At 61.6% G+C, this 57,671-nt stretch carries 50 protein-coding genes, 1 tRNA gene and 1 riboswitch (2 of these 52 cut by a window edge); of the genes, 36 read left to right on the forward strand and 15 right to left on the reverse strand.

All coding sequences use genetic code 11. The annotated features are described in order from the left end of the window. A protein-coding gene (locus GTP23_RS19920; protein ID WP_155434679.1) for a histone deacetylase family protein crosses the window boundary here: on the forward strand, positions 1-489 show its 3' portion. Its footprint begins 438 nt before the window's first position; the window shows 489 of its 927 coding nt (coding positions 439-927); its start codon lies beyond the left edge, outside the window; the stop codon is at positions 487-489. Here GTP23_RS19920 and GTP23_RS19925 read toward each other — a convergent pair. Continuing rightward, a complete protein-coding gene (locus GTP23_RS19925; RefSeq protein WP_161036697.1) occupies positions 486-2,471 on the reverse strand; it encodes an OPT family oligopeptide transporter in 1,986 nt (661 codons plus the stop codon). The genes GTP23_RS19920 and GTP23_RS19925 overlap by 4 nt on opposite strands. A 133-nt stretch (positions 2,472-2,604) precedes the next feature. Between GTP23_RS19925 and ylqF the strand changes: the two genes are divergently transcribed. After that, positions 2,605-3,555: a ribosome biogenesis GTPase YlqF gene (gene ylqF, locus GTP23_RS19930; protein ID WP_161036698.1), complete on the forward strand. Its 951-nt coding sequence runs from the start codon at positions 2,605-2,607 to the stop codon at positions 3,553-3,555. Between the two features lie 8 nt (positions 3,556-3,563). On the opposite strand, the gene GTP23_RS19935 is transcribed toward ylqF, so the two are convergent. Further along, positions 3,564-3,992: a GFA family protein gene (locus tag GTP23_RS19935; RefSeq protein ID WP_161036699.1), complete on the reverse strand. Its 429-nt coding sequence runs from the start codon at positions 3,990-3,992 to the stop codon at positions 3,564-3,566. Positions 3,993-4,160: 168 nt separating this feature from the next. Between GTP23_RS19935 and GTP23_RS19940 the strand changes: the two genes are divergently transcribed. Continuing rightward, positions 4,161-4,898: a penicillin-binding transpeptidase domain-containing protein gene (locus GTP23_RS19940; RefSeq protein WP_229256192.1), complete on the forward strand. Its 738-nt coding sequence runs from the start codon at positions 4,161-4,163 to the stop codon at positions 4,896-4,898. A 1-nt stretch (position 4,899) separates the two neighbouring features. On the opposite strand, the gene GTP23_RS19945 is transcribed toward GTP23_RS19940, so the two are convergent. Beyond that, entirely contained in the window at positions 4,900-5,697 is a 798-nt protein-coding gene (locus GTP23_RS19945) for a DODA-type extradiol aromatic ring-opening family dioxygenase (RefSeq protein ID WP_161036701.1), read from the reverse strand. A 168-nt stretch (positions 5,698-5,865) separates the two neighbouring features. Next, positions 5,866-6,042, forward strand: a riboswitch (cobalamin riboswitch). Positions 6,043-6,120: 78 nt separating this feature from the next. Here GTP23_RS19945 and GTP23_RS19950 point away from each other — a divergent pair. The 4 genes from GTP23_RS19950 (at position 6,121) to GTP23_RS19965 (ending at position 10,142) form a co-directional block, all read left to right on the forward strand. Next, on the forward strand, positions 6,121-8,079 hold the full coding sequence (locus GTP23_RS19950) for a TonB-dependent receptor (protein WP_161036702.1): 1,959 nt from the start codon (positions 6,121-6,123) through the stop codon (positions 8,077-8,079). 8 nt (positions 8,080-8,087) lie between these two features. Then, positions 8,088-9,008, forward strand: a complete 921-nt coding sequence (locus GTP23_RS19955; RefSeq protein WP_371866952.1) for a cobalamin-binding protein — start codon at positions 8,088-8,090, stop codon at positions 9,006-9,008. Between the two features lie 76 nt (positions 9,009-9,084). Further along, complete coding sequence (locus tag GTP23_RS19960; RefSeq protein WP_155434687.1) at positions 9,085-9,750, forward strand: thiol:disulfide interchange protein DsbA/DsbL; 666 nt, start codon at positions 9,085-9,087, stop codon at positions 9,748-9,750. 59 nt (positions 9,751-9,809) lie between these two features. Next, complete coding sequence (locus tag GTP23_RS19965) at positions 9,810-10,142, forward strand: hypothetical protein (protein WP_161036703.1); 333 nt, start codon at positions 9,810-9,812, stop codon at positions 10,140-10,142. Between the two features lie 9 nt (positions 10,143-10,151). On the opposite strand, the gene GTP23_RS19970 is transcribed toward GTP23_RS19965, so the two are convergent. From GTP23_RS19970 to GTP23_RS20000, 7 genes are all read right to left on the reverse strand, one after another. Beyond that, entirely contained in the window at positions 10,152-11,054 is a 903-nt protein-coding gene (locus GTP23_RS19970; protein ID WP_161036704.1) for an efflux RND transporter periplasmic adaptor subunit, read from the reverse strand. A 31-nt stretch (positions 11,055-11,085) separates the two neighbouring features. After that, complete coding sequence (locus GTP23_RS19975) at positions 11,086-11,286, reverse strand: DUF1656 domain-containing protein (RefSeq protein ID WP_161036705.1); 201 nt, start codon at positions 11,284-11,286, stop codon at positions 11,086-11,088. Next, positions 11,276-13,444, reverse strand: coding sequence for an FUSC family protein (locus tag GTP23_RS19980; protein WP_161036706.1), 2,169 nt, complete (start codon positions 13,442-13,444; stop codon positions 11,276-11,278). Before GTP23_RS19980 ends, GTP23_RS19975 begins: the two co-directional genes overlap by 11 nt. A 15-nt stretch (positions 13,445-13,459) precedes the next feature. After that, on the reverse strand, positions 13,460-13,957 hold the full coding sequence (locus GTP23_RS19985) for a MarR family winged helix-turn-helix transcriptional regulator (RefSeq protein ID WP_155434691.1): 498 nt from the start codon (positions 13,955-13,957) through the stop codon (positions 13,460-13,462). Between the two features lie 50 nt (positions 13,958-14,007). After that, the gene (locus tag GTP23_RS19990) at positions 14,008-15,465 is read right to left on the reverse strand and encodes an efflux transporter outer membrane subunit (RefSeq protein ID WP_161036707.1); all 1,458 of its coding nucleotides are present in this window, start codon (positions 15,463-15,465) and stop codon (positions 14,008-14,010) included. A gap of 66 nt (positions 15,466-15,531) precedes the next feature. Beyond that, complete coding sequence (locus GTP23_RS19995; RefSeq protein WP_161036708.1) at positions 15,532-15,858, reverse strand: DUF4148 domain-containing protein; 327 nt, start codon at positions 15,856-15,858, stop codon at positions 15,532-15,534. Between the two features lie 119 nt (positions 15,859-15,977). After that, positions 15,978-17,159, reverse strand: coding sequence for a TCR/Tet family MFS transporter (locus GTP23_RS20000; RefSeq protein WP_161036709.1), 1,182 nt, complete (start codon positions 17,157-17,159; stop codon positions 15,978-15,980). 68 nt (positions 17,160-17,227) lie between these two features. Between GTP23_RS20000 and GTP23_RS20005 the strand changes: the two genes are divergently transcribed. Further along, positions 17,228-17,866 (forward strand): TetR/AcrR family transcriptional regulator, encoded by a 639-nt coding sequence (locus GTP23_RS20005; RefSeq protein ID WP_161036710.1) that lies wholly within the window; start codon positions 17,228-17,230, stop codon positions 17,864-17,866. Between the two features lie 87 nt (positions 17,867-17,953). Here the strand turns inward: GTP23_RS20005 and sodB are convergent, their stop codons facing one another. Both sodB and GTP23_RS20015 read right to left on the reverse strand, forming a co-directional pair. Next, positions 17,954-18,532 carry a superoxide dismutase [Fe] gene (sodB, locus tag GTP23_RS20010; protein ID WP_161036711.1) on the reverse strand — a complete coding sequence of 193 codons (579 nt, stop codon included), beginning with the start codon at positions 18,530-18,532 and terminating at the stop codon, positions 17,954-17,956. 165 nt (positions 18,533-18,697) lie between these two features. Continuing rightward, positions 18,698-19,678: a LacI family DNA-binding transcriptional regulator gene (locus GTP23_RS20015; protein ID WP_161036835.1), complete on the reverse strand. Its 981-nt coding sequence runs from the start codon at positions 19,676-19,678 to the stop codon at positions 18,698-18,700. Positions 19,679-19,952: 274 nt separating this feature from the next. Here GTP23_RS20015 and GTP23_RS20020 point away from each other — a divergent pair, with 274 nt between their 5' ends. Then, a complete protein-coding gene (locus tag GTP23_RS20020; protein ID WP_161036712.1) occupies positions 19,953-20,945 on the forward strand; it encodes a glucokinase in 993 nt (330 codons plus the stop codon). Between the two features lie 53 nt (positions 20,946-20,998). On the opposite strand, the gene xseA is transcribed toward GTP23_RS20020, so the two are convergent. Then, positions 20,999-22,351, reverse strand: a complete 1,353-nt coding sequence (xseA, locus tag GTP23_RS20025) for an exodeoxyribonuclease VII large subunit (RefSeq protein ID WP_161036713.1) — start codon at positions 22,349-22,351, stop codon at positions 20,999-21,001. Between the two features lie 1,009 nt (positions 22,352-23,360). On the opposite strand from xseA, the gene GTP23_RS20030 reads away from it, so the two are divergent. The 20 genes from GTP23_RS20030 (at position 23,361) to GTP23_RS20125 (ending at position 48,641) form a co-directional block, all read left to right on the forward strand. Then, a complete protein-coding gene (locus tag GTP23_RS20030) occupies positions 23,361-23,966 on the forward strand; it encodes a MotA/TolQ/ExbB proton channel family protein (RefSeq protein WP_155434699.1) in 606 nt (201 codons plus the stop codon). A gap of 9 nt (positions 23,967-23,975) precedes the next feature. Further along, complete coding sequence (locus GTP23_RS20035; RefSeq protein WP_155434700.1) at positions 23,976-24,410, forward strand: ExbD/TolR family protein; 435 nt, start codon at positions 23,976-23,978, stop codon at positions 24,408-24,410. A 66-nt stretch (positions 24,411-24,476) separates the two neighbouring features. Then, complete coding sequence (gene lpxK, locus GTP23_RS20040; RefSeq protein WP_161036714.1) at positions 24,477-25,565, forward strand: tetraacyldisaccharide 4'-kinase; 1,089 nt, start codon at positions 24,477-24,479, stop codon at positions 25,563-25,565. Next, the gene (locus GTP23_RS20045) at positions 25,546-25,722 is read left to right on the forward strand and encodes a Trm112 family protein (RefSeq protein WP_071651656.1); all 177 of its coding nucleotides are present in this window, start codon (positions 25,546-25,548) and stop codon (positions 25,720-25,722) included. Before lpxK ends, GTP23_RS20045 begins: the two co-directional genes overlap by 20 nt. A 3-nt stretch (positions 25,723-25,725) precedes the next feature. Continuing rightward, positions 25,726-26,478 (forward strand): 3-deoxy-manno-octulosonate cytidylyltransferase, encoded by a 753-nt coding sequence (kdsB, locus tag GTP23_RS20050; RefSeq protein WP_161036715.1) that lies wholly within the window; start codon positions 25,726-25,728, stop codon positions 26,476-26,478. 262 nt (positions 26,479-26,740) lie between these two features. Then, positions 26,741-27,397 (forward strand): adenylate kinase, encoded by a 657-nt coding sequence (gene adk / locus GTP23_RS20055; protein ID WP_155434702.1) that lies wholly within the window; start codon positions 26,741-26,743, stop codon positions 27,395-27,397. A 209-nt stretch (positions 27,398-27,606) separates the two neighbouring features. Continuing rightward, positions 27,607-29,796, forward strand: coding sequence for a sodium-translocating pyrophosphatase (locus GTP23_RS20060; protein WP_229256193.1), 2,190 nt, complete (start codon positions 27,607-27,609; stop codon positions 29,794-29,796). Between the two features lie 153 nt (positions 29,797-29,949). Next, a complete protein-coding gene (locus tag GTP23_RS20065; protein ID WP_229256194.1) occupies positions 29,950-30,423 on the forward strand; it encodes a hypothetical protein in 474 nt (157 codons plus the stop codon). Between the two features lie 102 nt (positions 30,424-30,525). Continuing rightward, positions 30,526-31,284, forward strand: a complete 759-nt coding sequence (locus GTP23_RS20070; RefSeq protein ID WP_161036716.1) for an SDR family NAD(P)-dependent oxidoreductase — start codon at positions 30,526-30,528, stop codon at positions 31,282-31,284. 117 nt (positions 31,285-31,401) lie between these two features. Further along, positions 31,402-33,192, forward strand: a complete 1,791-nt coding sequence (gene ggt / locus GTP23_RS20075; protein ID WP_161036717.1) for a gamma-glutamyltransferase — start codon at positions 31,402-31,404, stop codon at positions 33,190-33,192. 82 nt (positions 33,193-33,274) lie between these two features. Next, positions 33,275-34,450 (forward strand): patatin-like phospholipase family protein, encoded by a 1,176-nt coding sequence (locus GTP23_RS20080; RefSeq protein ID WP_161036718.1) that lies wholly within the window; start codon positions 33,275-33,277, stop codon positions 34,448-34,450. A 12-nt stretch (positions 34,451-34,462) separates the two neighbouring features. Then, entirely contained in the window at positions 34,463-39,415 is a 4,953-nt protein-coding gene (locus GTP23_RS20085; protein WP_161036719.1) for a two-component regulator propeller domain-containing protein, read from the forward strand. A gap of 104 nt (positions 39,416-39,519) precedes the next feature. Then, on the forward strand, positions 39,520-40,233 hold the full coding sequence (locus GTP23_RS20090; RefSeq protein WP_161036720.1) for a response regulator: 714 nt from the start codon (positions 39,520-39,522) through the stop codon (positions 40,231-40,233). Positions 40,234-40,379: 146 nt separating this feature from the next. After that, positions 40,380-42,008 carry an AMP-binding protein gene (locus tag GTP23_RS20095; RefSeq protein WP_229256195.1) on the forward strand — a complete coding sequence of 543 codons (1,629 nt, stop codon included), beginning with the start codon at positions 40,380-40,382 and terminating at the stop codon, positions 42,006-42,008. A 10-nt stretch (positions 42,009-42,018) separates the two neighbouring features. Further along, positions 42,019-44,427, forward strand: a complete 2,409-nt coding sequence (locus tag GTP23_RS20100) for a bifunctional salicylyl-CoA 5-hydroxylase/oxidoreductase (protein ID WP_161036721.1) — start codon at positions 42,019-42,021, stop codon at positions 44,425-44,427. 22 nt (positions 44,428-44,449) lie between these two features. Further along, positions 44,450-44,968, forward strand: a complete 519-nt coding sequence (locus GTP23_RS20105) for a MarR family winged helix-turn-helix transcriptional regulator (RefSeq protein WP_161036722.1) — start codon at positions 44,450-44,452, stop codon at positions 44,966-44,968. 25 nt (positions 44,969-44,993) lie between these two features. After that, positions 44,994-45,848, forward strand: coding sequence for an enoyl-CoA hydratase family protein (locus GTP23_RS20110; RefSeq protein WP_161036723.1), 855 nt, complete (start codon positions 44,994-44,996; stop codon positions 45,846-45,848). A gap of 12 nt (positions 45,849-45,860) precedes the next feature. Further along, a complete protein-coding gene (locus GTP23_RS20115) occupies positions 45,861-47,036 on the forward strand; it encodes an acyl-CoA dehydrogenase family protein (protein WP_161036724.1) in 1,176 nt (391 codons plus the stop codon). After that, positions 47,036-47,440 carry a RidA family protein gene (locus GTP23_RS20120; protein ID WP_161036725.1) on the forward strand — a complete coding sequence of 135 codons (405 nt, stop codon included), beginning with the start codon at positions 47,036-47,038 and terminating at the stop codon, positions 47,438-47,440. The genes GTP23_RS20115 and GTP23_RS20120 overlap by 1 nt, the downstream gene beginning before the upstream one ends. Before the next feature lie 145 nt (positions 47,441-47,585). Further along, positions 47,586-48,641 carry an acyltransferase family protein gene (locus GTP23_RS20125; RefSeq protein ID WP_161036726.1) on the forward strand — a complete coding sequence of 352 codons (1,056 nt, stop codon included), beginning with the start codon at positions 47,586-47,588 and terminating at the stop codon, positions 48,639-48,641. A 39-nt stretch (positions 48,642-48,680) separates the two neighbouring features. Here the strand turns inward: GTP23_RS20125 and GTP23_RS20130 are convergent. Next, positions 48,681-48,752: transfer RNA gene (locus tag GTP23_RS20130), tRNA-Arg, on the reverse strand. Between the two features lie 197 nt (positions 48,753-48,949). Here GTP23_RS20130 and GTP23_RS20135 point away from each other — a divergent pair. After that, entirely contained in the window at positions 48,950-49,528 is a 579-nt protein-coding gene (locus tag GTP23_RS20135) for a serine O-acetyltransferase (RefSeq protein WP_161036727.1), read from the forward strand. Here the strand turns inward: GTP23_RS20135 and GTP23_RS20140 are convergent, their stop codons facing one another. Then, entirely contained in the window at positions 49,529-50,224 is a 696-nt protein-coding gene (locus tag GTP23_RS20140; RefSeq protein WP_161036728.1) for a hypothetical protein, read from the reverse strand. A gap of 138 nt (positions 50,225-50,362) precedes the next feature. Between GTP23_RS20140 and GTP23_RS20145 the strand changes: the two genes are divergently transcribed. The 6 genes from GTP23_RS20145 to epsE all read left to right on the forward strand — a co-directional run. Continuing rightward, on the forward strand, positions 50,363-52,267 hold the full coding sequence (locus tag GTP23_RS20145) for an ATP-binding cassette domain-containing protein (protein ID WP_161036729.1): 1,905 nt from the start codon (positions 50,363-50,365) through the stop codon (positions 52,265-52,267). Positions 52,268-52,386: 119 nt separating this feature from the next. Beyond that, positions 52,387-53,049 (forward strand): CAAX prenyl protease-related protein, encoded by a 663-nt coding sequence (locus GTP23_RS20150; RefSeq protein WP_161036730.1) that lies wholly within the window; start codon positions 52,387-52,389, stop codon positions 53,047-53,049. Between the two features lie 48 nt (positions 53,050-53,097). Beyond that, complete coding sequence (epsL, locus tag GTP23_RS20155) at positions 53,098-54,375, forward strand: XrtB/PEP-CTERM-associated polysaccharide biosynthesis outer membrane protein EpsL (protein ID WP_161036731.1); 1,278 nt, start codon at positions 53,098-53,100, stop codon at positions 54,373-54,375. 8 nt (positions 54,376-54,383) lie between these two features. Then, complete coding sequence (locus GTP23_RS20160) at positions 54,384-55,766, forward strand: undecaprenyl-phosphate glucose phosphotransferase (RefSeq protein WP_161036732.1); 1,383 nt, start codon at positions 54,384-54,386, stop codon at positions 55,764-55,766. Positions 55,767-56,014: 248 nt separating this feature from the next. Beyond that, on the forward strand, positions 56,015-56,977 hold the full coding sequence (locus GTP23_RS20165; protein WP_229256196.1) for an EpsD family peptidyl-prolyl cis-trans isomerase: 963 nt from the start codon (positions 56,015-56,017) through the stop codon (positions 56,975-56,977). A gap of 40 nt (positions 56,978-57,017) precedes the next feature. Next, positions 57,018-57,671: the 5' portion of a polysaccharide export protein EpsE gene (gene epsE / locus GTP23_RS20170; RefSeq protein ID WP_161036733.1), read on the forward strand. It continues 138 nt past the right edge of the window; the window shows 654 of its 792 coding nt (coding positions 1-654); the start codon lies at positions 57,018-57,020; its stop codon lies off the right edge, out of view.

Below are 57,671 nucleotides of genomic sequence, written 5' to 3' on the forward strand. Positions count from 1 at the left end.
AAGCATGCGCTCGACGTGCGCGGTCTGGCGCGGGTGGCGGTGGTGGACTTCGATGTCCATCACGGCAACGGTACGGAAGAAGCGCTGCGCAACGAACCGCGCGCGCTGATGGCGAGCTTCTACCAGCATCCCTTCTATCCCTACACGGAGCCGGAGCCGATTACTGCGAATCTGGTGAATGTGCCGCTGCCGGCCCGCTCGGGCGGGGAGGAAGTGCGCAAGGTGGTGCTGGAACACTGGCTGCCGGCGCTGCATGCGTTCAAGCCGGAGATGATTTTTATTTCAGCGGGATTCGATGCGCACCGCGAAGATGAAATCGGCGGCATGGGACTGGTGGAAGAGGACTATGCGTGGATCACGCAGCAGATCATGGCGGTGGCGCGCCAGCATGCGCAGGGCCGCATCGTGAGCTGCCTTGAGGGCGGCTACAACCTGTCGGCACTGGGCCGCAGCGTGGTAGCGCACCTCAAGGCGCTGGCAGAAATCTAGTTGACGATACGTTCGCCCTGACGGGCGGACCAGCGGTACAGACCCCATACGGCGGCGCTGCCCACGATCAGGGCAATGATCATGGTGTGCGATTCGCTCAGGCTGTTGGCAATTGCCAGCGGCTCGCCTTTACCGGACAGCACGATCAGGCCGGCCAGTGCCACGTTGAACAGGCTCTCGCCGACGATGAAGCCGGACATGATCAGCACACCCAGACGCTTGGCCGTTTCGCCGCCCGTCTTGCGTTCCATCGCACGTTCGAACAGATAGCCGGTAATCGCACCGATCACCACCGGCGTAATCACGGCGCTAGGCAGGTAGATGGCCAGACCCACGCCCAGCGGCGGCAGGCTGTATTTGTCATTGCTGGCTTTCTTGAGTGCGAAGTTAATCAGCACCAGCAACAGGCCGACCAGCGCGCCATAGCCGAGCAGATTCCACTGCAGATTGCCGCCGATGACGCCATTGGCCAGCGTCGAGATCAGCAGCGCCTGCGGGGCAGCCAGCGGCTGGGCGGAAATCGCGTGGGTGTTGGCGGCGCCGACGAAGCCGTTGGCGTGGTTGAGCAGTTCCAGCACGGGCGGTACGACGCAGGAGCCGGCGACGACGCCGATCAGCAGGCCGACCTGCTGCTTCCACGGCGTGGCGTCGACTAACTGGCCGGTTTTCAGATCCTGCAGATTGTCGTTGCCGATCACGGCCACGGCCAGCACCACGGTGGTGACGAACAGGGCGAAGGCGATCAGCGCCTGTGCCGTGTTCGGACCCAGGATGCTGCGGCCTACCATGCCCACACTGAGTGCAGCACCGAGAATGGTCAGAATGGCGATGCCCGAAACGGGCGAGTTGGAGGAGCCGATCAGGCCCGCCATGTAGCCGCAGACGGCGGCAGCGAACATACCGGCGATCAGGATGTAGCCGATGCCGACGGCCACCAGCGGCACGCTGAGGCTGGCGATGGTGGTGCCATCGAGGAAGCTGGCCAGCAGCCAGCCAGCAGGCACCATGGAGATCAGGGTAATCAGGCCGACGATGAAGATGGGCAGATCCTGCTCGGTGCGGTCCAGCGTCACGCCATCCAGTTTGGCTTTGCGGGCGGTTTCCATGGCCGACTTCAGGCCGCTGTAGATAGGCTTGGCCAGACCGGCCAGCGTCACGATGGCGGCCAGACCGATCACGCCGGCGCCCATCATGCGCACTTCCTTGGACCAGATGCTCATCGCGTGGGCGCTGGCATCCATGCCGGCTGCGGCAGGTGTCAGGCTGGTCATCAGGGGCACCATGATGCCCCAGGCGATGAGCAGGCCGGCCAGCATGGCGATACCGACGGTAATGCCCATCAGGTGGCCCGCGCCGATCAGGGCCAGCGAGCTGGAAGCGCCGATGCCGGTCGCGCCGCTGCCGGTACGGAAGTAGATCGAGACTTCGGCGGCCATGAATTTGATGGCACCGCCGGCGGCAAACGCTGCCGATGCCAGACTGCCCCAGATGACGGCCCACAGGCCGGCTTTACCTTCTTCGGCACCGGAACGCGAGGCCATGCCCACTTTCAGCACTTCGGCGGCGGCCACGCCTTCAGGGTAGGGCAGGTCCGATTGCGAGACGAGGGCGCGGCGCAGCGGCATGGTGTACATCACACCGAGCACGCCGCCCACGGCGCAGGCGCCGAACACTGGCCAGAACGGCACTTTCTCCCACCAGCCTATCATGATCAGGCCGGGCAGCACGAAGATGACGGAAGCCAGCGTGCCGGCCGCCGAGGCGATGGTCTGGACGATGTTATTTTCCTGGATGGTGGCGTCCTTGAAGGCGCTCAGCAAAGCCATGGAGATCACGGCGGCAGGAATCGAGGTGGCGAAAGTCAGGCCTACTTTCAGGCCCAGATACACCTGTGCGGCGGTGAATACCAGCGTAATCAGTATCCCCAGGATGATGCCACGCAGGGTGATTTCCTTCGGATTGGACGGTGCAGCTATGCTCATCTTCAGCACTCCGGTCGAAAAATAAATATTGTAGATATGGTTAGAAACGGCAAAAGCGCCCCATCATATCCGAAAGCCGTGCGGCCCAGCAGGTAAAATAGCGGATTGTCAGAACGTTTTAGAAGGTCAGAGCATGTCGATACAATGGTTCCCGGGGCATATGAACGCTGCCAAGAAGAAGGCGGCCGAGCAGATGGAGAACACCGATCTGGTGATCGAGGTGGTCGATGCGCGGCTGCCCGAGGCCAGCACCAACCCCATGGTGCTGGAGCTGCGCAAGTTCCGCCAGCGTCCGTGCCTGAAGATCATTAACAAGATCGACCTGGCCGATCCGGCTGCTACGGCAGCGTGGGTGGCCTACTACAATGCGCAGGAAGGCGTGAGTGCCTACGCCATGACCACCAAGAAGCCGGCCGACGTGGCACGCATACCCGAGCTGGCGCGGGCGCTGGCGCCGCATCGCGGCGTGCCGACCAAGCCGCTGCGCATCATGATCATGGGGATTCCCAACGTGGGCAAATCGACCCTGATGAATGCCCTGCTGAAGAAGCGCGTGGCCAAAGTGGGCGACGAGCCGGCTGTGACAAAACAGCAACAGAAGCTGTACCTGGATAAGAACACCATTCTGGTCGATACGCCCGGCATGCTGTGGCCTAAGATCGCCATGCCTAGCGATGGCCTGATGCTGGCGGCCAGCCACGCAGTGGGTACCAATGCCGTGATCGAAGAAGAGGTAGCGGTATTCCTCGCCGACGAGCTGCTGCAGTACTACCCGCAACTGCTGGTGGCGCGCTACGGCTTCAAAGAGATCGAGAGCATGGACGGCATCGCCGTGGTGGAAGGCATTGCCGCGCGGCGCGGCTTCCGTCAGAAGGGCGGTGATCTGGACTTCGAAAAAGCGTCCCACGTTTTCCTCGGCGACTACCGCAGCGGTGCGCTGGGCCGCATTTCGCTGGAAACGCCGACTACCCGTGCCTTGCGCATGGAGCAGTTTGCTGCCGCCGAAGCAGCCCGTCTGGCCGAGAAAGCCGCCAAGGACGCCGAGAAAGCCGAGAAGGCCGCGCGCGGCAAGCGCGGCACCTGAGATACTCGCTAGAGTACCGGCCGATAGTGCAGATGCCCTGCAACGACAGGGCCCGTGGCAGCACTGTCTGTGGGATGAAGCTGGCCTTCGTTGACAGGCACCACCGCGAAATCGAAGGGGCTGATGCCTTCCAGGCAGGCCACATTGACGCCATACTGCTGCGGGTTGGAGCGGCGCTGGTGGTGCGTGTAGATGCCGCACTTCGAGCAGAAGTAGTGCTTGGCCTGCATGGTGTTGAACTGGTACAGCGTCAGCGCATCGGCGCCGGCCGTGATAGTGATATCGGCCAGACTGGCCGACACGGCCACGGCACCGCGCATGCGGCAGTAGGAACAATTGCAGCGCCGCGCAGTCTTCAGCCCATCCGTGAGCCTGACATGAAACTGCACCGTGCCACAATGACAGGCGCCGTGGGCTTCCTTGATTTCCATATCCATGCGATCTGCTCCGTGTTAGCTGCTTGTGCTCGGGTTGCGCTCTGTTACTGGCGCTGGCACTATAGCGCGAATTCCACCGCGAGGTCTGCCTTGTGCGATCCGGCCCGTGCCGCCGGTGGGAAGCCATCTCCTCCACTTTTTAAAACGATGAAGCCGATTCCATTCGCAATGCTGCTGGTCGCAACGCCCTTTGCCTATGCCACCACCACGACCTGCAGCCTTCTGGCGGAAGGCGCTAATGATAGGCTGATCCGGCAGGAAGGCCAGTGCGATATCGCCACCGCGCCGATGTCGACCTTCAAGCTGGCTATTAGCCTGATGGCGTATGACGCGGGAATACTGGTGGACGAACATCAGCCGGTGTGGCCGTTCAAGCCCGGCTACGTGGATTGGCGCGAGGAGTGGAAGCAGGACATCGCTCCGGCGCAGTGGATGGCATGGTCGGTGGTCTGGTATTCGCAGCAAATCACACAGCGTCTGGGCGAGCAGCGTTTTGCCCGCTATGTTCAGCAGTTCAGCTACGGCAATCAGGATGTTTCGGGTGGCCCGGCCAAGGCGTGGCTGAATTCTTCGCTACAGATTACGCCGCACGGACAGCTGGCTTTTCTGGGCCGGCTGGTGCGGCGCGAACTGGGCGTGACGGCACAGGCTTACGCGATGACCGCCCGGATTGCGCACCACGGTAAGCTGGCCAATGACTGGGAGGTGTACGGCAAAACGGGGGCGGGCAGCTATGGTGGGCACGGCAAGCTAGGCTGGTATGTGGGCTGGGCCAGCAAAGCGGGGCGCACTGTCACATTCCTGCAGCAGCGGCTGGAAACTGACGATGCGCCTGATGGTCCGGCCGGTTTCCGTGCGCGCGATGCCATGCTGGCACAGTTGCCTGCATGGCTGGACGCACTGTAGGCTAGCCGAAGCGGAAGCTGGTCACGGCCAGTGCGCCCATAAAGGCATCTTCGTGATAGGGCACGCTGGCAGCATCGTTCTCGGCGGCGCCCAGCACCACCATTAGCGGCAGCAGGTGTTCCTCGCGCGGGTGCGCCATGCGTGCGGCCGGCGCTTTTTCCCATTCCAGCAGGGCAGCCGTGCGTTCGGCTGGCGCCAAGGCCATGCTGGTGCGCAGCCAGTCGTCGAACGCCTTTGCCGCCGCAGCACCCTGCGCGTTGAAAGCGCGCAGATTGTGGAAACTCAGGCCGCTACCGACGATCAACACGCCCTGTTCGCGCAGCGGTGCCAGCAGGCGGCCTACCTGTATGTGCGCCAGCGGATCGAGGTCATGACGCAGCGATAGCTGGACGATGGGCATGTCCGCTTGCGGATAGGCCGGATACAGGGCGCTGAAAGTGCCATGGTCGAAGCCGCGCTGCTCGTCCAGTACCGCAGGGAAGCCGCCGGCATCGAGCAGCTGCTTGACCTGCGCTGCCAGTGCCGGATCGCCGGGCGCCGGATACTGCACTTCATAGGTGTGCGGCGGGAAGCCGCCGTAGTCATAGATCATCGGTGGCTGGGCCGAAGAGGACAGCATGAACTGGCGCCCCTCCCAGTGGGCGGTAATCACCAGCAGGGCTTTGGGCCTGGCAGGCAGTTCGGACGGCAGGGCGCGTAGCGAGGCGTCCAGCTTGGCGTACAGATGCCCGACCTGATCCATCATGAACGGCCAGGGGCCGCCGCCGTGGGACAGAAAATAGGTAGGCAGGGTAGACATGAGCAGACTCCGTTGGAATGATGCCCATAACTATAAGGACGGCAGAGCGCCTTATCAATCCATGAAATGTCGATAGATTCGATCTAAATAGTTAATCGTAGCGCCGCTACCGTCTGTGCAACGGCCGGGCGCAAGCTGCGGCAAAAGCGCCGGCGGGCGCGCAGACGCGTATAATGCGCGGGTTTTGGTGCTTGTCAGTGTGTTCGCGCTGGCAGTTAAACGGGAAACACAGGGCCGTGTGCGCTTGCCAGCGCTGCGGCTAAGGTGTGCTGCCCCCGCAACGGTAACGCATGGCGCAATCGGCGCCGTGCCAGCCCGGATACCGGCCAGACAGGGGGAAGCGTGCAGGTGCTGCCTGTGCGTCTTCCGTACACTTCCGGCTTGCGGGGACGCAGGCGGATGCCTCTTTTGGAACTGAATCTCATGCCTGTATTCCCTCCACGCCGGCTCGCTGCAGCCGTGGCTCTCTGCTTTACTTCCCTTACTCCGCTGGCCGCTCTGGCTCAGGAAATCGCTGCTGCGCAGGTGCTGGCACCGGTGGTCGTCACCGGCTCGCGCTTTGATGCCGATCCGGCGCTGGCACCTATCGGTGCAGTGGTGATCCATGCCGAAGACATCCAGCGCGCGGGCGTGAGCGACGTGAATGCCGCCATCCGCAAGATCGGCGGCGTGTATGGCCGCCAGAGCCTCGACGGCAGCCCCGATTTCAGTCTGGACCTGCGCGGCTTCGGCACCAATAGCAGTCAGAATATGGTGATCGTGCTCGATGGCGTGCGCCTGTCGGAAAATGAACTGAGTAATGCCATCCTGTCCACCATTCCTATCGACAGCGTGGAACGCATCGAAATCACCCGTGGTGGCGCCAGTGTGCTGTACGGCGATGGCGCCACGGGCGGCGTAGTCAACATCGTTACGCGCCGTCCGGTGAAGTTCAGCCGCCGTGGCACGATGTTTGTGGAAGGCGGCCAGTTCGGCGCGGGCGAATTGCGCCTGTCCGGTGCGCACGCATGGGAGGGCTTTGCGGCCGATGCCACGCTCGATACCCAGCGTACCGACAACTACCGCGATAACAACGTATTCAAGCAGACCCAGTTCGCCGGTGGCGCACAGTGGTTCGATGACGCGGGCCGGGCCGGCTTCCGTTACGAGGGCGCGCGTCAGGACATGGGCTTGCCCGGTTCGCTGACGGCCCAGCAGTTCGCCAGCAATCCGCGTCAGGCCAGTACGCCCAACGACGCCGCCAGCCTCGATAGCGACCGCCTGACTGTCTTCGGCCAGCGCCATTTTGGCGCCTATGACGTGGCGGCTGATCTGTCCTACCGTAAGAAGCACAGCAAGGGCACTTACTACAGCCCATCCCTGTATGTGATGGAGTACGACAGCAAGCAGACCCAGTTCTCGCCGCGTGTGCGCCATCTGGGCAATGTGGCTGGTCTGCTCAACGAGACGGTAGCCGGCGTCGATCTGATGTACTGGACCCGGGTGGCCACGAGCAGCTATTCGGCTGACGCCAACCAGCACTCCAAGGCCATCTATCTGCGCGATGAACTGCGCTTCGATGCAGCCCATCAGGGCCGTATTTCGGCAGGTGTGCGGCGCGAACTGTTCGACAAGAACTTCCGCGATCCGTTCGGCTATGGCAGTAAGGCCTACAGCGCGGTGCAGGCGGTGAATGCATGGGAACTGCAGGCCAGCTATATGCCGCTGGCGCATACCACGGTATTCGGCAAGGCTGGCCAGAGCTACCGTCTGGCTACCTCGGACGAAAATGCTTACCCGCAGAAGAAAAATCAGCCGCTGGAAGCGCAGCAGTCGCACGATCTTGAACTGGGTGCCAGTTACGCCAGCGCGCTGCAGAAACTGACGGCGCGCGTGTTCCGTCACCAGCTGGTCAACGAGATCTTCTACGACCAGTCGGTCTACGCCAATGTCAATCTGGCGCCGACCCGCCGTCAGGGCTTCGAGCTCGATGCAGAACAGCGCATCAACGCCGACTGGACGCTGAACGGCCACTACCAGCACGTGGATGCCAGCTTCACCGAAGGCAATAACAACGGCAAGCAGATGGTACTGGTGCCAAAGAACACGCTGAGTGCACGTATTAGCTGGACGCCAGTCAGCGGCCAGACGGCTGATCTGGGCGCCCAGTGGGTCGATAGCCAGCGCTTTGGTAACGACTTCACCAACCAGTGTAACGCACGCATTCCGAGCTACACCACGTTCGATGCCCGCTATGCACGCACGTACGGCCAGTGGGAAGTGGCAGTGCAGGGTTTGAACCTGACGGACAAGCACTACTACTCGCAGGCCTTCGACTGCAACGGTGCGATCTATCCGGCTGATGGCCGTCAATTCAAGCTGTCTGCGCGTTACACCTTCTGAGCTAGCCCATGAAGACCTACGCCTACCTCCCTTACCTCCGCAAGCTGGCGCTGCTGGGCGCCAGTGCCGGCATGATGGCCGCCGGTGCCGCGCAGGCGGCCATCACGGTACGTGACGATGCCGGCAATAGCGTGACGCTGGCCAAGCCGGCGCAGCGGGTGATCGCCATGGCGCCGCACATCACCGAGCTGCTGTTCGCTGCAGGCGGGGGCGAGCGGGTGGTGGGCGCGATGAACTTCAGCGACTATCCGGAAGCGGCCAAGCGCCTGCCCCTGATCGGTAGCGATGCACAGATCGATCTGGAGCGGGTGCTGGCGCTGCGGCCCGATCTGCTGGTGGTGTGGCAGAGCGGGAACACGGCACGCCAGATCGAACAGCTGAAGAGCCTCGGCGTGCCGGTGTTCTACAGCGAACCGAAGAAACTGGAGCAGGTCGCCACCAGTCTGACCCGTCTGGGCCAGCTGATGGGCACCGACGCTGTGGCGCAGGCGGCCGCGCAGGACTACCGGCAGAAAATCGCCGCGTTGAACGCCCGCTATGCAGGCCGCCCGGTAGTGCGGGTGTTCTACCAGATCTGGGAAAAGCCCATCTATACCCTGAATGGCGAGCATATCGCCAGCGACGCCATGCGCGTGTGCGGTGGCCAGAATGTGTTTGCCGATGAACGCGTGCCGGCGCCGAATGTGAGCAGCGAAGCGGTGCTGAAGGCCAATCCGGAAGCCATCATCGGCGGCCAGCGCCATGATACCGAATCCGGCATCCAGATCTGGCGCAAGGTCACGGCCATGGAGGCCGTCAAGCGGGGCAACCTGTTCATGCTCGATAGCGAGCTACTGGTGCGGGCCACGCCGCGCATCGCCGACGGCATTGCCGTGCTGTGCGAAAAGCTGGAAACGGCACGCCAGCACCGTCCCGCCGGCAAGCCTTAATTTTCGGTTAATTTGCGGGCAGGGAAAAAGGTGGTAATCTGCCCGCGTTTGCCACCTATCTTGAACAAGGACTACTATGCGTTTCCTGAGCTTTCTGCGCCCCCTGTTAGCCACTGCCGCCTTCATGGCCGCTGCCAGCGGCGCCTATGCCGCCGATTTCAAAGACGGTCTGGATTTTAATACCGTCAACGCGCCTAGCCGCCCGGACACGGGCAAGAAAGTCGAAGTGCTGGAAGTGTTCATGTACCACTGCCCGCACTGCAACGCGCTGGATGTGCCGCTGGCCGACTGGGTGAAGAAGCAGGGCGACAAGATCGTGTTCCGCCGCATGCACCTCGGTGAAGATGCACAGGCCAAGGCCTTCTACACGCTGGAAGCGATGAACGCACTGGGTAACGGCATGCACGAAAAGCTGTTCCGCGCGATTCACGTGGAGCGCAACCGCCTGAACACGGACCAGCTGGTGCTGGACTTCGTGGTGAAAAACGGCATAGACAAAGCCAAATATCTGGAAACTTTTAACTCGTTTGGCGTTCAAACCCGCATGAAGCGCGGCGTGCAAATGGCTAACCTGTATAAGCTCGATAGCGTACCAGCCATCGTGATCGACGGTCATTACACCACCTCGCCAGCCGTGGCAGGCCATGGCCTGACTTCGGTACCGGCTGCACACGCTGCCATGTTTGCCGTGGCCGACAGCCTGATCGCCAAGTCGCTGCAAGAGCGCGCGGCCAAGAAGTAAGCCAGCAGTTACCGAGTAATCATCTGCGTAAAAGCAGCGCAACGCCAGACGGGGTCAGTATGAAAGAGATTAGCGACGAACAGAAAGCCGTCGAAGGGCAGGTGATGAAGATCTATAAAGAATCTTCACCTATCATCGAAAACCTGTTCGAATGGGCGTATATCAACCATCTGGCGTGGAGTCTGGCTGCATTGGCGCTGGCGCTGGTGGTCTGGCTCACGCTGGCGCTAAGCAATGCGGAAAACCAGCGCAATGCGCTGGCGACCAAGCAGTGCGCCGACCCTGTCTTCAAAGGCGAAATCGACAAGAAGTGCCTGCGCACCGTACAGTCGCGCGAGCACTGGTGGCAGCACGTGAGCTACGCGCTGACCCACCTCAGTCCCGAGAAATAAGCCGGCCGTTCAGGCCTGCGGCCGTTTTGCTGCCCTTGGTTCCGGCTGCGCTGCAGTGCGGATGATGACCGTACAGGTGGTACCAGCCACCAGTTCTAGCCCCTGCGGCAACGGATCAAGCGCGATGCGCACTGGCACGCGCTGTGCCAGCCGGACCCAGTTAAAGGTAGGATTGACGTCCGCCAGCAGCTCGCGACCCGTGCTGGCATCGCGGTCGGTAATGCCATGGGCGATGCTGGCGATATGGCCGTGTAGCGCGGCAGCGCCACTCATCAGCTGAACTTCTACCGTGTCGCCCGTTTTCAGCAGCGGCAGCTTGGTCTCTTCAAAATATCCCACCACGTAGTACGAAGCGGCGTCGATCAGCGCCAGCTTGGCAGCGCCCACTGCGGCGAAGTCGCCTGCATGCACATTCAGATTGGTGACATAGCCCGTAACAGGCGCGCGCACCACGGTGCGCTCCAGATTCAGCTCGGCCAGCGTGCGCGCCGCCAGTGCAGCCTGATACTGGGCGCCGGCCGTATCGGCAGCGTAGGCCGCCGTTTCGCGGCTTTCCGCCGAGATGATGGCGCTATCCAGCGCTGCACGCCGGCTGGCTTCCTTGCTGCGCCGGCCCCGTTCCACCTGCTGCGCCGCCTGCAGGGCTTGCGCCTGTGTGACGGCATTGCGGTAGCGCGCCTGATCGACGGTGAACAGGATGTCGCCCTTCTGCACCAGCTGGTTGTCATGCACCAGCACTTGCGTCACGGTGCCGGCCACGTCGGCGCTGATGGTGACGACATCGGCCTTGATACGGCCGTCGCGCGTCCAGGCGGAGGCCATGTAGTGGTCCCATGCGGCATGGCCCATCCACAGGGCAGCGCCCAGCAGCAGCAAAGTCAGAAAATAGCGGAAGATTCTTGTAGCGTTCACGTTGTACTCTCGGGGGCAGGGAGGTGGCTGGTTACTGGTAAAGGGTGATCAGCAGGGCGCTGAAGATGCAGACGAACAGGCAAAGCCGCGCCAGCGCCGGATGCCAGCTATGGCGGTAGGCGCCCAGATGGCTGAGGGCGTGATCGAGCACGCCCTGTAGCACCATGCTGAGCAGGAAGACCGGCAGTACGCCCGGTATCAGGACGCCGAACAGATCGATTTCACGGGGCATGGCGGGTTTCTCCTGTGCTGAGCTGATCTTGCAGTGAAGTGTAGATGGCATGTAAATCGGGCAGGGTGGCCTGCAATGCCAGCTGCTGGTCTGGCGGCGCGGCGGCCAGTTCGGTACGCACGGCCGTGCCGGTGGCCAGCGTGACCTGCAGCGTGGCAGCAGCGGCCGCGTGGTCGGGCGCCTGCAGGTAGCGCGCCAGCTGGCTGACCAGTGTTTGCAGTGCCGTGCGGGCAGCACCTGCCGGCGCCTGCGCAATATATAAGCGCAGGTCGATAATGGCGTGGCCCAGCTCCAGCAGGGTGAGCCCCTGACTGACGATGGCGCGTACTTCTGCGCCGGGGGCCGGACCGGCAGCGGCATTCAACTGGCTGAGCAGGTCGCGTACGCGGTTGTCGTAGCGGCGCTTGAGGCGGAACATGGGGGCCTTGCAGGCGCGCGAGGCTTCGCGCCACAGTGCGGCTGCCACATGGTCGCGCTGGCCCATGGTGTGCTCGGGCAGCACTACGCTGAACATCAGGTAGGCCACCACCACGCCCAGCAGCAGTGCCAGTTCGCTGTTGATGAAATTCTCCATATCGTAGTGCATCAGGTTGGCCGGTATCAGCAGGGTGGCGCAGAACATGCAGATGCCTATGCCGGCACCGGCCCAGCGTGCGCCGCTGAGCAGATAGGCGCCCAGTGCCAGCACCGGCATGGTGGCCAGCACCAGCGTGACAAAATCGTTGGCGCGTGCCAGCAGGAAGAATTCCGTGACGAAGGCCAGCGGGGCGGCGATGCCGAAGCCGATCAGCACCTGCCTGATCATGGCCGTGGGGCGCGGCGAGGACGAGGCCAGTGCGCAGAAGATGGTGGCGATGACGATGGCATTGCCCAGCTGCGGCCAGGCCAGCCAGTACCACGCTGCCACAGTTACCAGCAGGGTGCTGGCGGCGCGCACGCCGCTGGCCAGCACGATGGCGGGCGGAGTTTTCGGCGTGTAGGCTCCGGGATCGCTGACCTGCTGGCGCTTCTCCTGCGTCAGCCCGTGGTAGACGGCGATGAAGTCGCCGAGGTCGCGCACATAGCGCTCCAGCAGTTCGATGGTGGTATCGAAGTCGATCTGCTGGGCGCGTGCGATGGGACTGTGCGCCGATAGCTGGTTTAACTGGTAGCGTGCGGTGGCGATGTCGCTGGCCAGCTGCGTGCGCATGGCGGTCATGCGCGCCGGCGTCAGATCTTGCGACATGGCGCTGGCCAGATGGCTGTGGATAGGCTGCACCAGTGCCAGTATGCTCTGCGCGTGTTCGGGTGCGGCGCCGTGCAGGCGGTGAATCAGCCGGTGCAGGGTGTAGAAGGTGGTCAGCACGGTCATGAAGGCGGCATTGAAGGCATGCAGCTGGCGCGTGCGCGCGCGGCCATCGCCAGCCTCGAAGAAGGCGGCAGCGCGGCCCGATTCCAGCGCGGCGATATCGGCAGCGAACTTGAGGTGGGCCAGCTCGGTTTCGGCCGGCGTGAGGCGCTGTTCCAGCACCTGCGTGCAGAAGGTGATGAAGCTGGTGTAGCGGTTCTGCACGGTGCGCATTACATTGCGCGCATGGCGGCGCGGGAACACCACATCGTGGATGACGGCGGCGCAGATGATGCCCAGCCCGACTTCGGTCACGCGCGTGACGGCCAGATTGAACACATGTTCGGGCGCATCGATGGCCGGCACCACGATCATGCAGGCGGTATAGCCGGCCAGTACAAAGCTGTAGGACTGCTGGTTGCGGTGCATGGCGGCGCCGCTGGTGCACAGCGCTATCCACAGTGCCACGCCCAGATACAGCAGGATGGGGGATTGCGGCTGCAGGGCTACCAGCAGCAGGGCCGCCGTACAGCCGACCAGTGTGCCGAGAAAACGGTAGAAGGCTTTTTCCAGCACCATGCCGCTATTCGGCAGCGCGAGGATAACGCTGGTGGCCAGTGCCGAGTAGGGGGCGTCGAGTCCGAGCCGGAACGCCAGCCACAGCGCGCAGTAGGAAGCGAGCAGGGTGCGGGCGACGAAGATCCAGCGTTCGCCTTCGCTGTTGAACCAGTTGCGGCTTTCGGCCGCGCACCATGCCGCCAGCCGGGCCGCTGCCCCGCGCGGTTCTGCTGTTCTGGTGTTCTGATGGGCAGCGGCGGGGGCAGGGTTCATGTGTTTGCGTGTGCGCTAGGTCAGCGCTTCCAGATTATTCAGCTGCCGGCGCAGCAGGTCTTCAAGTAGTTTAAGTTCCACGGGGCTGTAGCCGTCGTAGGCGCGGGTGGTAGTGCCATACACTTCGGGCAGCACTTTTTCCACCAGTGCGCGGCCTGTGTCCGTCAGTTTGATCATCACGCAGCGCCGGTCGCCGGGACGGTTGCCGCGGGTGATCAGGCCCTGTGCTTCCAGATCGTTGCAGACGCGGGTGAGGTTGGCCGGTTTTTCCATGCAGGCTTCGCCCAGCGTGGAAGCGGTGGAGGTTTCATCCTCGGAACCGTACAGCACGGCCAGCACCATATAGCTGGCGTCCACCAGATCATATTTGCGCAGTGCCGCGTTACTCAGGTCCTTCATCCGTTTCTGGATGTGGTAGGTCATGCGCAGTACGCGCATCAGGTCTTCCGGGAATTCCGGCATGCGGGCATGGATGTTTTTTAAGCGCTTTGTGGTCGCTGCAAAACTACTCATTGCCTACTCCTCTGCTATCTTATAGAAGTCCCGATTGTACTATTTTAGTTTCATGGCAATTCCAGTTTTATGCCGCCACCTAGTGCCGTCATCAACAATGTGTAGTTCTCTAGTTGTTTGCTTGCCACGACTGCCTGCTGCTGCTGCTCATTGAGCACCGTCAGCTGCGCGCTGATGGCGGTTTGCGCGTCACTCAGGCCGGCACGGTAAGCCTGTTCGGCCAGTTGCTGCTGGCGTTTGGCGACGTTCACTGCCTGGCTGGCCAGCGCCTGCTGCTCGTGCACCGAATTGATGCGCACCAGCGCATTGGCCACTTCCGTTAGTGCCTGCACGATGCTGGCGTTGTACTGTTCCACTGCACCATCGTAGAGCGCGCCCTGTTCCTGCAACTGGCTGCGCAGGCGGCCAGCTTCGAACAGGGGCAGGCTGATGGCCGGTGTGACGCCGGCCATGACCGAATGCCCGTCCAGCAGATGGCTAAAGCCCAGAGACTGCACGCCAGCGTAGGCACTCAGGTTGATGTTGGGGTAGAACGCCGCCTGTGCCACGCCGATGCGCGCGCTGGCCGCTTCGATACGCCAGCGCTGCGCCACGATGTCGGGCCGGTGGCCCAGTAGTTCGGCCGGAAGCTGCGGCGGCAGCGCGCCTTCATGGCCGGTGGCGAGTGCCAGGACTGGCCGGGCGATCGTGTCACCGTCGCCCGGACCTTTGCCAGAAAGGGCGGCCAGCTGGTTGCGCAGCAGGGCCATGGATTCTTCTATCTGTTCCAGTTCGCGCCGTCCTGCCGCCAGCGTGGTTTCCATGCTGCGCACATCGAGCTCGCTGGCCAGACCGGCCTGGTGACGCTGGCGGCTGATATCGAGCAGACGCTGACGCTGCGCCAGACTCTGTTGCGCACTATCGTGCAGCGTGTATTGCAGCGACAGCTGGACGTAGTTGCGCACGATGCTAGACGCCAGCGTCAGACGCGCCAGCTGGGCTTCGGCCGAGGCGATCTGCACCTCATCGAGTGCCGCGCTGAGTGCCAGCCGGTTACGGCCCCACAGATCGAGGTCGTAGCTGGCCGTGACGGCGGCGCTAGCTTTCCACGCATAGTTGCCAGCCAGCGGGGGCGGTACCGTGCTATTGGCCGAGTAGCGTTCGCGGTCGGCGCTGGCACTGGCATCTACGCGCGGCAGGGTGGCAGCGCGGGTGATGCCGGCCAGTGCTTCGGCCTGGCGCACGCGCGCCTGCGCTATCTTCAGTGTCGGCTGCTGTTCCAGTGCGTTGCCGACCAGGCGATTCAGCTGGCTGTCGTGCAGCGCCTCCCACCAGTGCTCGGTCGGCCATTCGGCGTCGGCGCGGGCGGCGCGGATCGCCTTGCCTGTATCCAGCGCTGCAGCGCTGACAGGCTGCGCCTGCGTGCGCACCGCTTCCATCGGGGCGCACCCGGCCAGCAGCACCAGCAGGCCGAGCAGGCTGGCGCTGATGGTGGCTGGCAGAAGGGCAGAGAGGCGCTGGCGGTTCATGCTGGTGGCGGCGAGCTGATGACGGTCAGAGTCGATGCAGGCGGGTGGTCTGGACGGCAAACCGGCTTATTTCGCGTAGTGCTTGCGGGTCTGGGCCACGTCGAGGTCCACTTCGGTCTCGATCAGCGTGCCATTTTTGCGCGCTTCCAGATAGGCGGCCTGCACCTGCTCGCGCGTCAGCGCTGCCGGCTGGGTGCTGGTGGCCAGTGCTGCGCCCGTAACGGCGGCTGGTGCGGCGGCCGTGGTGGCGGCTGCGGCTGCGGCGGTAGTGGCAGTTTTGCCGGCTGGTGCGCTGGTCTGGGCGAAGGCGCTGGTAATGGTGGTGGCCGTAGCGGCGATAGCGAATGCGGCGGTAGCGGCGGCGCTCAACAACTGTTTGCTCATGGTGCTCATCTTGATGCTCCTAGCGGGTTGGGATGAGTAAACTATATAGATGAATAGTACATTTGTAAAGTAATTGTTTTCTATCGCAGCGATAGCTTTTCTTGTGGCTGGCAGGAGCGAGCACGGGCTCAGGCCGCAGGTGCGCCGAAGCGCAGGCGCAGTACCAGCGGCATGATGGCCAGATTGAGGGCCAGTACGGAAAGCCAGATGGCGCCGGGCCAGTGCGCGCGCACTGCCATGTAGATGGCCGAGAAACCCAGCGGCGCAAGGATCGAGGCCAGACTGACGGCGGCGGCCAGCACGCCCTGGAATTCGCCTTGCTGTTCGGGCGCGACGAGGCGGCTGGCCAGTGCCTGCAGCGCGGGTGCGCCTATGCCGGCCAGCGCGAACAGGGGCATGACGGCAAATACCTGCCAGTCCTGTCTGGCCATGGCCATGACGGCCAGCGCGCTGCAGGCGCCCAGCAGGCCGGCCAGAATGGCGCGCCGCTCGCCGAGCAGGCGGGTGGCGCGGCCGGGCAGCAGTGCCTGCGCCAGTGTCTGGCAGACGCCGAAAGCACCGAGCGACATGCCGATGCGCAGCGCATCCCAGTGGAAGGCATCCTGCCCCCACAGGGCCCAGCAGGTGCCATAGGCTTCGCCGGCCGCGCTGAAGGCGAAAAACACCAGCGTGACCGGCACTAGCTGCGGCTGCCCCAGCACCCAGCGCAGCGGCAACAGGGGATTGAACTGGTGTAGTTGCAGCGGCTCGGTACCGGGCGTGCGGGTTTCGGGCAGAGCGCAGAGCGCCAGCAGCAGATTGGCGCCGTTCAGGGCGGCCGCGGCGATGAAGGGCAGCCGCACCCAGTGTTCGCCCAGCAGGCCGCCCAGTACGGGGCCGATGATAAAGCCGGCGCCGAACATGGCGTTGCATAGACCAAAGCGGGCGGCGCGCTGCCCGACCGTGGAAATGTCGCTGATGTAGGCGGTGGCGACGGACATGTTCGCGCTGCTCAGGCCGGCAATGGCGCGGCCCAGAAACAGCATCCATAGCTGCGGTGCGCAGGCCATCAGCAGGTAGTTGATGATGGCGCCGGCCAGCGACAGCAGCAGCACGGGGCGGCGCCCTATGCGGTCGCTGAGGGCGCCCAGCACGGGTGCGAAGACAAACTGCATGACGGCGTATAGCGCAGTCATGCTGCCCAGATAGGGCGCCACTTCGCCCTGCTGGCTGACCTGCTCCAAGAGGCGGGGCAGGATGGGGAAGATTAGCCCGAGGCCGACGGCGTCTAGCGCCAGCGTGGCATAGATGATGTAGAGAGAGGTAGGCATGGTGAATTTATGTGTGCTGAGTATGAAAATGTACTCAGTACATAAATTGTATCCAGTATAATCTCGCCATGTCAACCGCTCCCGACCGCCGATCGCGCAAACGCCAAGCCACCCGTCAGGCCATTTCCGATGCCGCCACCCGCCTGTTCATCGAACGGGGCTTCGATCAGGTGACGGTGGATGACATCGCCGAAGCGGCCGATGTGGGGCGCATGACGGTGTTTAATCACTTCCAGCGCAAGGAGGACATGTTCTTCGACCGCGATGCGGAAGGGCGCGAGCTGCTGCTGGCCGCCTTGGCTGCGAAGCCGCCGCAGGTAGCGCCGCTGGAAGCGCTGCGCCGGCTGGCGCACCAGCTGGTGCAGGAACAGCATCCGGCGCTGGCTTTCTCGGCCCGCAGTGCCAGTTTTGTGGTTGCCGTGGGCGCCAGCGAAGCGCTCAAGGCCAGAGCGCGGGCGATACGGGGGGAACTGGAAGCGGCACTGGCGCAGGCACTGGCGCACAGCGCGGGGCGGGCGGCGCCTGATGCCGATGCCGAGCTGGCGGCCAGCCTGTTGCTGGCTTGCTGGAGTACGGCCTATTTGCAGGCGCATCAGCGCTACCGTATCAGTGCTGATGAAGCGCAGGCGCAGGCGCTGTTTCTGGCGCGGGTAGAGCAGGGCCATGCGGCGGTGCAGGCGGCGCTGGCCGGCACGCCTTACGTCTAGGGGCTGGCGGCTAGCGGGGCAGCCGCATATTGCAGGCATAAAAAAAGGGAGCGCGTGGCTCCCTTTTTGCTGTTGCGTGATCGACGATCAGGCGAAGTTGGCAGCAGCGAAGTCCCAGTTGGCCAGCTTGAAGAAGGTCTCAACATATTTAGGACGGACGTTGCGGTAGTCGATGTAGTAAGCGTGTTCCCACAGGTCGCAGGTCAGCAGTGCTTTGGCATCGGTGGTCAGCGGGGTTGCAGCGTTGGAGGTGTTGACGATGTCCAGCGTACCGTCGGCTTTTTTCACCAGCCAGGTCCAGCTCGAACCGAAGTTGCCTACGCAGGACTTGGTGAACTCTTCCTTGAACTTGTCGAACGAACCCCATTTGGCGTTGATGGCGTCAGCCAGCGTGCCTTCTGGTGCGCCTTTGCCGTTCGGGGTCAGGCCGTTCCAGTAGAAGGTGTGGTTCCACACCTGAGCTGCGTTGTTGAACACGCCGCCCGACGATTTTTTGACGATTTCTTCCAGCGACAGGTTCTCGAACTCGGTACCTTTGATCAGGTTGTTCAGGTTGGTCACATACGTTTGATGGTGTTTACCGTAGTGGTATTCCAGCGTTTCTTGCGAGATGTGCGGCGCCAGAGCGTCGATGGCATAGGGCAGAGGTGGCAGAGTATGTTCCATTGTTATTCCTTTAATGGTTGCTGTTAGTTGCTAACTGTTTGCTGACTGTTGCTGCTAGTTGCTGTTAAAAACCGGAGTGATTTTTGTCGAAACGTCCAGCATTGTAAAGCGGAAGCGCTTTCGCTGCAGGAAAGCCTTCAATTCCGTGTGGCTAAACCTGAAATGCTAGCGTACGCGCCGCGTGGTTTCGCGCACCACCAGTTCCAGCGGCGGCACTTCGCCCCGTGCCGGTTCGCCGTTAATGATGCGCATCAGCGCCTGGGTGGCGATGCGGCCGATGTCGTACAGGGGCTGGCGCACCGTGGTCAGGGGCGGGGTGGTGTAGGAAGAGCCGGGCAGGTCATCGAAGCCGACCAGCGAGATATCGTCCGGCACGCGTATGCCTTTGCGGTACAGCGCCAGCCGCGCGCCATAAGCCGTCAGGTCGTTGGCGGCGAAGACGGCCGTGAACTGCTGGTGGGTGTCGAACAGCTGGTTCATGGCCAGCATGCCGCTCGATTCGTGGTAATCGCCTTCCACGATCAGCTTGTCGTCGAGCGCGATGCCGGCTTCCCTGAGGGCGCGGGTGTAGCCGGCCAGACGCTCGCCGGCATCGATATTGTTGGCCGGACCCGTGATGAAGGCAATGCGCCGGTGGCCCAGCTCGATCAGATGGTGTACGGCCAGATAGGCGCCTGCCTCGTTATCGAGCTTGAAGCCCAGCGCGCTGGCCGTGTGCAGCGCCCGTCCCGTAGAAACGATGGGGCGCTGGGCGGAGAAGTTCAGCACCGTCTGGTCCGACATGCGGCCCGACAGCAGGATGATGCCGTCGACCTTGCGTGCCAGCAGCAAACGGATACGGTCGGCTTCTTCCTCGGCATCCCAGTGGCCGCTGACGATCACCGAAGCATAGCCGGTGTTTTTCAGGCCATCATCGACGCCGCGCAGGGTTTCATCGAAGAAGGGCGAGGAAATATCCTGCACCACAATGCCTATGGTCATGGAGCGGCCTTTTTTCAGGCCCTGCGCCATCTGGTTGGGCGCGAACTTCACTTTGTCGATGGCCGCCAGTACGGCATCGCGCTTGTCGTCGGAGACCCGGGCCGTGCCGTTGAGGATGCGGGAAACGGTGCTGGGCGAGACGCCCGCCAGACGGGCAACATCCATCAGAGTCGAAGGGCCGGAGTGTCGCGTATTGTCTGCCAAGGGATGTCCTGCTGCTGGAAATGGGGAAGTACGGTTTGTGAAAACCTTTTCGCCGCAAGATTACCATAAATCGCTGAGCTAACTGGCAATTGTCCATGCTGTGCCGCCCGGACTGGCAAAATGCTATGGTTTTGTGGGTAAAATGCGGTTTGAAATCGTTTTCACGCACGTGCTGGCATATAATCGCGAACAGCTGACCCCACAGCGTACCCGCAGAAATAGAACAGGAAGCAGCATGGAGACCGTCGCACATATCCACCTCTCGAATGGCCCCCGCCTGCTGGCGGATGTAGGCGGCAGGCGCGCCAGTTTCGGGCTGGAGACGGCGCCCAACTGCATCGTCGCCGTGTGGGAGACGGATTGCGCCGATTACCCCACGCTGGGGGCGGCACTGGTGGCCTATCTGTCGCAGCCGGCCACGGTGGCGGCTGGCGGTTATCAGGCCCGCTATGCCGGCATCGCCATCGCCAATCCCATCGACGGCGACTGGGTCACCATGACCAATCACCACTGGTCGTTTTCCATCGAAGCCGTGTGCTCGCAGTTCAGCCTGAAGTCGCTGGTGGTGGTGAACGATTTCAAGGCGCTGGCCAGTGCCTTGCCCTATCTCGATGCGGCGCACCGTCACCAGATTGGCGGCGGTGTGGCGCGCGAGGGCGCCATGATAGGACTGGTGGGCGCCGATGCCGGGCTAGGTGTGTCGGGGCTGGTGCCGGCCGGCGAGCGCTGGATCGCCATCGACAGCGAAGGCGGGCACAGTACTTTTGCTCCCATGAACGAGCGCGAAATCGACATCCTGCGTTATGCGCGGCGCTACCACGAACACGTGTCGAGCGAACGGCTGGTGTCGGGACTGGGGCTGGCGCTGGTGTACCGTGCGCTGGCCGAGCGGGCCCGCATCACGGCGCAGGATCTGGATGCCGTGCAGATTACCGAGCGTGGTCTGGCGCGCACCTGTCCCGTCTGTGAAGAGACCCTGCTGGCATTCTGCGAAATGCTGGGTACGGTGGCCGGCAATGTGGCGCTGACGCTGGGCGCCAAAGGCGGCATCTATATCGGCGGCCGCGTGGTGCCGCCCATGCTGGCGTTCTTCGAACGTTCCGGCTTCCGCGCCCGCTTCGAACAGAAGGGGCGCTTCTCCGACTATCTGGCGCACATTCCTACGCTGGTGATCACGGAAAAATATCCTACCCTGATCGGCATGTCGGCCATGCTGTCGGCAACCTGAGCTACTTGCCTGCTTGCGCTGCGCCTGATGCGGCGCGCCTGATGCGGTGCGCCCTATTCCAGCGGCTGTACCGATGCCACGCCTACCTGCGCGCTGCCGCCAGCGACGCGCAGTGTAATCGTGCTGGGCGCCGTGAGCTGGGCCGGATCGCGCACGATGCTGCCCTGCGCATCGCTGACGATGGCATAGCCGCGTTCCAGTGTGCGCTGCGGATTCAAGAGCGCGAGCTGCGACGACCATGCGGCCAGCGCTTCACGCCGCTGGCTCAGTTGTGTGCCCAGCGCCAGCGTGGCGCGGTACTGCAGATGGGCGAGCCCCGTGCGCTGTGCCCTTACATCGGGCTTGAGCGCCGCTAGCCGGTCTCGCAGTCGCTGCATCTGGTAGCGCGCCTGTGCCAGCGGTGCACGGTTGGCATGGGTCAGCGTGCTGGCCAGCGCCTGCAGTTTCAGGCGCTGCTGGCGGATCTGGGCGGCAGGGCTGAGCAGGCGGTGGCTGTAGTTATCCAGCGTCTGCGCCGCTTCGCTGCCCGTACGGCGCATGGCGCGGCGCAGATCGATCACATGTGCGCGCAATTCTGCCACCCAGTCGGCGCGCGGCGTCACGGCCAGTTCGGCCGCTGCGGTGGGCGTGGCAGCGCGCAGGTCGGCGGCAAAGTCGCAGATGGTGAAGTCGGTTTCGTGGCCCACGCCGGAGATTACCGGCATGCGGCAGTTGGCGACGGCATACGCCACATCTTCATCATTGAAAGCCCACAGGTCTTCGATGCTGCCGCCGCCACGGCAGACGATCAGTACATCGCAGTCATTGCGCAGCGAGGCCGTATCGATGGCGGCAGCGATTTTCTCGCCTGCGCCCTGACCCTGCACGGGAGTAGGGTAGAGCACCACGTTGACATGGGGCGCGCGCCGCTGCAGCGCCGTCAGCACATCGCGCAGGGCCGCCGCCTGCGGGCTGGTGACGATGCCCACCGTGCGCGGGAACAGCGGCAGCGGGCGCTTGCGTTCGGGGTGGAACAGGCCGGCCGCTTCCAGCTTTTCCTTCAGGCGCAGAAAGGCTTCGAACAGCGAGCCCACGCCGGCGCGGCGGATGGCTTCCACGTTGATCTGGTAATCGCCGCGCGCACCGTATAGCGTGACCAGGGCGCGCACTTCCACCTTGTCGCCCTCGCGCGGGATGAAACTGGCGTACTGGGCGCGGCCACGGAACATTACGGCGCGCACCTGCGCCGCATCATCCTTGAGGGTGAAATACCAGTGGCCCGAGCTGGCGCGGGTGAAGTTGGAAACTTCGCCGCTGATCCAGGTCAGCGGGAAAGAGCGTTCCAGCAATCGGGCCACGGCCTGGTTCAGGGCACTCACGCTGATGACGGGAGCGCTGGGCGGGGCGGCAGTATCGGCAGAATTCATAGTGGCGACAGCGAGGGGTGTCCGGTGGACGGGGAAAATCGGCTAGTGCGGGATTTTAACGCGTTCGTGGCTGTGCATAGCTATCCACATGGCTAGAAAGCCGTCATACAGCCGTCACACGGTACAGATTGCCCTAAATATTGCATGTATAGCACTGATTTTAAACGATAAATCACCCTGCTAAATTCCTGTGCAGCGGTAAAAACTCCTTATAAATCAAGTGCTTTGCAAAAGTCATGGGTGGTTGCGCACAAAGTTATCCACAAAAAATGTGTAGAAATCCACCGCGCTGACGATTCCGGCAGGAATTTTCTCCACATGCGGTGCAGAACTGCGCAGATGTCGTCTCTGCATTATTTTTATGCATGCTTGTAATTTCCTTCCAAATCAAACACTTGCCTAATTACATCGGCCGTTGCGCACAATCTTATCCACACAAAGTGTGTAGAAGTACACAGCACGTACGCAGATTTTAGGCTGTCTGCGGCTGCCTATTTTTTGAGCTTGAAATAAATTTCCTTATAAATCAATGTACTTAGCAGTGACGTACAGCCTTGCGCACAATCTTATCCACATAATTTGTGCAGAACTGCACAGTTGTCCCCGTCAGGGGTAGAAAAGTGTCACATTAATAATGGAATGGGCACTTGGCTTCCCCCGTGCTGGAATTTTGCGCAGGAGAACTATATTGATTGAAATCAATGAGTTAACGGGCCACCCCATGCCTTGCTCACAATCTTATCAACAGAATATGGGCACAACTTTTGCATGTTCACAGGGGAGCTACCGTTGCTGCGCTGCGTTATTTTTGAGCTTGATAATTTTCCCCGTATAAATCAATGGCTTAATATGGGCTGTACGGTATTGCACACACAATTGTCCACAGAAAATGTGAAGAACTCGGTTTTGGGGATAAGCACATTTTCACCGCTCTTGGCCTGCCACTTGCCGAGTACGTCCCAACAAGATACATTGCGCCTTCGGGTGTTCATCTATTCAGGAGTCTGTTTTGCTCGCCATCTTACAAGCGGCCGGTTGGCCTATCTGGTTATTGCTGACCGCTTCGATTGTTGCCACGGCCCTCATCATTGAACGGCTGATGTATCTGCGCCGCAGCAAGATACTGCCGAAGAAGCTGCTGGACGATGTGGTGCTGGTCTACCGCAACGGCAAGGTCACGCCGGAGATCATCGAGAAGCTGGAACAGAATTCGCCGCTGGGCGTAGTATTTGCCGCCGCCCTGCGCAATATCGATTCGCCGCGCGAAGTGATGAAAGAGTCGATCGAAGAGGCGGGCAGCGGTGTGGCCCACACGCTGGAACGTTTCCTCACCACGCTGGGCACCATCGCCACGCTGGCGCCGCTGATGGGGCTGTTCGGCACGGTGGTCGGCATGATCGAGATTTTCGGTGCGCAGAATGCCACCGGCTCCAATCCGGCCCAGCTGGCGCACGGCATTTCCGTGGCGCTGTATAACACCGGCTTCGGCCTGGCCATCGCCATGCCGGCACTGGTGTTCTACCGCCATTTCCGTGCCCTGGTCGATAGCTTCATCCTCGAGATGGAACAGCAGGCGGTGAAGTTTGTCGACATCGTCCACAGCAAGCGCAAGTAAGGACGCCGCATGAACTTCCGCAAAGGCCAGCGTCGCGAGGATCCGGAAATCAACCTGATTCCCTTCATCGATGTGCTGCTGGTGATCCTGATCTTCCTGATGGTGTCTACCACCTACAGCAAGTTCACCGAACTGCAGATTACGCTGCCCACGGCCGACGCACAAAAGGCCACGGAGAAGCCGTTCGAACTCAATGTGACGGTCGATGCCAAGGGCAACTACACCATCAACCAGCAGCCGATCTCGTTCCGCGATGTGGCAGGGCTGGCGCAGGCCATGAAGAACGCCGCTGCGCAGGGCGGGGCGGCGGGCCAGTCGCCGGTGGTGATCGTCAATGCCGACCAGTTTGCCATGCATCAGATGGTGATCAACGTGATGGAAGCGGCGCGCGTGGCCGGTTACGAAAAGCTCACGTTTGCCGCGCAAACCGGTGCGGCTAAGTAAGCGCAAGCGTCGGTGCCGGTGAATTCTCCTTCTTCTCACACTGGCGGTCCGCAGTCCGCAGCGGCAGTGCCTGCGCCAGCCGGCTCGGCGCTGGAAGCGCGGCTGACGCGTGCATGGCTCAGGCGCGGCCCGCTGGCCTGTGCGCTGTGGCCGGTCTCGCTGCTGTTCCGTGCCCTGAGCGGCGTGCGCGCCGCGCTATTCCGCGCCGGCGTGCTGCAGTCCACCCGTCTGCCCGTGCCGGTGGTGGTGGTGGGGAATATCTTCATCGGCGGCACCGGCAAGACGCCGCTGACGATCTGGCTGGTGCAGGCCTTGCAGGCTGCGGGCTTGCGGCCCGGCGTGATTTCGCGTGGCCACGGCAGCAAGGACACGGCACCGCGGCTGGTCGATGGTCATGCCACGGCGGCGCAGGTGGGCGACGAACCACTGCTGATCTGGCAGCGCTGCGCCTGTCCCGTGATGGTGGGACGCGACCGTGCTGCGACGGGACAGGCCCTGCTGGCACTGCACCCCGAGATCAATATCCTGCTGACCGACGACGGCCTGCAGCATTACGCGCTGCAGCGTGATGTCGAGATCATCCTGTTCGATGGCCGTGGTGCCGGCAATGGCTGGCTGCTGCCGGCCGGTCCGCTGCGCGAGCCGGTCAGCCGGCGCCGCGATGTGACCGTGATCAATGCGCCGCAGCTCAGCTCCGGTCTGCTGGCCAGCGTAGGCGCCAGCCACGGCGAAGCCCAGCCTGGCACCGGGCTGCCCGAGGCCACCTACCAGATGGTGCTGGCCGGTGATTATGCGGAACAGCTATGCGACCGCCAGCAGCGCACCACACTGGCCGAACTGGCCGCCCGCCCCGCATTGCGCATAGCGGCGGCGGCCGGTATCGGCAATCCGGCGCGCTTTTTCGGCATGCTCAAAGCGGCCGGCCTGCAGGTGCAGGAACTGCCGCTGCCCGACCATCACGATTTTCTCGACCGTCCGTTTGCAGCACTGGAGGCCGATCTGATCTTGATGACGGAGAAGGATGCAGTAAAATGTGCGCAAATTGAAGAACTCAGAGATGATCCGCGTTTGTGGGTTGTCCCGGTCTCGGCGCGCATCGATGCCGCGCTGGCCGCTCAAATCGTGGAGAAATGTCGTGGACGCTCGTTTGCTTGATATCCTGGTCTGCCCTGTCTGCAAGGGCCCGTTGGAGTACGATAAAAAGGCGCAGGAAATGATCTGCAAGGGTGACCGTCTGGCTTTCCCTATCCGTGATGGCATTCCCATCATGTGGGCCGACGAAGCCCGCACCCTGCAGGATAAGGCGGAATAAGCGGTGGCCGCACCGTTCATCGTCATCATTCCGGCGCGTCTGGCTTCGACCCGGCTGCCGAACAAACCGCTGGCCGACCTTGGCGGCAAACCGATGGTGGTACGCGTGGCCGAACGGGCTGCGCTGGCCGGTGCCAGCCGCATCATCGTCGCCACCGACCATGCCGATATCCGCGCTGCCTGCGAACAGCATGGCGTGGAAGTGTGCATGACGCGTGCCGATCACCCGTCCGGCACGGACCGTATCGCTGAAGTGGCACGTGCGCTGGCACTGCCGGCCGACGCGGTAGTGGTCAACCTGCAGGGCGACGAACCGCTGATCGACCCGGCGCTGCTGCAGGCCGCTGCGGCCCGCATCAATGCCGATGTGCCGATGTCCACCTGCGCCCATCCGCTGCATGATGCGGCCGATGCCTTCAACCCCAATGTGGTGAAGGTGGTGCTGGATAAGGCGGGCCGGGCGCTGTACTTCTCGCGCGCCACCATCCCTTGGCACCGCGATGCCTTCGCCAAGGACCAGAGCACGCTGCCGGGCGGTTATGTGCCGCTGCGCCATATCGGCCTGTACGCCTACCGTAACGATTTCCTGCAGGCCTACCCGACGCTTGATGTTTCCCCACTGGAATCTATCGAAGCGCTGGAGCAGCTGCGCGTGCTGTGGCATGGCTATCCGATTGCCGTGCACGTGACCGATAGCGCCCCTGCGGCCGGTGTCGATACGCCGGAAGATCTGGCGCGGGTACGCCAGTTCTACTGAGAGTCTGTCCATCTGGCGGCTGTTGTAGCGGGCGCTCCGCGTCAGGCAGTCGTCAGTTCAAACGGTTATAACTGTTTACGGTGGTGCGATATTCATACGGAATATCTCTCCCCGCCCCGGATTCGCCCCATAAGAGCGGTTTTAGCTGTCACAAATTGGCGTAGAGACGAGGTTTTGTGGTAAGTTGCGTACGATAGTCAGACTTGCAGCAGATCTACTGTTTCCACATCACCCATATCCATATCTGTTTTAGGAATTTTTCATGCGTCTTATTCTTTTAGGAGCACCAGGTGCCGGCAAGGGCACTCAGGCTAATTTCATCAAAGAAAAATACAACATCCCGCAAATTTCCACTGGCGATATGCTGCGTGCGGCCATCAAAGCTGGCACCGAAATGGGTCTGGCTGCGAAAAAGGTCATGGACGCAGGTGGTCTGGTGTCGGACGACATCATCATCGGTCTGGTCAAAGACCGTCTGGCTGAACCGGATTGCGCCAACGGCTATCTGTTCGACGGCTTCCCGCGTACCATCGCCCAGGCTGACGCCATGAAGGACAGCGGCGTGGCCATCGACTACGTGCTGGAAATCGATGTGCCGGACGAATCCATCGTCGAGCGTATGTCGGGCCGCCGCAGCCATCCGGCTTCGGGCCGCGTGTACCACATCAAGTTCAACCCACCTAAAGTCGAAGGCAAAGACGATGTGACCGGCGAAGATCTGGTTCAGCGTGACGACGACAAAGCGGAAACCGTGAAGAAGCGTCTGGACGTGTATCACAACCAGACCGAAGTGCTGCTGGGCTACTACAACAACTGGTCCAGCACCGGCCAGCCAGGCGCACCGAAATACCGCCGCATCTCCGGTGTGGGTCCGGTAGAACAAATTCGTGACGCGGCATTTGCCGCGCTGACGGAATAAGCGTTACAGTAGAGCGGACCGAGTGTCCGCTTTTTTTATGTCTGCGCCGGTGGTGCGCAGACCGGCCTGACCGCAAAAGCTAGCGCTCGGTGCTCTCCCGTTTTGAAGTGATGCAGTACGCAGGTTAGTTGGCTGCGTCGTCCTACCCGGACGGCGTCAGTTTTCTGAGTGTGGTTTGTAGACTTGTTCAATAACAATAAGGGGACACTATGGCAGCTAGTCTATGGTTTGCAGTGGCGTGCGGCGTGATCGCCGTGGTTTATGGTTTATGGTCGCGTAGCTGGATTTTGCGACAGGACGCGGGTAATCCGCGCATGCAGGAAATTGCTCTCGCTATACAGGAGGGCGCGGCCGCCTATCTGGCGCGCCAGTATCGCACCATCGGCATCGTCGGCGTGGTGCTGCTTGTTCTGATCGGCGCCTTGCTCGATCTGCGCACTGCCATCGGCTTCCTGATCGGCGCAGTGCTATCCGGTGCCTGCGGCTTTATCGGCATGAATGTCTCGGTGCGCGCCAATGTGCGCACGGCGCAGGCCGCGACCAAGGGTATGAACGAAGCGCTGAATGTCGCCTTCAAGGGCGGCGCCATTACCGGCATGCTGGTAGTGGGGCTGGGCCTGCTGGGCGTGGTGCTGTTCTATATCTATCTGACGGCCAACCCTGCGGGCGCTAACGCGAGCCCGCATGATCTGATCAAACCGCTCATCGGTCTGGCCTTCGGTGCTTCGCTGATTTCCATCTTCGCCCGTCTGGGCGGCGGCATCTTCACCAAGGGCGCCGATGTGGGCGCGGATCTGGTGGGCAAGGTCGAAGCCGGCATCCCCGAAGATGATCCCCGTAATCCGGCAGTGATTGCCGATAACGTGGGCGATAACGTGGGTGACTGCGCCGGTATGGCGGCCGACCTGTTCGAAACCTATGTGGTGACGCTGATCGCCACCATGCTGCTCGGTGCGCTGCTGATCGTGAATGCGCCGACCACGGCCATCGTGTATCCGCTGCTGCTGGGCGCCGTATCCATCATCGCTTCCATCATCGGCTGCGCCATGGTCAAGGCCCAGCCGGGCAAGAAAATCATGTCGGCCCTGTACACGGGCCTGTGGTGGGCGGCCGGGCTGTCGCTGATCGGCTTTGCCGTGATTACCTGGCAGGTGTGGCCGGATGAAGCCATGCGCATGAAAATGATGGGCTGCACTGTGGTCGGTATCGTGCTGACGGGGCTGATGGTCTACATCACCGAGTACTACACGGGCACGGATTTCCATCCCGTCAAACACATCGCCGAAGCGTCGACCACGGGCCATGGCACCAACATCATTGCCGGTCTGGGTGTATCGATGAAGTCGACCGCCTATCCGGTGCTGGCCGTGTGTGCGGCCATCCTCGTGTCCTACCAGCTGGGGCAGTTGTATGGCGTGGCGATTGCGGCGACGTCCATGCTGTCCATGGCCGGCATCGTGGTGGCGCTCGATGCTTATGGTCCCGTGACGGATAACGCAGGTGGCATTGCCGAGATGTCCGGCATGCCGGAATCCGTGCGCGCGATTACCGATCCGCTCGATGCCGTGGGCAATACCACCAAGGCGGTGACCAAAGGCTATGCCATCGGCTCGGCCGGTCTGGCTGCACTGGTGCTGTTTGCCGACTACACCCATGCGCTGGAATCGGCCGGCAAGAGCATCACGTTCGATCTGTCCAACCCTATGGTGATCGTGGGGCTGGTGATCGGCGGGCTGATACCGTATCTGTTCGGCGCCATGGCGATGGAAGCCGTAGGCCGTGCAGCCGGTGCCGTGGTGGTGGAAGTGCGCCGCCAGTTCCGTGACATCAAGGGCATCATGGATGGCACGGGCAAACCGGAGTATGACAAGGCAGTGGATATGCTGACCGCGTCGGCGATCCGCGAAATGATCGTCCCTTCGCTGTTGCCCGTGGTGGTGCCGATAGTTGTCGGCATGCTGCTCGGTGCTGCGGCACTGGGCGGTATGCTGATGGGTACCATCATTACCGGCCTGTTCGTGGCCATCTCCATGACCACGGGCGGTGGCGCATGGGACAACGCCAAGAAGTACATCGAAGATGGTCACTTCGGCGGCAAAGGTTCGGATGCGCACAAGGCCGCTGTGACGGGCGATACGGTGGGTGATCCCTACAAGGATACGGCCGGTCCTGCCGTGAATCCGCTGATCAAGATCATCAACATCGTGGCCCTGCTGCTGGTGCCCTTGCTGCCGGCTTCGGGCTGGCTGGCCGTGACGCCGGCAGCGCCCGTCGCGGCCGTAGCCGCACCAGCGGCGGCGATGATGCAGCGTGCCGATGCCCCACCGCCGCCACAGATGGCAGCACCGACGGAAGGCACTGCAGCACGGCCTGCCGCAGCCGAAGCACCTGCCAAGTAAGCGGCAGTTCTATCGTTAGTAATTGTTACGCACCCTATCCTTTGTCGCTGCGCTGGCCAATAATGAAGCTGACAGCAGGGACGGAGGAGGGGGATGCTTATGCAGATACATATCAGTCGGCGGCTCGCGCATGTATTGCTGGCGGCGATGCTGATGGCGTACTGTGGCATAGCGCAAGCGCAGTCCGCCAGTGCTGTCGACAGCTCCAGCACGGCTGAACGCGAAGCTTATGCGCGCCTGCCCGTCTGTACCCTGAGCGCCGATGGCCAGCATCTGGCCGTGCAACCCTGCCGTACGGCACCCGCACGGGTGCCCATGCCACGCCGTCCGGTGCCGCAAAGAATAGACCCGCTGCCCGATACGCGGCTGGCACCGTCAACTCCCTTGCCTGTACTTTCCCCGCTCAGCCGTGACAGGGCCATGCTGCCTGCGCTGGCACCCGCTGCGCCTGCGATAGGTATGCCGGCGCCGGTTGTCGCGCCGTCCATGCCGCGCGCACTGAATAACTGCACGGCAGGTGGATGCAATGACGCTGCGGGCGGGCGCCTGAATAATGCGGCACCCGGCATGGTCATCACGCCGCAGGGGCAGGTGTGCAGCCACAACGGCGTGTGGATACAGTGCTAGTGCAAACCGTACGCAGGTTTTCCCCGTTCCGGCCGAAAAATTCGCTACAATGCGCGGGTGACGTTAACGTAAACGTCAAATAAAAACCAGATAGGGACACACATGCAAATTCAGGACAATGTATTCATCGTGACGGGTGGCGCTTCGGGACTGGGCGCCGCAACGGCGCGCATGCTGGTCGCGCAGGGCGGCAAAGTAGTGCTGGCGGACGTGCAGGCGGAAGCAGGGCAGGCGCTGGCCGGCGAACTGAACGCTGTATTCGTCAAATGCGACGTGACCTCGGAAGCGGACGGTCAGGCCGTCGTGGCGGCGGCCACTGCACTGGGCACGCTGCGTGGCCTGATCAACTGCGCCGGCGTAGCACCGGCCATGAAAACCGTAGGTAAAGACGGCCCCCATCCGCTGGAACTGTTCCAGCGCACCGTCAACATCAACTTGATCGGCACCTTCAACATGGCTCGTCTGGCAGCTGACGCCATGAGCAAAACGGCGGCGACGGACAGTGGCGAGCGTGGCGTGATTATCAACACCGCCTCGGTGGCGGCCTTCGATGGCCAGATCGGTCAGGCGGCCTATGCTGCCTCGAAAGCGGCTGTAGCTGGCATGACGCTGCCGATGGCTCGCGACCTGTCGCGCAATGCGATCCGCGTGATGACGATTGCTCCCGGTATCTTCGAAACGCCTATGCTGATGGGGATGCCGGAAGAAGTGCGCACGGCGCTGGGCGCCATGGTGCCGTTTCCACCCCGCCTCGGCAAGCCGGACGAATACGCCCAGCTGGCCAAGGCCATCATCGAAAACACCATGCTCAATGGCGAGACCATCCGTCTGGACGGCGCCATCCGTATGCAGCCGAAGTAAGTAGCCGCCACCGCAAGCAAGCCTACACCGGCCTGACCGGAAGCAGAATTTGGTGTAGGATTCCAGAGTGATCGGGCGCGCAGCGCAGGCTGCGCGCTTTTTTATTCTGGAGAGTCTATGTTTCGTCTGAAGTCGCTCAGCGCGCATCTGGCGCTGTCCCTGCCACTGCTGCTTGCGCTGCCAGTACCGGCCCACGCCCAACGCAGCAGCAACGAAGCTGCGCCCGAAATCGCTACCGGCTATGCGGCCAAGGCGGGCAAGTCGGCGCAGAAGTTCATGGTGGCGGCGGCCAATCCGCTGGCGACGGAGGCCGGCTACCAGATGCTCAAACAGGGCGGCGCCGCTATCGATGCAGCGATAGCTACCCAGCTGGTGCTGACGCTGGTGGAGCCGCAATCGTCCGGCATAGGCGGCGGCGCTTTTCTGCTGTATGGCGACGGCAAGCGCGTGCAGTCCTACGATGGCCGCGAAACGGCGCCGGCTGCGGCAGACGAACATCTGTTCCAGGATGCGGACGGCAAGCCGGTGTCGCGCGAGACGGGTGTGATCGGCGGCCGTTCGGTCGGTGCGCCGGGCGTGCTGCGCATGCTGGAAATGGCGCACAAGGAGCACGGCCGCCTGCCATGGAAAACGCTGTTTGCGCCGGCCATCAAGCTGGCCGAAGACGGCTTCAAGGTCAGTCCGCGCCTGAACGGGCTGCTGTCATGGGACCGTTATCTGGCGCGTGATCCCGTGGCCCGTGCCTATTTCTTCGATGAGCAGGACAAACCGCGTCCGGTTGGCTATCTGCTGAAAAATCCCGAACTGGCGCGCACGTTGCGCGAAATTGCCGAAGGCGGTGCCGATGCCTTCTACCAGGGGCGTATCGCCAGCGATATCGCGGCCAAGGTAGCCGGCCATCCGACCAATCCGGGCAAGCTGACGGTGGCCGATATTGCCGGCTACCGTGCGCTGGAGCGCCAGCCGCTGTGCACCGACTACAAAGAGTGGACGGTGTGCGGTGCGCCGCCGCCATCGTCGGGCGGGGTGGCGATTGCCCAGATGCTGGGCGTGCTGGAGATCAAAGACATCGCTCCGCACAAGCCAGTGGATGGCCAGCTGACGGCGCAAGGCATACACCTGTTCAGCGAAGCGGGCCGGCTGGCCTATGCAGACCGCGACCACTACATTGCCGATCCTGATTTCGTACCGCTGCCCGGTAAAGGCGTGGCGGCGCTGGTGGACAAGTCCTATCTGGCCCAGCGCGCGGCGCTGATCGGCGAGCGCTCCATGGGGCGCGCTGCCTACGGTGTGCCGGACACGCTGAAGCTGGCATGGGGGGCTGATAGTGCCATCGACAAGCCATCGACTTCCCATCTGGTGGCGGTAGATGCCTACGGCGGCGCACTGTCCATGACTACTTCGGTGGAAGATGCCTTCGGCGCGCGCCAGATGGTGGATGGTTTCCTGCTGAATAACCAGCTGACTGATTTCTCCTTCGATTCGCGCGATGCCGATGGTCCTATCGCCAACCGGGTGCAGGCCGGCAAACGTCCGCGCAGCGCCATGTCGCCTACGCTGGTGTTCAGGAAGGGCACGCAAGAGCTGGCGCTGGCAGCTGGCTCGCCCGGTGGCGCCACCATCATCAACTATGTGGCCAAGGTGCTGGTCGGGACGCTGGACTGGCAGCTCGATGTGCAGCAGGCCATCAGCCTGCCCAATTTCGGTAGCCGCAACGGCCCGACCGAACTGGAAAAAGGCCGCATCGCGCCGGAAGTGATCGAACAGCTGAAGGCGCGTGGCCACCAGATCCGCGAGTCCGAGTTCAATTCCGGCCTGCAGGGCATACAGCGGCGTGTGGTCAACGGCAAGGCCGAATGGTTCGGCGGCGCCGATCCGCGCCGCGAAGGTGTCGTATTAGGTGACTAAGTTAGTGACTTAATCGGCCGAAGTCACTCTAAGTGCAGGGCTGGGGCTCCCCAAACTACTCAGACCCTGCTAATCTCTTTGAATGGGAATTCATAAGAAAACCGGCCTGATACTGACAGGTGGTGGTGCACGTGCTGCCTATCAGGTCGGCGTACTGCAGGCGATCTCGCAAATACTGTGGGAGGCAGGCTGGCCGCCGGCACGCAATCCCTTCGAAATCATCTGCGGCACTTCCGCTGGCGCCATCAACGCTACGGCGCTGGCCTGTCGTGCCGATAATTTCGGCGAAGGTGTACAGAAGCTGCTCGACGTGTGGGAGCATATCGAAGTAGGGCAGGTGTACCGCGCTGATTCGCTCGGCGTGATCCGCTCCGGTGCGCGCTGGCTGTCGCTGCTGTCGTTCGGCTGGCTGCTGCGCAAATGGCGCGCCCAGCCGCCCGCTTCCCTGCTCGATAACACCCCGCTGGTCGGCCTGCTGCACCGCATGCTCGATCTGCCGCGTCTCGATGCCGTGCTGTCGGAAGGTTTGCTGCATGCGCTGGCCGTGACGGCATCGTCGTACAGCGCCGGTAACCACCTGACCTTTTACCAGACCGCGGCCGATATCGCGCCATGGGTACGCATGCAGCGGGTGGCACTGCAGGACCAGATCGGCGTCGAGCATCTGCTGGCATCGTCGGCGATTCCTTTCATCTTCCCTGCCACGCCGTTATACATGGGCGGTCACCGCGAATACTGCGGTGACGGTTCGATGCGCCAGCTGGCGCCGATTTCACCGGCCATCCACCTCGGCGCCAGCAAAGTGCTGGTGGTAGGGGCGGGCCGCCTGACCGAACCACCGCGCAGCGCTGCCGAACAGGGCGCGTCGCGCTATCCGAGTCTGGCGCAGATCGCCGGCCATGCCATGTCGTCCATCTTCCTCGATAGTCTGGCCGTCGATATCGAAAGGCTGGAACGTATCAACCGCACCCTGTCGCTGCTGCCGGAATCGGTACTGGAACAGACGCCGCTGAAACCGGTGAAGCTGCTGGTGATTGCGCCGTCCGAGCGGCTCGATGGCATCGCTGCGCGCCATGTGGCCAGCCTGCCGGCGCCGATACGCACCATGCTGTCGGGCATAGGTGCAACCGAATCGCGCGGCTCTGCACTGGCTTCCTATCTGCTGTTTGAATCATCGTATACTTGCGAGTTGATCCGTCTTGGTCAGCACGATACCTTTGCGCGCAAGGACGATGTGCTGGCATTCTTCGAATCCTGATCGGGCTACGCTTTGTCGCTGAATCTAAGTATCTGCCGTTATCTGCTGTTGCCACTGCTATTGTGGGCTACTGCCGTCTGGGCCGGACCGCCGCCGCGCACGCTGCGCTTCGACCAGTTCCGCGTCGAGAACGGGCTGGCACAGGAGACCGTACTGTCGATCACGCAGGACCGGCAGGGCTTTATCTGGCTGGGCACACAGGCCGGCGTGACCCGCTTCGACGGTTATCGTGCCGTGACCTTCAAGAGTGCAGTCTCGGACCCGCGCAGCCTGATCGACAACTGGGTGCGTGCGCTGCACGTCGATGCGGCCGGCCAGCTGTGGCTCGGTACGGACGGCGGGCTGGATCGCTTCGATCCCGACACCAATACCTTCATCCATTATCTGCCCAGCGAATCGAGCCAGCGCGGCAATGGCAACCGGCATATCCGCGCCATCGTCGACGACGGCGCCGGCTCCATGTGGCTGGCCAGCGGCGACGGCCTGCACCTGTTCGACCCGCGTACGCGCCGCTTCGTCAGCTGGCACCACGATCCGGCTGATCCGGGCAGCCTGTCCAACGATCAGGTGAATGCGCTGGCGCGCGATGCCAGCGGCAGGTTGTGGGTGGCAACTGCCACCGGACTGGATATGCTGGCGCCGGGCGCCATGCGCTTCCAGCATTTCACCATGGACGCCAGCCGTAACAGCAAATTCAATACGGTGCTGTCGCTGCAGGTCGATAGCGAACAGTCGCTGTGGGTGGGCACGCTGGGCGGGCTGGAACAGTGGCGCCTGCTGGGCAGCGAACCGCAGCGGCGCCGCTTCGGGCCGCGTGAAGGCCTGCGCGCCGGTGCCAGTGTGCCGGTGATGTATCAGGACCCCGATACCAATGTGTGGATAGGCACGCAGGCCGATGGCCTGTTCCGCTGGGTGCCGGCGGAGAACCGTCTGCAGCAGTACCGTCATCAGCTCAGTGACAGCCATAGTGTTGCCGATAACCAGATCTCCTCGCTATACCGCGACCGGGTAGGAACGTTCTGGGTCGGCACCTGGAATGACGGCGTGAGCCGGGTCGATATGGGGAGCGGCGGCTTCTCGCGCATCGTGCGCCAGACCGATATTCCGAATACGCTGACGGACAACAAGGTACACGCGATTATCGGCGAGACGCAGGGGCGGCTGTGGCTGGGCACCAGCAGCGGCCTGAATCTGTACGATCCTGTCAGCGGCACGGCGCGTACCTGGCGCTATGCGCCGGGCAGCGCGAATAGCCTGAGCGACGACCACGTGACCACGCTGCTGCGCGACCGGAAAGGAAATATCTGGGTAGGTGGCCGGGCCGGCCTGAATCATCTGAACATGGCCAATGGCAGCATCAGCGTAACCTCGTTTGCCCATGGTGATCCGGCCAGCGACATTATCCGTAATATCGTGGCCGACAGCAGCGGCATACTCTGGATAGCTTCGCGCGGCGGCCTGCACCGGCTCGATCCGCAGACCATGGCGGTGCGCACCTACCGGCACGATCCGTCGGACGTGAACAGCCTGTCCGATAATGTGGTGCGGCCGATACTGGAAGACCGGCAGGGCCGTATGTGGGTGGGAACGTTTAACGGTCTGGATCTGTTTGACCGCAAGACGGGTGTGTTCCGCCACTTCCGCCGCGAGGCCAATAATCCCCGCAGTCTGAGCCACGATGAAGTGCATTATCTGTATGAAGATGGCGTTGGCACTATCTGGGTGGGCACCGCCGCGGGCCTGAACCGCATGGAGCAGGGCAAGGATGGCAGCATCGCTTTTCATTCCTATCTGCGCAAGGACGGTTTCGCCGATGACGCGATTGCCTCCATCCTGCCCGATGATGCGGGCAACCTCTGGCTCAGCACCAATAGCGGCTTGTCGCGCCTGAATACCCGCACTGGCCTGATCCGCAACTACTCGGGGGCGGACGGCACGATAGAAGGCGCCTACTTCGATGGTTCGGCCTTGCGCGCGGCCGATGGCACGCTGTATTTCGGCGGCTTCAACGGCGTCACCACGTTCATGCCGGCCGAGATACGCGAGAACAGCGTGGCACCGGGCGTGGTGATCACCGACTTCCAGATCTTTAATAAATCCGTCAAGCCGGGCCAGCCCGAGCACGCCGATGTGCTGAAGACAGCGATAGAACACACGGCTGCGCTAACCCTGAGCGAGCGCGATTCCGTATTCTCGCTGGAGTTCGCAGCCTTGCACTTTGCTGCGCCCCAGCGCAACCGCTTTGCCTATCAGCTGCAGGGCTTCGATGAAGACTGGGTGCTGACGGATTCGGATAAGCGCTTTGCCACCTACACCAATCTTGATCCGGGTAAGTACATCTTCCGCGTCAAGGCGGCCAACAAGGACGGCATCTGGAATGATAACGCGGCGACGCTGGAGATCAACATTCTGCCGCCATTCTGGAAAACCTGGTGGTTCCGGCTGCTGGTATTCATCGCTGCCGCCGGTGCCTGCTATGCGCTTTATCGTGGCCGTGTACGCAGCCTGCGCCATCAGCAGCTGCGGCTGGAAAATCTGGTCGGTTCGCGCACCGCCGAAGTGGAACAGAAAAATCTGCTGCTGCAGCAGCAGAAGCAGGAACTGGAGCAGCGCCGGCTGGAGGCAGAAGCGCAGCGTGCCGAAGCCGAGCAGCGCCGCATCGATGCGGAGCGGCAGAAGATCGAAGTGGAGCACCAGAAGGAAAACGTGGAACAGGCGCACCGTAATATCTCGGTGCTGAGCGAGCTGGGACGGGAAATGAGCGCCACGCTGGATATGGAAACCAGCATGCAGACGCTGTACCGCCATGTGCATCACCTGATGAATGCGCAGATCTTCGGCATCGGCTTCGTGCGCGAAGATGCAGGGGTGATCGATTTTCCGTTTGCCATCGAGGAGGGGGTGCGCACGCTGCCTTACCAGCGCCGGCTGGACCAGCCCAACCAGCTTGCCGTCTGGTGCCTGACGCACCGCGAGCCGGTCTTCATCAACGACTTCCATGGCGAGTACCGCAAGTATATGGATGAATCGGGGCTGGATAATCTGGTGCCCTGCATCCGTGAAGATGGCCAGCCTGCGTCAATTGCGGAATCGATGATGTATGCGCCCCTGATTGTGACGGACAAGGTGGTGGGCCTGCTGTGCGTGCAGAGTAAGGAAAAGCACGCCTACCAGCAGGTGCATATGGATATGCTGCAGACGCTGGCCGCGCATGCGGCGGCCGGGCTGGAAAATGCCCGCGCCTACCAGCAGCTGGAAGAAACCCTGCAGACCTTGCGCCGCACGCAGGAGCAGCTGGTGCAGCAGGAGCGCCAGGTGCGCTTGCACACGGATGAGCTGGCGCTGGCCAACCGCGCCTTGCAGGAAAACGATGAACGTCTGCGGCTGGCCAAGCAGAAGGCGGAAGACGCCACGCGCCAGAAGTCCGAGTTCCTCGCCAATATGAGCCACGAGATGCGTACCCCGCTGGCCGGCGTGATCGGCATGCTGGGCTTTGCCTTGCGCGATCTGAAGCTGGGCGTCAGCACGCGCGAGCAGATTTTGCGGGCGCAGGCGAATGCCCAGTCGCTGCTGTCCATCATTAACGATCTGCTGGACTTTTCCAAGATCGAGGCGGGCAAGCTGACCATCGAGAATATCGACTTCTCGTTGTCCTCTGCGGTGGAAAACGTGGTCAGTCTGTTTGAAGAGCAGGCCGCCGCCCACAGCGTGGGCTTCAGTCTGGAATTTGGCGAGGACCTGCCGCAGTATGTGGTGGGCGATCCTACCCGTCTGCGCCAGGTGCTGGTGAATCTGGTGGGGAATGCGTTCAAGTTCACCGAGCATGGCTCGGTGCGCATGCGCGTCGAGCGAGTGCTGCCAGATGCAGATAGCGCCCGGAGCGGCATGAACCGCATCCGCTTCAGCGTCAGCGATACCGGCATCGGCATCGAGGCCGAGGCCATACCCCGTCTGTTCCAGCAATTCGAACAGGCCGATGCTTCTACCACGCGCCGCTACGGCGGTACGGGGCTGGGCTTGGCCATCTGCCGCCAGCTGGTAGAGCTGATGGGCGGCGAAATCAGCGCGGTCAGCACACCGGGGCAGGGCAGTACCTTTACTTTCGAGCTACCGCTGGCCAATGGTGTGGCGCCGACCATGGTGCCGCATGTGCCGCGCGAGCCGCATAGTCACCAGCTCAAGGTGCTGTGCGCAGAAGACTTCCCGACCAATCAGATCATCATCCGCATGATGCTGGAAGATCTGGGGCACAAGGTCGATATCGCCGCCAACGGTGCGCTGGCCGTGAAAGCCTGCGCGCTGACGCGCTATGACCTGATCCTGATGGATGGCCGCATGCCGGAAATGGATGGCGCCAGCGCGACGCGGATTATCCGTGCCGGCGGCCCGATCGATGCGCCGGTGCGCGATCAGGAGCTGATGATTATTGCGCTGACCGCGAACGCCAGCGAAGAAGACCGCAGCCGCTATCTGGCGGCGGGCATGGACGATTTCCTGACCAAGCCTATCGATGAAGACAAGCTGCACTTCCAGCTCAGCCGCGCCATCGAGCGCCAGCTGCAGCGCGGGGTGCACCTGCCGCGCATGGCGCCCCGTAACGAGACGACGGGCGGCACGGCGGAACTCGATGCCATGTTCGGCGTGGCGCCAGCACCGGCGCCGGGACTGGAACCGGCGCGGCTGGCCCAGCATAGCGGTGGCACAGACCTGAAGCAGCGCTTGCGCAGCGCCTTCAATCAGGATGTGCCGCTGCGGCTGGCGGAGCTGGAGCATGCGATAGAAGACGGCGCGACCGATGTGGCGGGGCGCTTGCTGCACGGGATGAAAGGCAGTGCCGGCTATCTGGAAGAGCAGGAATTACAGGCACTGTGCGGTGATCTGGAGCTGGCGGCCGACCACGCCGACTGGGCACGCCTGCGTGAGGCGCTGCCGCAATTGCGCGCACTGTTGCAGAAAGTGCGCTAGAGGACAGCCGGCTGTGTACGGTTTCGGTTAAGATGGGCCAGATTGCTCGCAGTGCCACAGGCAGCGCAGGATTGAAGCGCAAGTAACAAGGCACAGGTAAATACATGAAAGTTCTGGTAGTCGATGATGATGTCGTGTCGCGCATGGTGCTGATGCACCTGATCGACAGCTGCGGCCAGTTCGAAATCGTCGAAGCCGAAGATGGCGAGGACGCGTGGCAGCAGCTGCAGCAAGGGCTGCGGCCGGCCATCTGTTTCTGCGATCTGCGCATGCCCCGTCTGTCGGGGCTGGAGCTGCTGCAGCGCCTGCGCCAGCGTAGCGACTTTGCCACGCTGCCGTTTGTGCTGGTCACTTCGGCCAATGATGCCCATACGGTCGACGAGGCGACGCAGGGTGGCGCTAGCGGCTATGTGGTGAAGCCTTTCCAGGCCGATCAGGTGCGCCAGCATCTGCTGGCACTGCAGGACGACGGTCAGTCCAGCTACCGCCACCATGCCGAGGAACCGGCGCGGACGCTGGCCCGCCTGGGCATCAATAGCGAACGCCTGCTGGTGTATCTGAACGGTTTTGCCAGCCAGCTGGCTGCTGCCAGCGAGGAACTGGGCCCGCTGCTGGAGCAGGGGCGCCAGGACGAGTTGCGCCAGCGGCTGGACCGTCTCTACGCGGGTTGTGTCACGCTGGGGTTGAACGGAGCGTCGGCTAGCCTGCAGCAATTGCAGGCTGCGCCACTGTCGGTGGCAGCGCTGCAGGCGGTACTGAAAACAGTGCTGCGCGCTGTCAGCTATCAGACCGATCTGGTTCTGCAGGCTGCATCCTGATAGTCGCGCTGGCCCGCTGCGGGCCGGTAAATTCCCCGTAGTTCCGGTGCGTAGTCGCGCGCTTTGCCCTTGCTGGAAAAATAGTTTAAACTTAAAGTATCGTCCGATTGCGGGCGGTGCGCGCGACTATTTTCGACAGGGGGATCATGAAGCCTATGCCAGCCAGTTCTGCCAGTGCCCATACCGACCCGTTTGCGCGTGCCCATTTACCGCCCGCCGAACTGTGGCCGGAGCTGCGTTTCGATTTGCCCGAGCTGCAATATCCGTCCCGCCTGAATTGTGTCGCCGAGCTGCTCGACGGTGCGCTGGCGCGAGGGGATGGCCAGCGCGTTGCTTTGCGCGGCGAGCATGATAACTGGACTTACGCCCGATTGCACGCCCAGGTGAACCGCATCGCCCATGTGCTGCGTGACACGCTGGGGCTGGAAACGGGTAACCGCGTGCTGCTGCGCGGGGCGAATACGCCGATGATGGCGGCCTGCATACTGGCCGTGCTGAAGGCCGGCTGCATCGCCGTGCCCACCATGCCGCTGCTGCGTGCGCGTGAACTGGCGGTGATTGCAGCCAAGGCTGAAGTCAACGCCGTGCTGTGTGCCGACAGTTTGCGGGGCGAAGTGGAAGCGATGGATCTGGCGGCGGCAGCGCGCCAGCGCACGGTGTATTTCGGAGGCACTGGCGATGCCATGCTGGAAGCGCTGATGGCCGGCCACTCCGGGGAGTTTGCGGCGGTTGATACGGCTGCCGACGATGTCTGCCTGATCAGCTTCACTTCGGGCACTACCGGCATCCCCAAGGGCACCATGCATTTCCACCGCGACGTGCTGGCCATCTGCGATTGCTTCCCCCGCTCGGTTCTGCGCAGCGAAGCGGACGATATCTTCATCGGCACGCCGCCGCTGGCCTTTACTTTCGGGCTGGGCGGCCTGCTGCTGTTTCCTCTGCGGGTGGGCGGCAGTGCCGTGCTGCTGGAAAAACTGACGCCCGAGACTCTGCTGGTGGCGATCGAGAAGTACCGCGCCACCATCTGCTTTACGGCGCCCACTTTCTACCGCCAGATGGCGCCCCTGTTCGGGCGCTATGATCTGGCCAGTTTGAAAAAAAGCGTTTCGGCCGGCGAAGCTCTGCCCGTCGCCACACGTGTAAGCTGGCTGCAGGCCAGCGGCCTGACCATGATAGACGGCATAGGCGCGACCGAGCTGCTGCACATCTTTATATCTGCGGCCGGTGATCAGGTCCGCTCCGGCGCAACCGGCAAACCCGTACCCGGCTATCAGGCCTGCATACTGGACCAGCAGGGGCAGCCGGTGGGACCGGGCGTGATAGGCCGGCTGGCGGTAAAAGGCCCGACCGGCTGCCGCTATCTGGCCGATGCGCGCCAGCGCGACTACGTGCTCAATGGCTGGAACCTGACTGGTGATGCCTACGAAATGGATGCGGATGGCTATTTCTACTATCGCTCGCGCACGGACGACATGATTATTTCGGCCGGCTATAACATCGCCGGCCCGGAAGTGGAGGATGTGCTGCTGCGCCATCCTGCCGTGGCCGAGTGTGGCGTGATCGGTCGCGCCGACGAGGAGCGCGGGCAGATCGTCGAAGCCCATGTGGTGCTGCGCTCCGGCTATGCGGCCGGGCCGGAGCTGGTGACGCAGCTGCAGGAGTTTGTCAAAGCCCAGATCGCGCCATATAAATATCCGCGCGCCATACGCTTCCTGCCCGCATTGCCGCGTACGGAGACGGGCAAGCTGCAGCGCTTCAAGCTGCGTACTGAATAAAGAGACCTGTATGAATATCGTTTGCATAGGCGGTGGACCGGCCGGACTGTATTTTGGCCTGCTGATGAAGAAGCAGAACCCGGGCCACCAGATTACCGTGATCGAGCGTAACCGCCCGTATGACACCTTCGGCTGGGGCGTGGTGTTTTCCGATCAGACGCTGGGTAATCTGGCACTGGCCGATGAAACCAGTGCGCGCGCAATACAGTCCTCGTTCAACCACTGGGATGATATCGACACCTATTTCAAAGGCGAGAAAGTCAGCTCGGGTGGCCACGGCTTTTGCGGCATAGGCCGCAAGCATCTGTTGAACATACTGCAGCAGCGCTGCGAGGAGCTGGGCGTTGCGCTGGTGTTCGAGACGGAAGTGGAGGACGATCAGGCCATCGCGGCCCGTTATCAGGCCGATCTGGTGATTGCTGCCGATGGTCTGAACAGCCGTATCCGCACGCGCTATGTTGCCAGCTACCAGCCGCAGATCGATGCGCGCCGCTGCCGTTTTGTCTGGCTAGGCACACGCAAGAAGTTCGAAGCCTTCACCTTTGCCTTTAAACAGACCGAGCATGGCTGGTTCCAGGCGCATATCTACCAGTACGACGGGGTTACATCCACCTTTATCGTCGAGACCCCGGAAACCGTGTGGCGCGCGGCGGGGCTGGAGCAGATGACGGCGGAACAGTCGATCGCTTTCTGCGAGCAGTTGTTTGCCGATATACTCGGCGGCCATAGCCTGATGTCGAATGCAGCGCATCTGCGTGGTTCGGCCATGTGGATGGTCTTTCCCCGCATCGTCTGCCAGCGCTGGGTGCACTGGCAGGAAATTGGGCAGCGGTGCGTGCCGGTGGTGCTGATGGGCGATGCGGCCCACACGGCGCACTATTCGATAGGCTCGGGCACCAAGCTGGCGCTGGAAGACGCCATCGAACTGGCGCGCTGCTTTGCCCATACAGATGATACCGCTAGTGCACTGGAGACTTACCAGCGCGTGCGGGCGGTGGAAGTGATCAAGCTGCAGAGCGCTGCACGCAATTCGATGGAATGGTTCGAGAACGTGGAACGCTATACGGCGCTGGAAGCACCGCAGTTTGCCTATTCCATGCTGACGCGCAGCCAGCGCCTGTCGCATGAAAATCTGCGGCTACGCGATGCCGCGTACGTGGAGGACTATGAGCGCTGGTTTGCCCGGCGGGCCTATGCCGCGGCAGGCCTTGCGGTCCCCGTGACGTGGGGCGCGGCTACTCCAAACGAAACTGCGCCACCACCGATGTTTACTCCGCTAAAGGTGCGCGAGCTGGTGCTGAAAAACCGCATCGTCGTTTCGCCAATGGCGCAGTACAGCGCGGTCGATGGTACGGTAGGCGACTACCATCTGGCACATCTCGGTGCGCGTGCGCTGGGCGGTGCTGCCATGGTGTTCGCAGAGATGACCTGTGTGTCTGCCGATGCGCGTATTACACCCCATTGCCCCGGCCTGTACGCTCCCGAACATACGCAGGCGTGGCGCCGCATTGTCGATTTCGTGCACCAGCATAGCGATGCCGGCATCGCCATCCAGCTGGGCCATGCCGGTGCCAAAGGCTCCACCCGCGCCATGTGGGACGGCATAGACCAGCCGCTGGAACGCGATAACTGGCCGCTGGTCTCGGCTTCGCCCCAGCAGTATCTGCGAGGCGTGTCGCAACTGGCCCGTGCCATGACGCGCGAGGATATGGCGCGCATCAGGGATGATTTTGTGCGTGCGACGCAGGCGGCCGAACAGGCAGGCTTCGACTGGGTCGAGCTGCACTGCGCGCATGGCTATCTGCTGTCGTCGTTCATTTCGCCGCTGACTAATCGGCGCGAGGACGAATACGGCGGTTCGCTGGAGAACCGCTGCCGTTATCCGCTGCAGGTGTTTGCCGCCATGCGTGCAGTGTGGCCGCAGCACAAACCGATGAGCGTGCGCATCTCCGCGCACGACTGGGTGGACGGCGGGATAACGCCGGACGATGCGGTGCAGATAGCCCGGATGTTCAAGGCGGCCGGCGCCGACATGATTGATTGCTCGTCTGGACAGGTCAGCAAGGCCGAGCAGCCCGTTTATGGCCGCATGTTCCAGACCCCGTTTGCAGACCGTATCCGTAACGAAGCCGGTATAGGCGCCATCGCGGTGGGCTCTATCTTCGAAGCCGACCATGCCAATGGCATCATCGCCGCAGGCCGTGCCGACCTGTGTGCGGTGGGACGTCCGCATCTGGCGAATCCCGCGTGGACGTTGATGGAAGCGGCAAAGATAGGCTACAGCGGCGTGCACTGGCCGCGGCAGTACCTGCCGGGCAAGCAGCAACTGGAGCGCAATCTGGAGCGCGAACGGCAGCTGGCCGCGAGCAGCAGCGGGCTATCGCCACAGCAATTGGCGGCCCGCCTGCTCGAAAGTTGAATCAAATATGGAATCAAAAGAGATGCAAGTACCGTCTGAAAATACGCCACAGGACGACGATTCGCCAGTGCTCGATCTGGCTAGCCGCCTGACGCAGGATCATCACCAGTCGCTCAAACTGTGGCTGCGCATGCTGTCGTGCACCACCAAGATCGAAAATGAAATCCGCAGCCGGCTGCGTGCCAACTTCGGCATTACCTTGCCGCGCTTTGACTTGATGGCCCAGCTGGAACGCTATCCGCAGGGACTGCGCATGGGCGAGCTGTCCAGGCGCATGATGGTCACAGGGGGGAACATCACCGGCATTACCGACCAGCTGGAACAGGAGAAGCTGGTGGTGCGGGTGGCGGATCCGAAAGACGGTCGCGCCTACAGCGTGAAGCTGACAGCGGCCGGGCGCAAAGCCTTTGCCACCATGGCGGCCGTGCATGAGAGCTGGGTGGCGGAACTGCTACAGGATATGTCGGCCGGCGATAAAGGACAATTAATCGAGTTACTGTCGCAGATGAAGCAGCACCTGTATGCTGCCGGCGACAAATAATCCGCCATGCGGAAGGAAGCATAGTATGCGATATCTACCCGGCAAAGCGCAGCAGCTGCCCGGCAACCGTAGCCAGCTTGGCGGCTATCAGGCCAGCCATTTTCTGTTCGAGGTCAGCGGCCGCGTAGCGACGCTGACGCTGAATCGTCCCGAACGCAAAAATCCGCTCACCTTCGATTCCTATGCCGAGCTGCGTGATCTGTTCCGTGCGCTGGCCTATGCCGACGACATCAAGGCCATCGTTATCACGGGCGCCGGAGAAAATTTCTGTTCCGGTGGCGATGTGCATGACATTATCGGTCCGCTGACGGAACTGGACATGCCCGGCCTGCTGGCATTCACCCGCATGACGGGTGATCTGGTCAAGGCCATGCGCGCCTGCCCGCAGCCCGTGATTGCGGCAGTGGATGGCGTCTGCGCCGGTGCCGGTGCCATCCTGTCGCTGGCGGCGGACCTGCGTTATGGCACGGCGCGCAGCAAGACGGCCTTCCTGTTCACCCGTGTCGGTCTGGCTGGCTGCGACATGGGGGCTTGTGCCTTGCTGCCGCGCGTGATCGGGCAGGGGCGGGCGGCTGAACTGCTCTACACGGGGCGCTCCATGGCGGGCACCGAGGCCGAACGCTGGGGCTATTTCAACAGCCTGCACGAGCCGCAGGACTTGCTGGCTGCGGCGCAGGCCATGGCGCAGGGGCTGGCTGATGGCCCGACCTTTGCGCATGGCATGACCAAGAAGATGTTGCAGCAGGAGTGGAATATGGGCGTGGACGAAGCCATCGAAGCGGAAGCACAGGCGCAGGCCATCTGCATGGCGACCAACGACTTCCACCGCGCCTATCACGCGTTTGTGGCCAAGCAGCGCCCCGCCTTTGAAGGCGATTGAAGCGGAATGACTATGAGCGATAAATCCTATCTGGACTGGCCATTTTTCGAAGAACAGCATGCGGCGCTGGAGCAGGCGCTTGATAGCTGGGCCAGTCAGCATATCAGCCAGCAGCATGAACACGATGTGGATCAGGCCTGCCGCACGCTGGTGCGCCAGCTCGGTGCCGCTGGCTGGCTGGCCCACGCCATTGCCGGCAGCGAGTATGGCGCGGCGGGTGCGACAATCGATACCCGCGCCATCTGCCTGATACGCGAAACACTGGCGCGCCACAGCGGGCTGGCCGACTTTGCCTTTGCCATGCAGGGGCTGGGCTCCGGCGCCATCTGCCTGCACGGCAGTGCGGCCCAGCGTGCAGCCTACCTGCCGCGCGTGGCGCGCGGTGAGGCGATTGCCGCTTTTGCCTTGTCCGAGCCGCAGGCAGGTTCCGACGTGGCGGCGATGCAGTGCGCTGCTGTGCGTGATGGTGACGAATACGTGCTCGATGGTGAAAAGACCTGGATTTCCAATGGCGGCATTGCCGACTTCTATGTGGTGTTTGCCCGTACCGGCGAGCAGCCCGGCGCGCGTGGCATCAGTGCCTTCATCGTCGATGCCGGCACGCCCGGTTTTGAAATTGCCGAGCGCATCGCGGTGATCGCGCCGCATCCGCTGGCCCGTCTGCGCTTTAATGGCTGCCGTATTCCGGCCGGCCAGCGTATCGGCGAGGCAGGGCAGGGCTTCAAGGTGGCGATGGCGACGCTCGATGTGTTCCGCACCTCCGTTGCGGCAGCGGCACTGGGCTTTGCCCGCCGCGCGCTGGATGAAGCCATGCAGCGTGCGACAGGGCGGCAGATGTTCGGTCAGGTGCTGGCCGACTTCCAGCTGACGCAGGCGAAGCTGGCGCAGATGGCAACCGGCATCGATGCAGCGGCCTTGCTGACCTATCGCGCCGCATGGCAGCGCGATCAGGGCCGCACAGTCACGAAGGAGGCGGCCATGGCCAAACTGACGGCGACCGAAACGGCGCAGCAGGTCATCGACGCGGCTTTGCAGATGTTCGGCGGGCTGGGTGTGGTGAGCGAGCAGCCGGTGGAGCGCCTGTATCGCGAAATCCGCGCGTTGCGGATATACGAAGGCGCCACCGAGGTACAGCAATTGATCATAGCGCGCGAACTGCTGCGCGCAGCGAAGAACAGGGATATGTGATGGAATTTCTACAACCGCCGGGCTGGGCGCGGCCGCGTGGCTATTCGAACGGGGTGGCGGCGAGCGGGCGTATGGTTTTCGTCAGCGGCATGATAGGCTGGGACGGACAGGGCGTGTTTCATAGCGATGATTTCGCTGCACAGGTACGCCAGGCCTTGCTGAATGTGGTGGCGGTGCTGGCCGAGGCGCAGGCGCGTCCCGAGCATATCGTGCGCATGACGTGGTATGTGCTCGACAAGCGCGAATATGTGGCGGCCTATAAGGAGATCGGTACGGCGTATCGCGAGATCATCGGCAAGCATTTCCCGGCCATGACGGCGGTGCAGGTGGCCGGGCTGGTGGAGGACAGGGCGCGGGTGGAGATCGAGGTGACGGCGGTAATACCGGAGCTGCGCAACGCCTGAACTGTGGCGTGGATGCCGCACTCGCCATTTGCTGAAGCGTGGAAAGGTAAGTTTTTTTTGAGTAAGTAATTTAAGTGTTAAAATTATCACAAATTACTCAAATGAACTTTTTCCACTGCCTGCATTATGGCAAGAAGGGTATATCGTGCTTAAAGCACTGCAGGCTGGCCGCGCTCTAGCCGCTATTTCGGTGACCGCGTTTCACCTGTCGATCGCCATGGGGCTGGCACGTTACGGCGGCAATGCTGCGTTCAGCGACTATACCAGCATGGGCCATCATGGCGTGGACTTCTTCTTTGTGCTGTCCGGCTTCATTATTCTGTTCGCGCATGTGGATGACATTGGCCGTCCGGAGTGTTGGCGCGACTACTTCCTGAAACGCTTTGTCCGGCTGTTTCCCATCTACTGGTTGTATTCGCTGCCGTTCGTCCTGTTGCTGCTGTTGGGCTTCGGCACAGATGCCAAGCTTCCTACTGAACCGCTGGACTGGCTAACCAACCTGACGCTGATCCGCTTTAATAATGCGTTGCCTATCCTGCCGCCGTCCTGGACGCTGTTTCATGAAATCGGGTTTTATGCCGTGTTTTCGCTACTCATCGTCAGGCGCAGCCTTGGTATTGCCGCGTTTGTAGTGTTTATCGCTGGATGTCTGATCCATTACAACTATCCCGGGCCCGATGACCGTACCCCCTTGAATGTCTACACGGCTTCCTATAATTTGTATTTCCTGTTCGGGATGGGCGCCTACTGGCTATATGCCAAAGGAGGCAAGGGGATAGCCGAACTGCTGCTGGGGCTGGTTCTGTTCAGCTACAGTGTCTGGGGTGAACGCCTGCCATACCACCTGACGCCACTGCTGCTGGCGTGCTCGTTTGCGCTGTTGTTGGCGGCCGTAGCTAAACTGGAGCAGTCCGGGCGTTTGCATGTGCCAGGGATTCTGCTGCATATTGGCAATGCTTCCTACACCATCTATCTGATCCATGAAGCGCTGGAAGGATTGTTGCTGAAGATGGTGATCCGCTCGGGGATCTACGGGGCGATAGGTGCCCATGCCAGCTATCTGCTGGTTCTCGCAGGTGTGATTGCGCTGGGCTGTCTGGCGTATCTACTGGTGGAACGGCCGGTGCTGAATTTCCTCAGACGGCGCCTGCTGGCGGGACGCAACAAAGCTCGCGCGGCAGCACTGGCCCCATCCGGCTAGCAGCGGGTAACTACCCACTGCCCGGCGCGACGGGAAGAGTCCCCCCGACTGGAATCGAACCAGTATCCCACGCTTAGGAGGCATGTGCACTATCCATTGTGCTACGGGGAGGGGTGAGGGTGCCCGAGTGGCCGTGATTATAGCTGACCGGCTGTTGATTGGGGCAAGTTCCCCATAGGCATTGCTGCCTGGCGCCGTCGCGCGCCGGGTGGGATGGCTGGCCGGGGCCATAGGCGAGATAAATTTAATGATAAAATGCTAATCTCGTCATTCCGTTTAATCGCCCTACTTTTAAAGAACTCTCAGTCATGACTTCGATCTTTAGTCTAATTTCTGCGGATTATCGGCGCTATTACGCTCTGGCAGGCGGTTCGAGGCTGAGAAGGATTTCGCGCTGCCTGCTGTCGCCCGGCTTTCAGGCGGTGACGGTGTACCGCATCGGTCACTGGACTTTGCACGGTTCGAAAATCCTCAAGCTGCCGGTACGCTTAGTGTATGTCCTCGCCAATCTGTTGATTAAGATTTGCTGGGGCATCGATATCGAACCGGACGCGAAAATCGGTGCGGGATTGTATATCGGGCATTTCGGCGGCATTAATATTTCCGGTGCCGTAGTGATGGGGCATAGCTGCAATATCTCGCAGAGCATCACGCTGGGTGTGGCGGGTGCGGGCGACAAATTCGGTGCACCCGTGATCGGCGATGAAGCGTATATCGCGCCCGGCGTGCGGGCGTTTGGCAAAATCCGGATCGGCAACAATGTGAAACTGGGTGCTAACGCTGTGATTCATGCCGACATTCCCGATAACGCAGTGGTGGTGCTGGAGCCCGGCTTCAAAATCATTTCGCTCAAAGGGAATCGGCGCCGCGCACAGACGCCCGGCTAGTTACAGCAGACGACCGGCGGCCGACATACGGCGGAAATACTCCTTCAGCGGCAGCCAGACTATCATGTCGTCAAAAGCGCCGCCCGGCGCATCCTCTTCAGCGCTGGCGGCGCGCAGTATGTAGTGCTGGCTCGTGGCCAGATTCTGCGCCTCGTCCGCTGCGTCGCCGCCGGCGGAGCGGTTTTTGCCTTCCGAGTACACCAGCACTGGCACACAGTCCGCGCCCGTATGACAGCGCTCCTGTCCGTCGATGAAATATAGCGCGCCACTACTGTCGCGGCCTTGTATGGTTTTGGTGGCGACGCTGACGCCCACTTCGGGCGGGCCATTGGCAAACGCCGGGGTGACACTGTAGCGCAGCGTTCTGCCCCAGCTATCGAGGCCGCTCACCCCCAGCGTTACCCACGGCAGTATGCCGGTGCAGGCAGATTCGGAATTACAAGGGTTGGGATTCTGGTGGCCGTCGGTGGCGGAAATCGCGGGGCGCGGCAGGCGTCCGTGGGTCATGGCATAGCCCATCAAGGCTTCGCTGGCCTGTCTGAGCAGGCGCTGGGTGTTCGCTGCGCGCTGGCGTTCGCTGCGCCGGCTATCCCACTGATGCACGATGACGGTCGCCGCGCCCAGCGCCAGTACGCTCAGCAGCATCAGCAGGGCGGCGCCGCGCTGGCGCCGGATAGGGCGGTGTGGAGTGCACATGGCTAGCGATAGTAGCTGATTTTGCCCCGTCCGGGGAAAAATGGCCGGGCGCAGGTGCTTGTCGGTACAATGGCGCTTTCCGTATCCTTTATTTATGGTCGGTGCGTGCTTGCGCTGGCTGTTACTACTTATCTCATTATGGCTGTTATTTCCCTATCGTCGGCGCAGTTAGCGTTCGGCCACGTTGCATTGCTCGATCACGCAGAATTTTCTCTGGAAAGCGGGGAACGGATAGGCCTGATTGGCCGTAATGGCACCGGCAAATCATCGCTGCTCAAAGTGATTTCGGGACGCTTCAAACTCGATGATGGCTTGCTGGTCATGCAGCAGAACCTCAAGATCGCCTATGTCGAGCAGGAGCCGGCCTTCGATCCGGCCATGTCGGTATTTGATGCGGTGGCTGCAGGGATGGGCGCCCAGCAGGCCATGCTGAGCGAATACGAAGCGCTGACAGGGCAGTTTGGTCAGGGCGATGACGAAGCCCTGATGGAACGCATGCACGAGCTGCAGGTCCAGCTCGATGCCCAGGATGGCTGGAATCTGGCCAACAAGGTAGAGACCACGCTGAACAAGCTCAATCTCGCGGGCGCTGCGCTGATGGGGACGCTGTCGGGCGGGATGCAGAAGCGTGTCGCGCTGGCTGTGGCGCTGGTGTCTGGCCCCGATGTGCTGTTGCTCGACGAGCCCACCAACCACCTCGATTTCACCTCTATCATGTGGCTGGAAGGTTTGCTGCGCGATTTCAAGGGATCCGTACTGTTCATCACCCACGATCGCAGCTTCCTCGACAATGTGGCCACCCGGATTATCGAACTCGACCGCGGCCGGCTGCTGTCCTACCCCGGTAACTTCAGTGCCTACCAGGTTCGCAAGAGCGAGCAGCTGGAAATCGAAGAGGTCGAAGCAGCGAAATTCGATAAGTTTCTGGCGCAGGAAGAAATCTGGATACGCAAAGGCGTCAAGGCCCGCCGCGTACGCGATGAAGGCCGGGTACGTCGCCTGGAAGCCCTGCGTTTGCAGCGTGCCGCGCGGCGCGAGCAGCAGGGCCAGGTCAGGCTGGAATTGTCGGCAGGTGAGCGCTCAGGCAAGATCGTCGCCGATCTTGAGGCAGTGTCCAAGCGTTTCGATGACAAGGTCATCATTAAAGATTTCAGCGCCACGATACTGCGTGGCGACAAGGTGGGCCTGATCGGGCCTAACGGCGCAGGCAAGACCACTTTGCTGAAAATGATCCTGGGCGAACTGACGCCAGACACCGGCGTGGCCCGTATGGGTACCAAGCTGCAGGTGGCGTATTTCGACCAGATGCGGGCCCAGCTCAATGAAGAAGCCAATCTGATGGATACCATCGCTCCCGGCAGCGACTGGGTGGAGATTAATGGCGCGCGCAAGCATGTGATGAGTTATCTGGGCGACTTCCTGTTCGCCCCCGAACGTGCCCGTTCACCTGTCAAATCGCTTTCCGGCGGCGAACGCAACCGTTTGCTGCTGGCCCGTCTGTTTGCCAAGCCCGCCAACTGCCTGGTGCTGGACGAGCCGACTAACGACCTCGATATCGATACGCTGGAATTGCTGGAAGAGTTGCTGGAAGATTATGCCGGCACGGTATTCCTGGTCAGCCACGATCGTACCTTCCTCGATAATGTGGTAACTCAGGTCATCGTGTCGGAAGGGGGCGGGCAGTGGCGCGAATTTGTCGGCGGTTATACGGACTGGGAGCGCGTCAAAGCGGCTGCACCCGTCAAGCCGGTAGCGCAGGCCAAGCCGGTAGCGGCCCCGGCTGCGGTGCTGGCGGACAGCTTGCCTGCCAAGGCCAAGAAGCTCAGCTACAAGGAGCAGCGCGAGCTGGAAGAGCTGCCGCAACTGATTGCCAAGCTGGAAGACGAGCAAGCCGTACTGATGATTGAACTTGCTGCCCCTGATATTTACAGGCAAAATCCGGCGGAGGCCAAGCGCCTGGCGGCCCGGGTCGAAAGCATAGAGTCCGAGTTGCTGGCGGCGCTGGAACGCTGGGAGCAGATCGAGGCGCGGGCCCAGATCTGACGCTGGCGCGGATGCGGTTTTAAAAACATCAATAACATCAGAAGAGGAAATCCGTATGGCGGTGTGGTGTTGCGTCGAGCTGAATTTCGCTAGCCGTCCAAGGTCCTTGCGGGTGACCTGTGCTTAACCGGGCTGCCTGGGCCCGGATCCTGCCGTTTCTGGCCTATATGGCGTTCATCGTCGTAGCCGACCTGCTGAGCCGGGTCGGGGTGGATGCAGCTACGCTGCGCTGGCTCTATCCGATCAAAATTGGTTTTGTCTTTTTATTACTGGTTGTATTTTGGCGACAATATCAGGAGCTGGCGTCCTGGCGCTGCTCTGCTCGCCTGCTGGCGGTCGCCGCAGCAGCCGGCGTAGTGGTGCTCGTGCTTTGGCTGAATCTCGCAGCCGGCTGGATGGTAATGGGACAGTCAAGTGGCTTCGACCCGCGTAGCGGCGGCCAGATCGACTGGTCGCTGGCGCTGCCGAGGTTGGCGGGCGCAACGCTGGTGGTGCCCGTGATGGAGGAGCTGTTCTGGCGCTCATTCCTGATGCGCTGGCTGGTGCATCAGGACTTCGAGCAAGTGGCGCCGCAGCAGGTGGGGTGGGGCAGCTGGGCTGTCAGTTCACTGCTGTTCGGCATCGAGCACAATCTCTGGCTGGCCGGCCTGGTCGCCGGCCTGATCTACGGATTTCTGTACCGGCGCAGTGGCAACATCTGGGCTGCCATCGTGGCGCACGGGGTGACCAATGGGCTGCTCGGTATCTGGATTATTTCCACAGCCAACTGGAGTTACTGGTAATATTATAATATCTAGTTGTTTTATCAATTTTTCCGGGGCGAGTATTACATGTTGAGTTCTTTGGACGCTGCTGAGCAGCAAGGTCACAAGCGCCGCGCTGCTAAATACCGTGCACCAGCGCCTGTGTCGGCTGCGTTGTGCCTGAATGCCATGATAGTCTTGGCCGGTAGCTGGAGTAGTATCGCCGCTGCCGGGACGTATGATGGGCTGCATCCGTACGCATCGCTTGCGACCAGCTATGACGATAACCTGTTCCGTCTGGCGGATAGCAATCCCGGCTATGACAATCAGCGCGGCGACTATTCCACACAGTTGCAAGCCGGACTGCTGTTTAGTCAAATTTACGGACGTCAGGAAATCAATCTGCAGGCCAAGGTAAGCCGGGTGAATTTCCGCCATTTCTCCGCGCTTAATTACAATGGTCGCGATATGCTGGCCAAGTGGGGCTGGCATCTGGGAGCTCACCTTGATGGCACGCTGGGCGTGAATTATTCCCAAACACTGGCGCCGTACACGGATGTGGAAACCCGGGAACGTAATCTGCGCACCGAACGCCGCCCCTATCTGACGGCAGGCTGGACGCTGCATCCTAGCTGGCGCGTACGTGGGGCACTGACGCAGAACCGTTACACCTATGATCTGAACAGCCTGGCCTACAACGACCGCGATGAAAACGGCGCGGAAATCGGGGTCGATTATCTGGCGTCTAGCGGCAGTACCATAGGCTTGCAGACCAATAAAGCTCGCATGAAGTACGATAATCTACGCCGTCTGAGTGGGCAGTTGGTGAGCGCCGATACCGACCAGGATGATGTCAAGCTCAAGGTTTTCTGGCGCATCACGGGGATTTCCGATGTGCAGTTCCTGGGGGGGCGTTCGCGCCGCACCCATTCTTTCTACACCGAGCGGGATTCCAGTGGGTTCAATGCCGAATTGCGCGCCAGCACGGCCCTGAGCGGGCAGTGGGGCGCCGATGTGTCGCTGTGGCGTAAGTTTGAAGGTGTGGAAAGCAATCTGGTCAGTTACAGCCTGAACACGGGCGCCCAGCTGCAGGGCAACTGGGCTGTGACATCCAAGGTCAAGGCGAATGTGATGACGAGGGTGCAGAAGCGCCGTTTTTCCGGCCTGCTCTCGCCTGTCTTGCCGGCCAATATCAACGACATCAGCCATACCTCTTCGGTTGGCGTCGATTACGCATTACTGCCGTCCGTGCAGCTAGGCCTGTCCTTGTTCCAGGACTCGCGCAGTGGTTTGGCCTCGCGCCTCTTCAGTAATGGGCAATATCATGCAAAAGGCGCAAGCTTTACCCTTAATCTGCAATACTGAGTTGCCATATGACGTTTAATGATATTCCTTTGATTTCGTTTTTTCAGCGTGTGCTCGATCCGCTGATTATCATGGGAAACCTGTATTTGTGCTGCAAGCTGTTCGGTGAACCTTTTAGCGGTTACTACCTGGTGCTGATGATACTGGCGTTCTTTATTTCCAGCGGCGTCTACCAGTATGTCGATCCCTATCGTGCCTGGCGCAGTGGCCGCATGTCGGCCTATGTGCGTGATACGCTCATAGGCTGGGTGGTGACGGCGGGTGTGCTGGTCTTCATCGGTTCGGCCAGTGGTCTGAGCAAACAATTCGACGTTCAAACCATGCTGGCCTGGCTGCTGTCTACGCCCATGCTGCTGCTGGCCAGCCATTTGGGCATGCGCCGCGCTTCACTCGCTTCCAGCAAGGACAACGAGGTGCGCTCGGTCGTCATCGTGGGGGTCAACGAAGTGGGGCTGCGCTTTGCCAGCGTGTGCAAGCGCCACCCCCATTTGTTCATGCGCATGGTGGGTTTTTTCGACGACCGTGTAGAAGAGCGCTTCCCCAGCAATCTCAACGATCCTGTGCTGGGCAAGATGGCTGATATCGCCGGCTATGTCAGAGAGCATGGCATCAAGATGATTTTCATTAGCCAGCCCATCTCGGCCCAGCCGCGCATCCGCAAGCTGCTCGATGAATTGCAGGATACGACGGCGTCCGTGTACTTCTTGCCCGACATCTATGTGTTCGATCTGATGCAGGCCCGCTTCGACAATGTGGGCGGGATGCCGGTGATCGCCATTTGCGAGTCGCCATTTACGGGCATTAACAGCATGGTGAAACGTATCAGCGACATTGTGCTGGCGCTGGTGATACAAGTAATCCTGTTGCCCATCATGCTGGTCATTGCCGCGGCCGTGAAACTGACATCTCCGGGGCCGGTGATTTTCCGCCAGCGCCGCTATGGTCTCTATGGCGAAGAAATCGTGGTGTATAAATTCCGCTCGATGACGGTGACCGATGACGGGCCCACCGTGGTGCAAGCCAAGCAGAACGACCAGCGCCTGACCCGCATCGGTGCGTTCCTGCGCCGTAGTTCGCTCGACGAACTGCCCCAGTTTATCAACGTGCTACAAGGACGCATGAGTATCGTGGGGCCGCGCCCTCACGCCGTGGCTCACAATGAACTGTATCGCAAGCTGATCAAGGGTTATATGCTGCGCCACAAGGTGAAGCCGGGGATTACCGGCTGGGCTCAGGTGAATGGTTTGCGGGGAGAAACCGAGACGCTGGACAAGATGGAAGCCCGGATCCAGTATGACCTCGATTACCTGCGTACCTGGTCGCTATGGCTGGATTTGTGGATCATCGTGAAAACCATACAAGTGGTAGTCAAGCGCGAAAATGCCCACTAGGGCCTTTAAGGTGCGGCTAAGTGTTGTTTTTGCAATTGTTTAGACTGATGCTGTAGCATACGCACTGGACCAGTGTGGTAAACGCAGTTTATTTACCAGATTGACAAGTGATATGCCCTGAGTGCATACTTCGCTCGCTGAATATTTATAGGTTTTTGTTAATATTAGTTGCATTTATTTAACTGTTTGCCTACCCTGCCTCTTGCTTGCCGACCGGGCAGCTGTGATGCATATTCGAGGATAAAATTTTGAACCAACAAAAAATTGCGGGAATTCGGATCGCCTATCAGCGCAAACCATGGCTGCTGCTTGCAGGGGCGTTGATGGTGCTGGGCCTAAGCGCCTGCAGCGGCAAGAAAGAAAGCAAGCCGGGCCAGGCGTTGGCCAGCGTGAATGGCGAAGAAATTACAATTTTGCAGCTGAACGACGAGTTGCAACGTGCCAATGTGCCGACTGCCCAGCAGGAAGCTGCTTCGACGCAGATACTGGAATCGCTGATCGATCGCCAGCTGGTGCTGAATGAAGCTGTAAAGGAAAAGCTGGACCGTGATCCGCAGATCGTGCGCACCATCGAACGCGCCAAGTCCATGCTGCTTGCCCAAGCCTATCTGCAGAAGAAAGTGGGGACGCCTGCCCGGCCCACGCGCGCAGAAGTGGAAGCTTATTACAACCAGCATCCGGGTTTCTTCAGCGCACGCAAGGTCTTTGAAATGCGTCAGCTGGTGATGGCCAGCAAGGACATCTCGCCGGATGTTAAGGCGGCCATCGATAGTGTTAAGACGCTGGAAGAGGCGGCGACCTGGCTCGATGAGCATAAGGTGGGCTTTACCCGTGCCCAGCTGGTGCGCGCCAGTTCGGACCTGCCGGTGCCCCTGACGGAGAAATTGCTGGGCTTGTCGAAAGGGCAGTTGTTCATCATTAACGAAGGTGAGCGTAGCCTGCTGGTAACGATTACCGATGTGAAGGATGCGCCGGCCACGCTGGCACAGGCAGCACCACAGATCGAGCAATTCCTGATCAACAAGAAGGGCAAGGACATTGCCGATGCGGAACTGGCGCGTCTGCGCACCGCAGCGAAAATCGAATATCTGAATGGCCGCAAGGCGCCGGCGAAAGCCGAGGCTGCCCCGGCAGCGGCAGCCAGCGAGCCCGCTGCGGCCAAGCCGAATGCCGAAGATCAGAATGCCCGCGGCGTTGCTGGGCTGAAGTGATTCTGACGGACTCCGATAACAAGCATGAGGTAAATGGGAAATGAAACAGATGACTAAATGGTTGATGGCTGCGTTGTTGTGGACGCTGATGATGGCAGGGGCTCAGGCAGCAGATGCCGTACTGGGGCCGGGCGATGTACTCAAGGTGACTGTGTACGGCAACCCTGATCTGAATACCGACACGCGCATCAGCGATGCCGGCACGATCACTTTCCCTCTGCTGGGACCGGTGGAAATCGGTGGTCTGAGCAGCGCAGCAGCGGAAAAGAAGATCAGCGGCCTGCTGGAAACGGGCGGTTTTCTGCGTAAAGCCCAGGTCAACATCCTGATCACGCAGATCCAGAATCAGCAGGTATCGGTGCTGGGCCAGGTGAACCGTCCGGGCCGCTATCCTATCGAAGGACGCCGCAGCGTGATGGAAATGCTGGCCATAGCGGGCGGTATCGCCGTCGATGGTGGCGATACCGTATCGTTGATACGCAAACGCAACGGCAGCACCACCAAGGAACAGATCGATATCGTCGGCATGGTGCGTAGCGGCGAAATGAATAATGATTTCGAAGTGACCAGCAACGACATCATCTACGTCGAGCGCGCGCCGCGCTTCTATATCTACGGCGAGGTGCAGCGCCCGGGCGCCGTCCGTCTGGAGCGTTCCATGACCGTGCTGCAGGCATTGTCGGCTGGTGGTGGC

Source organism: Duganella fentianensis (assembly GCF_009857835.1).
In the GTDB taxonomy this organism is placed as follows: domain Bacteria; phylum Pseudomonadota; class Gammaproteobacteria; order Burkholderiales; family Burkholderiaceae_D; genus Rugamonas; species Rugamonas fentianensis.

Coding starts and splice junctions, on each gene's coding strand:
- xseA (WP_161036713.1), bottom strand. CDS start 22,351: ATGAATTCTGCCGATACTGCCGCCCCGCCCAGCGCTCCCGTCATCAGC.
- GTP23_RS20115 (WP_161036724.1), top strand. CDS start 45,861: ATGAGCGATAAATCCTATCTGGACTGGCCATTTTTCGAAGAACAGCAT.
- GTP23_RS20110 (WP_161036723.1), top strand. CDS start 44,994: ATGCGATATCTACCCGGCAAAGCGCAGCAGCTGCCCGGCAACCGTAGC.
- GTP23_RS19950 (WP_161036702.1), top strand. CDS start 6,121: ATGCCTGTATTCCCTCCACGCCGGCTCGCTGCAGCCGTGGCTCTCTGC.
- GTP23_RS20120 (WP_161036725.1), top strand. CDS start 47,036: ATGGAATTTCTACAACCGCCGGGCTGGGCGCGGCCGCGTGGCTATTCG.
- GTP23_RS20020 (WP_161036712.1), top strand. CDS start 19,953: ATGGAGACCGTCGCACATATCCACCTCTCGAATGGCCCCCGCCTGCTG.
- adk (WP_155434702.1), top strand. CDS start 26,741: ATGCGTCTTATTCTTTTAGGAGCACCAGGTGCCGGCAAGGGCACTCAG.
- GTP23_RS20090 (WP_161036720.1), top strand. CDS start 39,520: ATGAAAGTTCTGGTAGTCGATGATGATGTCGTGTCGCGCATGGTGCTG.
- GTP23_RS20000 (WP_161036709.1), bottom strand. CDS start 17,159: ATGCCTACCTCTCTCTACATCATCTATGCCACGCTGGCGCTAGACGCC.
- GTP23_RS19965 (WP_161036703.1), top strand. CDS start 9,810: ATGAAAGAGATTAGCGACGAACAGAAAGCCGTCGAAGGGCAGGTGATG.
- epsL (WP_161036731.1), top strand. CDS start 53,098: ATGTTGAGTTCTTTGGACGCTGCTGAGCAGCAAGGTCACAAGCGCCGC.
- GTP23_RS19980 (WP_161036706.1), bottom strand. CDS start 13,444: ATGAACCCTGCCCCCGCCGCTGCCCATCAGAACACCAGAACAGCAGAA.
- GTP23_RS19960 (WP_155434687.1), top strand. CDS start 9,085: ATGCGTTTCCTGAGCTTTCTGCGCCCCCTGTTAGCCACTGCCGCCTTC.
- GTP23_RS20080 (WP_161036718.1), top strand. CDS start 33,275: ATGGGAATTCATAAGAAAACCGGCCTGATACTGACAGGTGGTGGTGCA.
- GTP23_RS20140 (WP_161036728.1), bottom strand. CDS start 50,224: ATGTGCACTCCACACCGCCCTATCCGGCGCCAGCGCGGCGCCGCCCTG.
- GTP23_RS20070 (WP_161036716.1), top strand. CDS start 30,526: ATGCAAATTCAGGACAATGTATTCATCGTGACGGGTGGCGCTTCGGGA.
- GTP23_RS19990 (WP_161036707.1), bottom strand. CDS start 15,465: ATGAACCGCCAGCGCCTCTCTGCCCTTCTGCCAGCCACCATCAGCGCC.
- GTP23_RS20065 (WP_229256194.1), top strand. CDS start 29,950: ATGGCGTACTGTGGCATAGCGCAAGCGCAGTCCGCCAGTGCTGTCGAC.
- GTP23_RS20135 (WP_161036727.1), top strand. CDS start 48,950: ATGACTTCGATCTTTAGTCTAATTTCTGCGGATTATCGGCGCTATTAC.
- GTP23_RS19940 (WP_229256192.1), top strand. CDS start 4,161: ATGCTGCTGGTCGCAACGCCCTTTGCCTATGCCACCACCACGACCTGC.
- GTP23_RS20005 (WP_161036710.1), top strand. CDS start 17,228: ATGTCAACCGCTCCCGACCGCCGATCGCGCAAACGCCAAGCCACCCGT.
- GTP23_RS19925 (WP_161036697.1), bottom strand. CDS start 2,471: ATGAGCATAGCTGCACCGTCCAATCCGAAGGAAATCACCCTGCGTGGC.
- GTP23_RS20095 (WP_229256195.1), top strand. CDS start 40,380: ATGAAGCCTATGCCAGCCAGTTCTGCCAGTGCCCATACCGACCCGTTT.
- GTP23_RS19955 (WP_371866952.1), top strand. CDS start 8,088: ATGAAGACCTACGCCTACCTCCCTTACCTCCGCAAGCTGGCGCTGCTG.
- GTP23_RS19935 (WP_161036699.1), bottom strand. CDS start 3,992: ATGGATATGGAAATCAAGGAAGCCCACGGCGCCTGTCATTGTGGCACG.
- GTP23_RS20100 (WP_161036721.1), top strand. CDS start 42,019: ATGAATATCGTTTGCATAGGCGGTGGACCGGCCGGACTGTATTTTGGC.
- ylqF (WP_161036698.1), top strand. CDS start 2,605: ATGTCGATACAATGGTTCCCGGGGCATATGAACGCTGCCAAGAAGAAG.
- GTP23_RS20035 (WP_155434700.1), top strand. CDS start 23,976: ATGAACTTCCGCAAAGGCCAGCGTCGCGAGGATCCGGAAATCAACCTG.
- GTP23_RS19985 (WP_155434691.1), bottom strand. CDS start 13,957: ATGAGTAGTTTTGCAGCGACCACAAAGCGCTTAAAAAACATCCATGCC.
- GTP23_RS20145 (WP_161036729.1), top strand. CDS start 50,363: ATGGCTGTTATTTCCCTATCGTCGGCGCAGTTAGCGTTCGGCCACGTT.
- GTP23_RS19995 (WP_161036708.1), bottom strand. CDS start 15,858: ATGAGCACCATGAGCAAACAGTTGTTGAGCGCCGCCGCTACCGCCGCA.
- GTP23_RS20060 (WP_229256193.1), top strand. CDS start 27,607: ATGGCAGCTAGTCTATGGTTTGCAGTGGCGTGCGGCGTGATCGCCGTG.
- GTP23_RS20160 (WP_161036732.1), top strand. CDS start 54,384: ATGACGTTTAATGATATTCCTTTGATTTCGTTTTTTCAGCGTGTGCTC.
- GTP23_RS20015 (WP_161036835.1), bottom strand. CDS start 19,678: ATGGATGTTGCCCGTCTGGCGGGCGTCTCGCCCAGCACCGTTTCCCGC.
- GTP23_RS19945 (WP_161036701.1), bottom strand. CDS start 5,697: ATGTCTACCCTGCCTACCTATTTTCTGTCCCACGGCGGCGGCCCCTGG.
- sodB (WP_161036711.1), bottom strand. CDS start 18,532: ATGGAACATACTCTGCCACCTCTGCCCTATGCCATCGACGCTCTGGCG.
- ggt (WP_161036717.1), top strand. CDS start 31,402: ATGTTTCGTCTGAAGTCGCTCAGCGCGCATCTGGCGCTGTCCCTGCCA.
- GTP23_RS20105 (WP_161036722.1), top strand. CDS start 44,450: ATGCAAGTACCGTCTGAAAATACGCCACAGGACGACGATTCGCCAGTG.
- GTP23_RS19975 (WP_161036705.1), bottom strand. CDS start 11,286: ATGCCCCGTGAAATCGATCTGTTCGGCGTCCTGATACCGGGCGTACTG.